Source organism: Actinomycetospora cinnamomea (assembly GCF_003096675.1).
GTDB lineage: Bacteria > Actinomycetota > Actinomycetes > Mycobacteriales > Pseudonocardiaceae > Actinomycetospora > Actinomycetospora cinnamomea.
Map to the genome: position 1 here is coordinate 1 of NZ_QEKW01000022.1, position 55,030 is coordinate 55,030.

Sequence of the window (55,030 nt, forward strand, 5' to 3'; positions counted from 1 at the left end):
CTCCAGCTCGGCCGCCAGGCCGGACCGAAAGCCCTGATCGATGCTCACGAACCCGACGCTAGACCCACCCCCCGACACCACCAGAAGATCAACTGTGGACCCTCTCAGCCAGCGCGGCCGAGCGCCTCGGCGTCCGCGGCGAGGCCCGTGACGACATCGGCGGCGGGCCGCACCTCGGAGATCAGCGAGCAGGACTCCTCGGCGTAGAGCACCGAGGAGTCCAGGTCATCGTCGAAACCCTCCATCGGCATGAAGATGCCGTACCGCGGCAGCTCGACGGTCTGTCCGCCGACCGGCATCGTGCCCGTGACCTCACCCTCGCCGGCCACTCACCGGCGACCGGGTTCCGCAGTGCGTTACTGGCATATGAGACACGTATCAGTAACGCTCCAGTGCTGCGACGGAAACCTTCGAGATGTCGGCCACTCCGCTTGACGTGGGCGCCCCTGCACCTCACGCTTACTGTTGCGGATAGCAGGACACGATGCGTACAGCGCAACAGGAGCCGGAATGATCTACGTGGGTGAGCTGTCCGACATCCCCTTCGGGGAGTCGGTCCGGGTGCAGGGCTCGGTGGCCATCGCGGTGTTCAACGCGGACGGCGAGCTCTACGCCATCGACGACACGTGCACGCACCAGGACGCGTCGCTGTCCGACGGCTGGCTCGAGGGCTGCGCCGTGGAGTGCCCGCTGCACGCCGCGTGCTTCGACCTGCGCACCGGCAGGCCCAGTGGCCCGCCGGCGAAGAAGCCGGTGCGCACCCACCGCGTGACCGTGACCGACGGGTTCGTCTACGTCGAGGAGACGGTGCGCGTCGGGGACCGGGAGCTCGCCCGGGTGGTGTGATCCGCAGCTCGGGCCTGACCGTGCACACTGCGAGGGTGCTGCGGAGTCAGGCCGCGGGCGGCGTGGTCGTCGATCCCCGGGGTCGGGTGGCCGTGGTCCGCCAGTGGGCGCGGACGTGGTCCCTGCCCAAGGGTCACGTCGAGGCCGGCGAGGGCGTGCTCGACGCGGCGCGACGCGAGATCCACGAGGAGTGCGGGCTCTCCGACCTCGAGCTGGTGAGGGAGCTGGGGTCGTACTCCCGGCCCGGCTTCCGCCACGGCCTGCCGGAGCTCAAGACGATCACGCTGTTCCTGTTCCGCAGTCCCGCGGCGACGCTCCGCCCGCGCGACCCGGCCAATCCGGAGGCGCGGTGGGTGGCCCGGGACTCGGTCGCGAGGACGCTGTCGAACCCGGCCGACGGCCGGTTCTTCCGGCGGCACGTCCTGCCACTGCTGGACGTGAGCTGACGCGGGTGCGGGGTCCGTTTCGCCTTCCGCGGGTGATGACGTCCGTTCCCGCGGCCCCCACCGTCGGACGGGCCGCCGTCGCCGGCAGCCACCCTGACGTCCCGCACGCCGGAGGCGGACCATGACCCGTAGCCCGCTCGGGGCCGGTACCGGGGACGCCGCGGCGGCCGCGGCGCCGGGTGTGGCGCCACCGCCCGCGCCCCCGACGCCGGCCGAGCTGCTCCGCTCGCCGGCCTACCTGCGGCTGCTCGTCCTCGCCGCGCTGCTCGGTGTGCCGATCTCCGCGCTGTCGTACGGCTTCCTGCAGGCCGTGGCGTTCCTCCAGGACGCCCTGTTCACCCGGTTGCCGGTCGCGCTCGGGCTGGGCCCGTCGCCGGTGTGGTGGCCGCTGCCGATCCTGGCGGTCGGCGGGCTTCTCGTCGGGTGCACGATCCGGTACCTCCCCGGGCAGGGCGGGCACTCGCCGGCCGACGGCTTCTCGACCCACGCGCCGCCGACGGCCCGCGAGCTGCCCGGGGTGATCGTCGCGGCGGCCTCGACCCTGGTGTTCGGCGCCGTGCTCGGCCCCGAGGCACCGCTGATCGCCATCGGCGGCGGCCTCGCCGTGCTCGCGGTCCGGGCCGCCCGGACGTCGCCCACCCCGACCGCGGTGACGGTCGTCGCCAGCACCGGGAGCTTCGCCGCGATCAGCACGCTGCTCGGGTCACCCCTGCTCGGAGCGTTCCTGCTGATGGAGGCCGCAGGCATCGGGGGAGCGACGCTCGGCCTGGTCCTGCTCCCGGGCCTCCTCGCCGCCGGCATCGGTTCCCTGATCTTCGTGGGCCTGGACTCCCTGACCGGGCTGGGACCGGTGTCGCTCGTCCTGCCCGATCTCCCGGCCTTCGTCCGGCCCGACGTGGCGCAGTTCGCGTGGGCCGTCGTGATCGGCCTCGCCGCCGCGGTCCTGGGCACGACGATCTCGTGGACCGCCCTGCGCCTGCGCTCGGTCGTCGACCGCGCGCCGGTCCTGCTCACCACGGCCGCCGGACTGGTGGTCGCCGTCCTCGCCGCCCTCTACGCCCTGGGCACCGGGAACCCGACCTCCGACGTGCTCTTCTCGGGGCAGGAGTCCCTGCCCGCGCTGCTCGCCGGTCCTACGGCGTACTCGCTGGGCGCTCTCGTGCTGCTCGTCGCGTGCAAGGCCCTCGGGTACGCGGTGTCGCTCAGCGCCTTCCGGGGTGGGCCGATCTTCCCGGCGATGTTCCTCGGGGCCGCCGGCGGGCTCGCCCTCGCGCCCCTGCCCGGGCTCTCGGTCGTGCCGGCGGTCGCGATGGGTATCGGGGCCATGTCCGTGGTGATGCTGCGCCTGCCCCTGACCTCGGTGCTGCTGGCCGTGCTGCTGCTCTCCACCGACGGCCTCGCCGTCACCCCGCTGGTCATCGTCGCCGTCGTGGTGGCCCACCTCGCGGCCGCCCGCCTCCGTCCGGGCGCACCGTCCGCCGGCGATGTCGGAGCGGAGGGGGGCACGGCGCCCGACGAGGCCGGATCGCCCCGGCCCTGACGGCGTCTCCCCGGCACGACCCCTGGTGCCGGGTCAGCCGTCGACCGCCGCCGGCGACGACCCCGGCGGTGTCGCCGCCGCGGCCCGGCGCCGCGTCTCGTAGCGGACCAGGATCTCGCCGAGCACGCCGATGAGCAGGCCCCAGGACGCCACGACGAACAGCCACGTCCCCGCCCGCGTCAGCGCCGGGCTGAGGAAGAACAGGCTGCCGACGACGAAGGCGAGGTTCCCGACCAGGCCGATCGCGAGATGGACCCAGGGCACGTCGTGAGCGGTCCGGCTGATGCGGCGCAGATACCAGAACAGGAACACGGTCGTCTCCCTCTGAGCTCGACGGGCCCACCCACGCAACCCCCGATCGGGCTCCTGCGGCTCGCCCCCGAGGGATGAGGCGCGCACCCGACGGTGCCGGATGCCTCCGCCCCGGGCGCCCGCCGTGGGCGGGAGCGGACGTGGACGCGGAGTTCATCCACCCGGGGTGAGGTCGGCGGCTCCGGCGCGCGCCACCGTCTCGACACGACGTGAGCGGAGGTGTCCGTGGAGGCCGAAGCGCCCTCGAGCGGGCCGGGGCGGACCGGCCCCCGCCTGCTCCAGGGGCTGCCGTCAGCGCCGTTCGCCCCCGTGACGGGGGCCGATCTGGACCGCATGACCGGCAAGCTCTTCCTCGCCGACCGTGCCGGGCGCTCCGCGTTCTGGATGCTGTTGACGCTCGCCGCCGTGATCGCGAGCGCCGGGGTGGTGGCGGACTCCACGGCCACGGTGATCGGCGCGATGATCGTCGCCCCCCTGATGACCCCGATCCTCGGCACGGCCCTGGCCCTCGTGCTGGCCGACCGGCGCCAGCTCCTCGAGAGCGTCGCGGTGGTCGTCGGGGGCGCTGTCCTCGTGGTCGTCATCGGGTGGCTGTCGGGCTTGCTGAGCCCGGTGCCGGAGCTCGCCGCGACGAACTCCCAGGTCGCGTCCCGGGTGTCGCCGGAGCTCGTCGACCTGGTCTCGGCGCTGGCCACCGGCGCCGTGGGTGCCTTCGCCCTGGTGAGGTCCGACGTCTCGGACACCCTGCCGGGGGTGGCGATCGCCATCTCGCTGGTCCCGCCGCTGGCCGTCGTGGGTCTGACGCTGGAGTCCGGGGCCCCGGACCAGGCCGCCGGGGCGATGCTGCTGTTCCTCACCAACGTCACCGCGATCATCGCCACCGGCACGGTGGTGCTGCTCCTCTACCGCGTGCGGGCGACCGCCGTCGCTGCCGGACGCCGTGTCGGCCACCTGCGGCCACGCACGATCGTCGTCGTGGGGGCCCTGCTCGTGGCCGTGACCGTCCCGCTCGGTGTCGGGACCTACCAGACGGTCCGCGGGCAGCAGGTGCTCACCGCCGCGCAGCCGGCGGTACAACAGTGGGCACGGACACGGTCCTGGCAGGTCGTCGACGTGACGTGGAGCCAGGGCGTGCTGCAGGTCCTCGCCGCCGGGACGCCGCCCGCCCCCGACGCCTCGTCCCTGCGTCGCGCCCTCGACGACGCCGGTCTCGCCGACGTGCCCGCCCGTCTCTCCGAGGTCCTCGGCGGCTCGCGGGAGCTGCCGGTCACGGCGCCGCCGCCTCGACGAGCGGGATCGCTGCGCGGCCAGGAGGTGGACGGCAGGTCGTCGGGCCGGAGTCACCCAGGGCGGGCGATGCCACCCGGAGGCCGGGGCGGCAGCGTCCGGTGGGCGAACGGACCACCACCTCGAGGAGGTACCTCCATGGCCGGCCCGCAGACCATGACGGACCCAGGACCGGACACCGGTCCCATCGACTATCTCGTCGTCGAGTTCCCGCCGGGATCGGTGACCGGCGAGGGCATGCCCCTGCTGCTGGACCTCGTGGACCGCGGTCTGATCCGCATCCTCGATCTGGTGTTCCTCCGCAAGGAGGACGACGGCGGGGTGACGACCATCGAGATCGCCGACCTGGACGGCGACGGTTCCCTCGACCTCGCCGCGTTCCACGGGGCCGCGTCGGGGCTGCTCGACGGAGGCGATCTCGCGGAGGCCGGCACGGTGCTGGCGCCGGGGACGACGGCCGCGGTCCTCGTCTACGAGAACGTGTGGGCGGCTCCGCTCGCGGCGGCGCTCCGCCGTGGTGGTGCGCAGTTGGTCGCCGGGGGACGCATCCCCGTCGACGTCGTCTCGGCTTCCCTCGGCGCCGCTCCGGCGGGCGTCGGGGCGGACACGGAGGGGTGAGGAGCATGCCGGGACTGCTGCGAGGACTCGCGCGCACAGCGCTGGTGGCCGGCACGGCGACCGCGGTGTCGAACCGCGTCTCGCGTCGTCAGGCCGGCAGGTGGGCGGCCCAGGACGCCGCCGCGGCACCGCCGCCCGCGTACGCGCCGCCCGAGTACCCGCCGCCCGAGTACCCGCCGCCTGCATACGCGCCGCCCGCCTACCCACCGCCGGCCGGGGGCGGGGCGCCGCAAGGTGACGACACGCTGGCGCAGCTCCGGGAGCTGGCCGAGCTGCGGAGCCAGGGTGTGTTGACCGAGCAGGAGTTCGCGGACCAGAAGCGCCGGATCCTCGGCTCCTGACGGTCCCCCGCCCGGCCGTCCCCGGGGCGGCCGTGCGGCCCGGTCTCACATGCGGGCGCCACGCCGATCGGTCGCGAGCGCGAAGATGACCGCGATGTCGAGGGCGATCACGACGACCGCCCACATCGGGTACACCGCGAGGAACAGCAGGTTGACCACTGCGCTCGTCGCGGCGAGCGCGATGCCCACCACGCGGGCCCACAGTCGTCCCGCGAGGACCCCCACGCCGGCGGCGGCGACGAGGACGCCGAGGACGAGGTGGACCCAGCCCCACACGCCGGCGGAGACGACGGCGAGCACGCGGTCGCCGCCGTTGACGACGTAGAAGCTCGGCTGCAGGAGCGCGACCAGCCCCTGGATCACCCCGATCGCCCCGGCGATCATCATCACGATGCCGGCGAAGCGGATCCAGCGGGTCCAGTCGTCGACGTCGGAGCCGTACGAGCGCGGCCCCGGCGTGTAGATCGCGTCCACCCACTGGGCCGGTGTGCGCTGCGTGCCGCTCATCTCGTCACTTCCCCATCCTCGGCGGGCACCGCGGACGCGGGGGCGCCGGCGCGGCGGCGATCAGGGTGCCGCGGCGGGGCGTCGGTGCGCCTCACCCGCCGAGGGCGACCGAGCGGGATCCAGCGATGGGGCAGCGGCCCGCCGTCAGAGGAGCCGGCGGCCGGCCAGGGTTCTCGCCGTCTCGACCGGTTCCGGTACGCCGGTCTCGACGGCGTGGGTGAGGTGACTGGCGAGGAGCTGCTCGATCGTCTGCGGGTCGGACGCCTTCGCCAGCTGGGCGGTGAGGTCGGAGTTCGCGGCCGCGGCCTTCTTCACCGCGTCCTTCGCGGCGTCCTTGGTGTCCTTCGATCCCTCTTCGGCACCCTGTTGGTAAGCGATGTCGATGCTGTCCTTCGAGATGTTGAACTTCTGGGGCAGGACGCCGGTCACGGCGAGGATCGTCAGCACCGCCCCGGCCGCGAGCATGAACCCCAGCCCGACGCTGTTCGTGCCCGGGATGAAAGTGGCGCCACCGCCGCAGACGAGGAGGAGGAGCCCGAGGACCCCGGCCAGCCACCGGCTGCCGTCCTCGATCTTCGTGTTCATGGGTGCCTCGACGCTGCCGGGTCCGGGTGACGGGCGAGAGTGTGGCGAGGCGTGACCGGGAGGGCCAAGCTGTGTAGCCCGTCCGGTCCAGGACACGACCTCGCCGCAGCACCCCGGGAGCCACGGATGCGCTCGACCCCCGCCAGCGACCCCCACGCGCCCGACGCCTGGCCGGCGCTGCGCGTCGCCGACTGGGAGGACACCCGCGACACGTTGCACATGTGGACGCAGGTCGTCGGCAAGGTCCGCCTCGCCGCCGCACCCATGATCAACCACTGGTGGCAGGTGCCGCTCTACGTCTCACCGCGCGGGCTCACCACCTCGTCGGTGCCCTGGGGCCGGCGCCTGTTCGACGTCGAGTTCGACTTCGTCGACCACCTGCTGCGGGTCCGCGTCAGCAGCGGCGGCGAACGGACCGTCGCCCTCGCGCCGAAGTCGGTGGCGCAGTTCCACGACGAGACCCGGCGCGCCCTCTCCGACCTCGGCCTCGACGTCCCGATCAGCACCAGGCCCGTCGAGGTCGAGCGGGCCATCCCGTTCGAGGACGACCACGAGCACGCCGCCTACGACGCCGACGCCGCCCACCGGTTCTGGGGACAGCTCGTCCAGGCGCACCGTGTGCTCACCGAGTTCCGGTCGCGCTTCATCGGCAAGGTCAGCCCCGTGCACTTCTTCTGGGGCAGCTTCGACATGGCCGTCACCCGTTTCTCCGGGCGCACGCCCCCCACCCACCCGGGAGGGGCCCCCAACTGCGGGGACTGGGTGATGGTCGAGGGCTACTCCCACGAGCTCAGCAGCTGCGGCTTCTGGCCGGGAGGCGGTGCCGAGGGCGCCTTCTACGCCTACGCCTACCCCGAGCCCGACGGATTCGCCCGGCACCCGGTGCGCCCGTCGGAGGCCGCGTACAGCAGCGCCGCCGGCCAGTTCCTGCTGCCCTACGAGGCCGTCCGCACCAGCTCGGACCCGGAGCAGACCCTGCTGGCGTTCCTCCAGGACACCTACGAGGCCGCCGCCGACAACGGGGACTGGGACCGTGCGGCCCTGGAGGACGACCCGCAGCGCCGCGCCGGCCCCCGGTGACCGCAGTGACGGCGGTGGCGGCGACGTCGCCGACCCCCCGCCCGGCGACGTCGCCTCCCCCACGCGGATCGGGACCCCCGACTCCGTACCTCGGCCCGCTGAACGAAACGTACCGTACGGTCTGGTTCTGCGGTAGACGTCGGGGCCTCGTCGTCGACGGGTGTGGCCACCCGCCGGGAGAGACCCCACACTGCCCTGACCGGTCACGGTCGGCCCGGTCGCGGCGTCGGCGTCGCGCCGGTGGTGGGGGGAGAGCGGCATGGTCAGTGAGGTCGCGCCCGCGGTCGGGGGTCCGCGGGTGCCGCAGCAGGCGCGGGCCCGCGCGACACGTCGCGTCCTGCTCGCGGCGGCCGGGGAGCACTTCGCGGTCCACGGCTTCCACGGCACGCCGCTGAGCGAGCTCCTGGAGCACGGGCCGGCGACCAAGGGGGCGTTCTACTTCCACTTCGCGTCGAAGCAGGCGCTCGCCGAGGCGCTCGTCGCGGCGATGACCCAGTCGTGGGACCAGGTCCTGCCCGCGGTCCGCGGCGCCGCCGGGGACGCCCTGGAGGCGCTGGTCCTGCTGACCGACGCCGTGATCGTCCGCCTCGACGACCCGATCGTGCGCGGGGCCGGTCGGGTCCTCCGCGACCGGGTGGTGGCCTCGCCGACCCTGGCGGAGGTCAGCGGGTGGTGGCGTGACCAGGCCGAAGGACTGCTCCTCGAGGCACGGGACGCGGGCCTGCTTCGCACCGAGGCCGACCCGGCGTGGGTCGCCGGCGAGGTCGTCGCCGGCCTCGCCGGGCGGGCGACGGTGCACGACTCGCCGGGCAGCGGCGAACCCCTGTGGGACCTGATGAACACGTTCTGGGCGGGGCTGCTCCCGCTGATCGCCGCCCCGGGCTGGGTCGAGCAGTGGGCGGCGCGGCCCTGGCAGCAGCGAGCCCGTCCCGTCGGGGTGGGACCGCACGACGTCGACCGCCTCGAGATCCACGCCATCGGCGCGCTCCCCGACGCCGACGCGGCCGACCGGGCGGCGCCCGGTCGGCGCCGATGACGGCGCGGTGTCCGGCGCCGGTGGCCTCACCCGTCCGCATCGTGGACCAGCAGGGCGATCTGGGTGCGGTTGTCGAGGTCGAGCTTGGTCAGCACGTGCGAGACGTGCGCCTTCACGGTGGCGACGCTCATGTGGGCTGCGGCGGCGATCTCGGCGTTCGACCGTCCACGGGCCACGGCCACCGCGACCTCGTGTTCTCGTTCGCTGAGGCAGCGCAGCGCCGCGCGTGCGCGCTCGCGATTGCCCGCCTGGGCGGACGCCTGCTCCATCAACCGGCGGGTCACGGTCGGGGAGAGGATCGGGTCGCCGAAGGCCACTCGCCGCACGGCCTCGACGATCCGGGGCGGCGGCGTGTCCTTGAGCAGGAAGCCGCTGGCCCCGGCCCGCAGGGCGCGGAGCACGTTCTCGTCGCTGTCGAACGTGGTCAGCACGACCACGTCGGGCGCCTGCGGCCGCTCCCGCAGCCGGCGCGTGGCGGTGATCCCCCCGGTGCGGGGCATGCGGAGGTCCATGAGCACGACGTGCGGAGCGTGGGTGTCGACGAGCCCCGGCACCTCCTCGCCGTCGCCCGCCTCGCCGACGACGCGGATACCGTCGGCCCCGTCGAGCATCATGACCAGGGCGCCGCGCACGAGGGCGTCGTCGTCGACGACGAGTACCCGGATCGGCTCGGTCACGTCGGCCACGGTAGGTGGGCGGCGAGACAGAAGTCGCCCTCCCGGGTCTCGCCGTGCTCCAGGCGACCGCCGAGCGAGGCCGCGCGCTCGCGCAGCCCGACGAGCCCGGTACCCCGCTGGTCGGATGCCGGGGCCGCGAGCGGGACGGGGTTGCGGACCTCGACCCGGAGGCCGTCGCCGGGCGCGCCGTCGAGCACGACGCGGACCGGGAGGCCGGGAGCGTGCCGGCGCGCGTTGGTCAGGCCCTCCTGCACCACGCGGTAGGCGGTGCGGGCCAGCGTCTCCGGCGCGTGATCGCGGGTGCGGTCGTCGAGGTGGACGTCGACGCCGGCGTCCCGGGACTCGTCGACCAGGAGCGGCAGCTGGGACAGGGTCGGTTGGGGCGGCGCGTCCCCGTCGGTGTCGGCCCGCAGCACGCCGATGACCTCCCGCAGCTCCTCCAGCGCCTGGTGCGCGCCGGCCCGGACGATCCCCGCGGCGCGGGCGACCTGCTGGGGCGCCGCGTCGGGCCGGTACTCCAGCGCCCCGGCGGCCGTGGCGACCAGCGAGAGTCGGTGGGCGAGGACGTCGTGCATCTCACGCGCGATGAGCGCGCGCTCGTGCCCGCGGGCTGCCGCGACCCTCTCGGCCTGCTCCTCCTCGGCCCGCCGCACCCGTTCCTCCCGGACGGCCGACCGCTGCCGGGCGAGCGCACCCCACGCGACCAGGGCGGCGTGGGCGGCGACGACGATCACGACGAGCCACGCGTAGGGCAGGTCGGGCACCGGCCGCAGGAGCCCCTGGGCGGCGTGCGCGACGATCCCGACGGCGCCGATCCCCACGGCCATCGGCAGCGGGCGCAGTGCCGCGACGCGCAGCACGGCGAAGGTCGCGCCCGGCGTGCCCGCCGGAGAGATCGTGGCGAGCGCCGCCATCGCGAGGGCGCCGGGCACCGGCCAGCGCAGCACGACCGGGACGAGCGCGCAGGAGAGCAGGACGACGCCCGCGTCCACCGCGAGCGTTCCGGTCGGCCAGATCGCGTCCGCCCGTCCGAGCACGGTCAGGGTCGACAGGACGGCGAGCACGACCGTCGTGCCCGTCGCAGCCAGCCACCCCCGGCAGCGCGGGGACTCCGTCCGGTCCACGCCCGGCAGGGTAGGAGGACGGACCGGGGCGGCACATCCGACGAAAGTCGACGCCACCCTCGCCCTCCGAGCACACCGCTCCCGCCCCGGGACCGAGGCGCGGGCGGACGCCGACGCCCCACCCTCGGGTCCGTGTTCCCCCGGCCCCCGGGCGCCGCGATCCGCACGGTGCTCCTCGACCTCGCCGGGCCGCTGGCCGTGTTCTACGGGCTGCGGTCGGCGGGCGTCGACGACCTCACCGCGCTGGCCGCAGGGAGCGTGCCCCCGCTGCTGCACATCGTTCTCACCGCCGTACGCGAGCGCCGCCTCGCGCCGATGCCGGTCCTCGCCCTCGTCGCGGTGCTCGCCGGGCTCGTCTCCGCGCTCGCCGCCGGCGACGTACGGGACCTCCTCGCCCGGGATGCAGTGATCACTGCGCCCTTCGGGCTGTGGATGCTGAGCACCCTGTGGGGACCGAGGCCGTTCTGCTTCACCGCCACGAGAGCGCTCCTGCCCCGCCGCGCTGTCCTCATGGACCGGTTGTGGTCGGCCGAGCCGGGGTTCCGTCGCGTGTGGCGGATCGACACCGCGATCTGGGGCACGGTCGGCCTCGCGGACAGCGCCCTGCGCGTCCTCATGGCCTACACCCTGCCCGTGGCGGCGGTGCCGGCGCTGGGCGCTGCCCTCTCCGTCATCACGCTGCTCGGTCTCCAGGCGCCGACCCACCTGCTGCTCCGGTCGTCCGGGCACTGGCGCGCGCTCTTCGCCCGGTCGCGCCCTCCCGAAATCGCGCCGGACCGCTCGCTCGAGCGCGTCGGCCGACCACTGAACCCCTGCCGAGGAGGAAACCCGTGTCGTTCCGCACCTGGCTCTACCCCGGCGGCCGCCCGCGCCGTCTCGCACGCCTCGCCGACCGTCTCACCGCGGCCCTGTCCGCCCGCGGGTTCGGGCCCGACCGCCTCGTGTCGCTGGAGGTCACCGGTCGGCGCTCCGGCCGGAGGCTGTCCGTGCCGCTCGTCGTCGCCCACGTCCGGGGAGAGCGCTACCTCGTGTCGATGCTGGGCCAGGACGTGAACTGGGTCCGCAACGTCCGCGCCGCCGGCGGGAACGCCGCCCTGCGGCACGGCGTGCGGGAGTGGGTGCGCCTCGAGGAGGTCCCGCCATCGCGGCGCGCCATCGTTCTCCGGGCCTACCTCGAGCGCGCCCCGAACGCGCGGGTCCACGTCCCCGTACCGGTCGACGCGCCGCTCAGCGACTTCGAGGACGTGACGGACCGCTATCCCGTCTTCCGGGTGGCCCCGCGCCGCGGCACCACCACCTCCGACACCTCCGACACCTCCGACACCTCCGACACCTCCGACACCTCCGACACCTCCGCGGGTCGAGGTGAGCCCGCCGCGCCGCCGAGCCCCGCGGAGGATCGTCTGTCACCCTGACGGTGCGTCGGTGGTGGCGAGACCAGCGAGCACCGGCGTCGTGGTCGGCCGGCCGACCCTGGCCGGCGGGTGCCGCTCCACACGGCGGGCGGCGACCGCATCTCGAGATCCCGCGCCCTCCCGCGTCCGCCGTGCCCACACCGGCGGCCCGGACCCGGAGCCACGAGGCGAGCACCAGCGAGCGGAGGAGTTGGGGGAGCTGTCCGGACGTCTCGACCGCACGACCGGGGGCGCTCCCGCTCCGCCGTCGTCGCGGCGACGGCCCGACGTGCAGGGGTGGGCCTCGTGCGCCACCGCGGCGGTGGGCTTCGTCGTGTGCCTGGTCGCCTGGCAGCGGGGTGGCGGCACGGTGTCGCTGCCGTGGGTGCCGTCCCTCGACCTGCGCCTGTCGTTCGCGTTCGACGGGCTCGCCGCGCTCTACTCCCTCCTCGCCACCGGTGTCGGCGTCCTCGTGTTCGCCTACGGGACCCGCTACCTGCGCCAGCACCTGGTCGAGGACGACCGTCCGCTCGCGGAACGCCGGCGCTTCTGGCCCTGGATGGCCCTGTTCGCGGCCGCGATGGTGGGCCTGGCGACGGCGACGGACCTCGTCCTCGTGTTCGTCTTCTTCGACCTGACCGCGGTGTGCTCGTACTTCCTCATCGGCTTCGACCGCGAACGCCGGGCGGCCCGGACCGCCGCGCTGACCGCGCTGCTGGTGACGATCGTGCCCGCGGTCGCGCTGCTCGCGGGCGCGGTGCTGCTGTACTCGACCTACGGCACCTTCTCGATCCCCGAGCTCGTCGCGACGGTGGAGCCGGGGACCACGACGACGGTCGCGGGCCTGCTGATCGCCGTGGCGGCACTCGCCAAGAGTGCCCAGGTCCCGCTGCACTTCTGGTTGCCGCGGGCCATGGAGGCCCCGACCCCGGTGTCGGCGTACCTGCACTCGGCGGCGATGGTCGCCGCCGGCGTGCTCGTCCTGGGCCGGGTCCACCCGCTGCTGGCCCGCAGCGAGGTCGTGCTGACCGTCCTGCTCGTCGTCGGGCTGACGTCCGTCGCGGTGGGCGGCGTGCTCGCCCTCGGCCGCGACGAGCTCAAGCAGGTGCTGGCCTACTCGACCATCTCCCAGTACGGGTACGTGGTCACCCTCTACGGCATGGTCGGGGCGGCCGCCGCCGGCGCCGCCGCGTTCTACGTGGTCGTGCACGCGGTGGCCAAGAGCGCCCTGTTCCTGTCCGCCGGGGCGGTGACGACGGCGACGGGGGAGGACCGCCTGTCCCGGCTGGGCGGGCTCGGCCGGCGCATGCCCGTGCTGGCCGCGGCCACGGGCGTGGCGGCCGCGACCCTCGCCGCGCTCCCGCTCACCGGAGGGTTCTTCTCCGACGAGCTCTTCTTCGCGGCCGCGAAGGAACACGGTCCGGTCCTGACGGTGGCGTCCGTGCTGGCCGCGGCCCTGACCTTCGCCTACATCGGCCGCTACTGGATCCGTCTGTTCCTGGGGCCGCTCGCCACCGCCCCTGCCGCGCTGTCCCCCGTCCTGCTCGTGCCGGTGGTGGTCCTGGCGCTGGTGGCGGTCGCGGCCGGGGTGGTGCCGTCGCCGATCACGACCCTGGCCGAGGGCGCCGGCGCCGTCTCCCACGCCGCACCGGTGACGCTCTCACCCGCCTACCACCTCGATCTCCGGGCGACCAACGTCATGGCCCTGGCGGCGTGGGCCCTCGGCGGGCTGCTGCTCGCGGCCGCGGGGCTCCGCGACCGGGCGTCCCGCCTCGTCGCCACGGCCGGTGACCGGCTCGGTCCGCGGCGCGCCTACACCGCCTCCGTGATCGGACTGCGCCGTGTGTCCGAGCGGCTGCACGACTGGGAGACCCGGGACCTGCGCAGCAGCATCGCCGCCGTGCTCGTCCCGGCGGGGGCGCTCGCCGCCGCCGCGTTCGCCGCCACCCCGGTGGCGCGGGCGTTCACGGTGGGGCCGATCGCGGGGGCGGACTGGCTCGTGCTGCCGCTGCTGGTGCTCGTCGGGGTCGCCACGCTCGTCGCGGCGCGCACGCGGGAACGGCTCGGCATCGTGCTCGCCCTGGCCGCGGTCGGCTTCGGGCTCGCCGCGGTCTACGCCCTGCGGGCGGCACCGGACGTCGCCCTCGTGGCGGTGCTGGTCGAGACCATGCTCACCCTGGTCTTCCTGGCCGCGCTCGGGCGCCTGCCGGGCACCGAGCCGCGACGGGAACACGGACGACGGCGGGGGCAGCGCTGGCGCGATCCGCTGATCGCCACGGTCTCCGGGCTCGGCGCGTTCGTGGTGATCTGGGGCTACCTGTCCGAGCCCCGGGAGGCCCCCTCGGTGGCCGCCGAGCAGATCCGGCTGGCGCCCGCAGCCCACGGCCAGGACGTCGTCACGGTGATCGTCGCCGACTTCCGCGGGCTCGACACCCTCGGCGAGATCACCGTCCTGCTCATCGCGGCGATCGGCGTCGCCACGCTGCTCGGGCGGGGGAGGCTCTGGTGACCGGCCCCGACGCGCCCCCCGGGCCGACGGTGATCGTGCGGGTCGTGGCACGCCTGCTGCTGGCGCCGAGCGTGGTCGTCGCCGTCGCCCTCATCGTCAAGGGCTACACGGCGGTCGGTGACGGCTTCGCCGCCGGGATGGTGGTGGGTCTCGCCGTCGCCCTCAACGCCGTGGCGCTGGGCGCCCGCCGCGCGGAGGCCGCCCTGCCCGTGCTCCGTCACGCGCCCTACGCGGCGGTCGGCGGAGCACTCCTGGCCCTGGCCAGCGGGTTCTTCCCCGTCGCTCTCGGCGAGCCCGTGTTCAGCCACCGCCCCGGGCCCGACGAGAAGGTCGTGAGCGTGGGCAAGGCCGAGCTGATGACCGCCGTGAGCTTCGACGTCGGCATCTTCCTGCTCGTCGTCGGCGTCGTCACCGTGCTCGTCCACCAGCTCGCCGAGCCCGACCAGGAGCCGCAGGCATGACGCTCGCCATCGCCGCGGCCGCGGCCGTGCTCTTCGGTGCCGGCGCCTACCTCCTGCTCCAGCGCAGCCTCGTCCGGGTCGTCACCGGGATCGCCCTCATTTCGCAGTGCGCCATCGTCACGATCATCGGGTCGAGCCTGTCGCAGGGACGTGCCCCCATCGACCCGCAGGAGGGCGGGCCGTTGAGCGACCCGCTCCCGCAGGCGCTGGCCCTCACCGCGCTCGTCATCGGCATGGCCACGCTCGCCCTGCTGCTCGCCCTGGTCCACCGGGTCGTCGTCACGCACGGCACGGCCGAGCGGGACGAGCTGCGCGACGTGGACCGGCCCGGTGCGGGCGGGGACGAGGCCGTCCGCCACGAGGGGGACGAGACCGAATGACCGCCCTCGCGCTCTCGCTCCTCGTGCCGTGGGCGGTCGGGCTGCTGCTCGTGGTCCTCGACGGACGCCGCCGCACGGTGGGGTGGCTCGGCGTGGTGACGCTCGGGGCCACCGTGGCGGTGCTCGGCGTCCTGGCCGCCGACGTCCTGCGCGGCGGCACGGTCGCGTTCGTGACGGGCGGGTGGCCGGTCGGCGTGGGCATCCTCCTGCGCGCCGACGCGCTCGGGGTCACCTTCGCCCTGTCGTCCTGCTTCGTGCTGCTCGCGGCGGCCTGCGCGGAGACGCTCCTCGGCGTCGGGCAACGCACCCTGCCGGGGCTGCTGGTCCTCCTCGCCGCCGGGCTCAACGGCCTGTTCCTCACCGGCGACGTCTTCAACTTCTACGTCTTCTTCGAGATGTCCATGATCGCGGCCTACGTGCTCACCGGCTACGGCGGCGGGCGGGCCCAGCTGCGCGCCGCGGTCATCTTCGCCTCGGTCAACCTGCTCGGGTCGTTCATCTTCCTCGTGGCGGTGGCCGGGACCTACCGGGTCACCGGCACCCTCGCGATGACCGACGTGGCCGAGCGGATCCGGGAGGTGCCACCCAACGCCGCCGTCGCGGTCGCCGTCGGGTTCTTCGTCGCGTTCAGCGTCAAGCTCGGGCTGTTCCCCTTCCACTACTGGCTGCCCACCGTCTACGCCGACACGCGACCGGCCGTCGCCGCCGTCCTCAGCGGCGCCGTCGCCAACATCGGCGCCTACGGACTGCTGCGGTTCGGCCCCGGCGTCTTCGCCGAGCAGCTCCGCCTCTCCGCGACCGTCCTCATCGCCCTGGGGGCCGCCTCGATCATCTACGGCGGGGTGCTGGCCGTGGCGCGCCACCGACCCGCGGAGATGCTGGCCTACTCGGCGATCGGGCAGGTCGGGTACGTGCTCGTCGCGGTCGGGGTGGGCGGCCCCGTCGGGTTCGCGGCGGCGGTGCTCTACAGCGTGGTCAACGCGCTGAACAAGGCGCTGCTGTTCCTCACCAGCGCGGTCCGGGGGCCCCTGGTCGCCGGCGCGTTCGTCGTGGGTGCGCTGAGCGTGGCCGGGGTGCCGCCGGCGGTGGGGTTCGTCGGGAAGCTGGCGGTCTTCCGCACCGCCGTCGACGCCCGGAGCCCGACCCTCGTCGTCCTGCTCGTCGTGGGCAGCGCGCTGTCGCTGCTCTACCTGTTCCTGATCTACCAGCGGGAGTTCTGGGCCGAGGAGGACCGCGAGGCGGTGACCGACGCCGAGGTCCGGGACGCCGCGCCGGCGCGGGGGGTGTCGAGGCGCGTGCCGGTCGTCGTCCTCGCCGTGCTCCTCCTCGCCGGGGGCGTCTGGCCCGAACCGCTCGCGGCGGTGTCGGGCGCCGCCGCCGACGTGCTCACCGGGACCGCGAACGGAGCTGGACCATGATCGGGATCATGTTGAGGATGATCGCGCTGACGGGCCTGTACCTGCTCGTCGTCTCGAGCGTGAAGGTCGGCGACGTCGCGATCGGCCTCGTGCTCGCCGCCCTGGTCGTCGCGGCCGGACGGCGACACCGCGCGGCGTCGAGCTCCGCCGGCTCCACGCTGCGGCGGCTCGCCGGGGTCCCGGCCCTGATCGGCGGCACCCTCGTCGACGTCGTGACCGGCAGCGCCGAGGTGATCCGCTGCTGTCTTCGCCGTCCCCCCGACCCGGGGCTGGTGCGCCTCCCGACCGGGCCCACGTCGCCGTCCTCGTTCGCCACCTGGGGCATCCGGCTGGGCATCACACCCAACACGGTCGTCGTCGACGTCGACGAGGAGCACGGCGAGCTGCTGGTCCACGTCCTCGACGCCCGCGACCCGGACGGCGTCCGCGCCGAGCAGGCCGCGGCCTACCGGAGCCGGCAGCGCCGGACGTTCCCGTGAGCGGCGTACCGGTCCTCGTGGTCGTGGCGGCCCTGATCTGGGTGACCGCCCTGGTCATCGTCGGTGTCCTGGCGCTCCTGCGCGGCCGGGACGTGCTGCAGCGCCTGATCGCCCTCGACCTGCTCGCGGTGCTCGTGGTCGCGCTGCTGGCGCTGCTGTCCTATCTCCGGGACGTCCCGCACTACCTGAACGCGGCCGTCGCGCTCGCCCTGCTGTCGTTCGTCGCGACCGTCGCGGCGGCCCGCTACCTGGCGACGGGAGGGCCCCTCGAGTGATGTCCGTCGTGCTCGACGTCGCGGGCGGCGTGCTCCTGGTCGTCGGCCTGCTGCTGATGACGATCGCCCTGGTCGGGGTGCTCCGGATGCCCGGGACCTACAGCCAGCTCCACGCCCAGGGGCTCGCCGCGGGCCCCGGCGTGATCTGTGTGCTGGCGTCCTCGATCGCCACCGAGAACGCCGCGACCATCTCCTACGCCGCCATCGGCATCGTCTTCACCGTGCTCACCTCACCGGTCGCCTCCCACGCCATCGCGCGGGCGGCCCGCCGGCGCGGCGACGAGACCGACCCGCGATGACGTCGCCGCCCGGTCGCCCAATCGCCCGGTGGTCAGTCGGAGGTCGAGAGCACGTCGACGAGCTGGCCCACCTGCGGGTTGTCCAGCGTCTTGGCCACGTCGGCGAGGGCGATGACGCCGACCAGCTCGTTGCCGTCGATGACCGGCAGCCGGCGCACCTTGTGTTCGCGCATGGTCGCCAGGATCTCGTCGGCCTCGTCGTCCGCGCCGATCGTCACCGCCTCGGGCTGCTGGAGCTCCCCCACCGTCACCGACGAGGCGTCCTTCCCGGCCGCCACGACGTTGATCACGATGTCGCGGTCGGTGACCATGCCCTTGAGCCTGTTGTCCTGCCCGCAGATCGGCAGGGCCCCGACGCCGAGGCGCTGCATCGTGCTCGCCGCCGACTGCACGGTGTCGCTCTCGTTCGCGCAGGTGCGCTCCGCCGTCATGATCTCGCGTGCCTTGGTGGCCATGACCGTCCTCCTCGTCGATGTCGGTCGATGGTGGCCAGGTGCTGGGCACCCGGTACCCATCGGCTTGCCGGTGCGGTCGCCGCGGTAACGCCCCGGGCGCACCGGTTCGCGTGCCCATGCCGACGGCGTGGGTAGCCGTGCCGGACGCGAGCGTTCCCTGATCGACCCCGCCGTCCGGGGGCCCGCGTCACCGAGCGGAGGGAGAGCGGCACGGTGTGCTGCGCGTGCACGGCGTCGCGCGGGAGGCGGACGTGCGCTACCTGATCTACGAGAACAAGGGCGCGTTCTCGGTCGTCCGATGGGACCAGCCCGTCGACCAGCAGCCGGCCGCGGCGGCCCTGCGCGCCGGCGGTGAGGTGGCGCGGGAGACCTGACCGCCCCGGCGGCCCACAGCGACCGGTTGTGCGCGACGTGCTTGCGTCCGATCGACGGGTGCGGGAGGGTCGGTCCGGCCGAGATGTGATTCGCCTGACACCGACGGCGAGGAGGCCGTACCCCCATGAAGCTCGCTCTCTACCTGCCGAACTTCCGCGACACGGTGACCGTCAAGGAGCTCGAGGACCTCACCGCACTCGCCGAGGAGCTCGACTTCGACTCCGTCTGGACGCTCGATCGCGTCGTCGTGCCGGAGGCGTCCGACCGCGAGGAGCTCCAGCACACGTTCGGCATGATGGAGGGTCTGCCGCACGCCCTTCCGGTGACCTCCCGGGGGCAGTGGTTCCAGGGCTTCCCGCTGCTCCCGTGGCTCGCCGCGAAGACCTCGAAGGTGCGCATCGGTCAGAGCATCACCGACACCCCGTTCCGCGCGCCCGGGGTCCTCGCCGCGGAGCTGGCGACCATCGACCACCTCTCGAACGGCCGGCTCAACGTCGGCCTCGGCGCGGGCTGGATGCCCGAGGAGTTCGCCGCCGCGAGCGCGGCGCACATCTTCCCCAAGAGGCACAAGCACGTCCGCGAGACCATCGAGGTCCTGCAGGGCATCTGGGGCAACGAGCTCTTCGAGTACCACGGCGAGTTCGCCGACTTCGACCGGTGCGGGTTCGGCGCGAAGCCGCTGCAGCAGCCGCGCCCGCCGATCTTCATGAGCGGCCTCCGGGACCCCCTGCGCTCGGCGAAGCGCATCACGAAGTACGACCTCGACGGATGGATCGGGATCCAGGACTCGCCGACCGGTCTCGGGAAGTGGCTCACGGCCATCGACCAGCAGTTCGAGGAGATCGGCAGCCCGAAGCGCTCGAAGGACCTCGAGATCTGCAGCATGATCTGGACGGTCATCACCGACGAGGAGACCGACCAGTCCGACAACGGCGTCGCGTCCAACCTCCTCGTGGGCACCGAGAAGCAGGTCACGGATCGGCTCAAGGCGTACCGGGAGGCCGGCCTGACGATGCCGCTCATCTGGCCTCCGTTCACCGACGTGCCGGTGGAGAAGACGCTCGACGACCTCAAGCGGATCAAGAACGACATCCTGCCCAGGGTCGAGGCGGCGTAGAGGCGCGCCGGAGGAGTTCCGGCGGGCCACCCGCCGGGTCCGCTCGTCACCACTCGGGAGAGAGCACGTGCGCTTGGGTGCGACGCTCGCCCATCTCGCCGAGGCGCCGCCCTTCGCGATCGCCCGGTGGGCGCAGCGGCTGGAGGGCGCGGGCTTCGAGAGCCTGTGGACGCCGCAGGTCGTCGGGCGCGGCTCCCTGGTCCCCGACCCGTTCGTGACGTTGGCGGCGGCGGCCGCGGCCACCGGCGGCGTCGAGCTGGGGACGGCCACCGTGCAGGTGCCGCTCCACCATCCTGCCGACCTGGCCCACCGGGTCCTGTCGCTCGCCTCCGTCTGCGGCGACCGCCTGTCCCTCGGCGTCAGCCCGGGGTCCTCCGCCGCCGACTTCGCCGCCGTCGACCGGGACTTCGCAGGACGCTTCCGCACCTTCCACCGCGACGTGGCGCGGCTGCGGGTCCTGCTCGCCGACGGGCGGGACGACGAGGTCGAGCTCGCGCCCGCGCGGGACGCCCGGCGGCCGCCGCTGCTGCTCGGCTCGTGGGGCGCGAACGTCGAGCGGGCCGCCCGGGACTTCGACGGATGGCTGGCCGCCGACCATCGCCACAGCGCCGAGGAGATCGTCGCCGCCCACGCGCGGTTCCGCGCCGCCGGGGGACGGCGGGCCGTCGTCTGCGCCGTCCGGCTGGCCGGGCGGGACGATCTGGGGCCGACCCGCGAGCGGCTCCAGCGCTACGCGGAGGCCGGGTTCGACGACGCCGTGGTGCTGATCGAGCCGGGCGGCCCGGAGCCCGAACGGGTCCGGGCGCTGGTCCCGTGACGCCACCACCGACCCGCCACCACCGACCCGAGGAGAACCCGAGCCCGTGAAGTACGGAGTGGTCCTGTTCGCCACCGACGAGACCATCGCCCCGGCCGTGCTGGGGCCGGCCCTCGAGGAGCGCGGGTTCGAGTCGCTGTTCGTGCCCGAGCACTCGCACATCCCGGCGAGCCGGGAGGGCCCGGCCCCGGGTGGCGGCGACCTGCCGCGGCACTTCCACCGCACCATCGACGTCTTCGTGACCCTCGCCGTGGTCGCCGCGACCACCTCACGTCTCGGGCTCGCCACCGGGGTCGCCCTGCCCGCCGAGCGGGACGTGATCCACACGGCCAAGCAGGTCGCCAGCCTCGACCTCGTCTCCGGGGGGCGCGCGATGTTCGGCGTCGGGGTCGGATGGAACCGCGAGGAGGCCCGCGACCACGGCATCGATCCCCGCGAGCGCGGGAAGGTGCTCGACGAGAAGCTGGCCGCGATGGTCGCCATCTGGACCGAGGAGCTCGCCGAGTACCACGGGGAGTACGTCGACTTCGACCCGATGTACTGCTGGCCCAAGCCGGTGCAGGCGCCGCACCCGCCGATCTACGTCGGCGGCGGCAGCGACGCCGCCCTGCGCCGCCTGCGCGACCACGGCGACGCGTGGCTGCCCGACACCTTCGACGTCGAGACCTACCGCCGGGTCCGGTCCTGGCTGTCCGATCAGGGCCGCGCCGGCGTCCCGTTCACCGCGTTCGGCGCCGACCCCGACGCCCTCGACCCCACCGGGTTCGACGAGGTCGGTGTCGAGCGGGTCGCGTTCTGGGTCGACCCGGTCGCCGAGCGCGACGTGCTGCGCCGGCTCGACGCGATCGCCGAACGCTGGCTGCGCTGACGGAACCCGCTCTATGTTCACCGACGGACCCTGCGCGACGAGGCGGTGCCGATGACCGAGACGCTCTGGACCCCGACGGCGAAGCGCATCCACGACTCCCCGCTCCGGGCGTACCTGGACTGGTTGGAGGAACGGGAGGGACGGGCGTTCCCCGACCACGACACCCTGTGGGCGTGGTCGGTGGAGGACGTCGACCGCTTCTGGGTCTCCGTCGTGGACTACTTCGAGGTCGCCTTCTCCTCCCCGTGGACGCAGGTGCGCACCGCCGACCCGATGCCCCACACGCGCTGGTTCACCGGCGCGCGGCTCAACTGGGCGCAGCACCTGCTGCGCCACGGGGACGACGACGCCCCGGCCCTGGTCTGCGTGCAGGAGGGCGCCCGGCCCGAGCGGGAGATCACGTGGGGCGAGCTGCGCCGGTCGGTGGCGGCGGCCGCCGGGTGGCTGCGCCGGGCGGGCGTGCGTCCCGGTGACCGTGTCGGCGCGTACCTGCCGAACACCGAGCACGCGGTGATCGCCTGCCTCGCCACCGCCGCGGTCGGGGCGGTGTGGGCGTGCTGCTCACCCGACTTCGGCGCCGAGGGCACCATCGGCCGCCTCGCGCAGCTCGAGCCCACCGTGCTGATCGCGGTGGACGGCTACCACTGGAACGGCAAGGAGATCGACCGCGCCGACGTGGTCGCGCGGCTGCGCGAGGACCTGCCGACCGTGCAGCACGTGGTCGGTGTCCCGTACGTGTTCGACCGCCCGCAGCCCGCGGGCACGACGTCGTGGGACGACCTGCTGGCCGGTGTCGAGGGGGGTGGGGACGAGCCGCTGGAGTTCGAGCAGGTCGAGTTCTCCCACCCTCTGTGGGTGCTGTTCACCTCCGGCACCACCGGGCTGCCCAAGGGACTGGTGCACGGCCACGGCGGGATCACCCTGCAGGGCCTGATGTGGTCGGGGCTGTACGCCGGGCTGCGCCGGGGTGAGCGCATGTTCACCTACACCTCGACCGGCTGGGCGCTGTGGAACATCGAGCTGGGCGCCCTCACCCAGGGCGCGAGCATCGTGCTCTACGAGGGCGCCCCCAACCATCCGCCGGGTGCGGTCTGGGAGGTCGCGGCCCGCACCGGGGCCGACGTCGTGCTGATGGGGGCCGCCGTGGTCACCGCCACGGCCGGCACGGGGGTCTCGCCGCGCCGGGAGCACGACCTGAGCCGGCTGCGGACGGTCATGTTCAGCGGCTCGGCGCTGCCTCCGGACGGCTACCACTGGGTGATGGAGCACGTCAGCCCCGACGTCCGCATCGACTCGACCAGCGGCGGCACCGACATCTCCGGCTCCTTCGTCGGCGCCAACGAGTACGCCCCGGTCCGCGTGGGGCGCATCGGCGGCCCGATCGCGGGCGTCGACTGCGCGGCCTGGGACGAGGCCGGCCACCCCGTCGTCGACGAGGTGGGCGATCTCGTGATCACCCAGCCGATGCCCTCGATGCCGGTGTACCTGTGGAACGACCCCGAGGCCGTCCGGTACACGGAGTCCTACTTCGACACCTGGCCCGGGGTGTGGCGCCACGGCGACTGGGTGACGATGCACTCCGACGGCGGGGTCTCCATCCACGGTCGGTCGGACTCGACGCTCAACCGCGGCGGCGTGCGGCTGGGCAGCAGCGACTTCTACGACGTGCTCGAGACCATGCCGGAGATCGTCGAGACCCTCGTCGTCGGGGTCGACCTGCCCGACGGCGGGTACTGGCTGGGGCTGTTCGTGGTGCCGGCGCCCGGGCACGAGCTCGACGACGCGCTGAAGGAGAAGATCGTGACCACCCTGCGGTCGCGCCTTACGCCCCGTCACACGCCGGACGAGATCCTGGAGGCGCCCGCCGTGCCGCACACCCTGACCGGCAAGCGGCTCGAGGTCCCGATCAAGAAGCTGCTCTCCGGCCGGCCGCTGGAGAAGGCCGCGAACATCGCCTCCGTCGACGACCCGGACGCGCTGCGCTGGTACGCACGGTTCGCCGCGGACCGGCGGTCCTCGACCGCGGGCTGAACGCCGTCCCCTACTCGGGGTCGGAGCGCCGGCGACCGGTGACCAGCGCGTACAGCAGGGCGTACCCGGCGCTCGCGACGGCGCCGGCCACGGTGTAGGCCACGGCCTCGATCGGGATGAAGTTCGCCGGTAGGGCCCCCGCAGGCCCGGCCACGAGCGGCACCGGGTTGATCGACAGGGGGCGGGAGGCCGGGCACTCGTCCGGGAGGCGTCGCACCCGGCTCGCGAGGGCGACCGCGGCCATCCCGAGGCTGGCGCCCACCACGAACAGGTAGGCGGCGAGGACGCCGGGAAGACCCCGTTCGGCCGCGGTCATCGTGAACGCCCCGGTGATGCTGAGCGTGTACCCGTGCGGGCCGACCAGGTCGCGGGTCCGCAGCGCGACGACATCGCGTCGGGTCGGGCCGGTGGTCACCGGGCGGCTCACGAGGACGGCTCGGACGGGGACAGCCCGTGCCGCGCCAGCAGCAGGAGCGCGAGCTCCCGTCCCGCGGCGGCCGCGTTGCGGTCACCCTCCTGCGCGGCGACGATCGTCCCCTTCATGACGATGTGCCAGCGCCGGGCGAACTCCTCGGGTTCGGCCACCCCGGCCCGCGCCGCACGTTCGGCCACGACGCCGCGGATGGCGGCGAGGTGCTCGACGCTCGCCCGGTGCGCGGAGTCCCGCGGGTCGCGGACCTCGAGGAGGGTCGAGATGAACGCGCACCCCTCGAAGGCGGGGGTGGCGAACCACTCGGCGAACAGGTCGAAGATGGCCAGGAGCTGATCGACCGGATCGTCCGCGCGTCGAGCACTCTCCGCCTCGAGCCACTCCCGGGTCCACCGTCGTTCCCGCTCCCGGAGGAAGTCGACGACGAGGGCGTCCTTGGACGGGAAGTTCCGGTACAGCGTCATCTTCGCGGTGCCGGCCCGCGCCACCACGGCGTCGACGCCGACCTGCGTGACCCCCTCGCGGGAGAACAGCTCGTACGCCGCGTCCCGTAGCCGTGCCCTGCCGCGGCGCTCCCGCCCGCGGGAGTCCCCGGTCCGCGTCACGCTCCCACCGTCCCCTCGCGGCACGCATCCTCCGCCCGGAACCGGGCCAGGACCTGCCCGCCGGGCCACCGGCCCAATCATGCGCGTCGATTGACGTGACCTGCATCACGACGATAACTTCGGTTAGGGAGACCGACCAGTCTCGCGACGAACGGCGAGACGTCGGCAGGTGCAACAGCGCGCCGGTCCTCCGGGCCCCGCCGTGTGGTTGTTCGTGCCCTCGCCGTGAGTGCAGGAGAGCAGGCCCAGGGAGGAACGGACACGTGAGTGACTACGACCCGCGCGCAGCGACGGGCATCCCGACCGAGCAGGTGGGCTCGCTGCCGCGGCCCCAGGAGCTGCAGGACGCCTACGCGGCCTACGACCGCGGGGAGATCGACAAGGATGCGCTCGAGCAGCAGCAGGACGCCGCGGTGCGCGACTCGATCGAGCGCCAGGAGCAGGCCGGATCGCCGATCGTCTCCGACGGCGAGCAGCGCTGGTCGTCGTTCGCCACCTACCCGATCACCGACACGCTCGCCGGCACCGGACTCGCCGACAACCTCTCGGGCGAGGGCGGGCAGTTCTTCGCGATCTTCGCGGACGGCCACGGGCGTCAGTTGCCGCGCCTGACCGGTGGCCCGTTCCACTACAAGACCTACGCCGCCGACACCCTCGCCAAGTCCGTGGGGTACGCGCACAGGCCGATCAAGCAGGCGGTGATCGCGCCCTCGATGCTCTACCTGCTCTACCCGCTCCGGGAGGAGGTACCGGGCTACCCGAAGGAGCAGTTCGAGAAGGACCTCGTCGACGAGTGCGAGCGCGACATCCGCAAGGCGTTCGCGGCCGGGGCGTCGCGGGTCTCGATCGACTTCACCGAGGGTCGCCTGGCCACCCGCAACGACCCGCGCAACCCCTGGACCGGGGCGGGGCTGCTCGACCGGTTCATCGAGATCAACAACTGGGTGCTCGACCGGTTCACCCCCGAGGAGCGCGTGAACATCGGGATCCACACCTGCCCGGGCGGTGATCGGGACTCGGTGCACTCCGCGGACGTGCCGTACAACAACCTCCTGCCGAGCATGTTCAGGATGAACGCCGGCTACTTCCTCATCCAGCTCAAGTCCGAGCGCGACAAGGACGAGGTGTACCGCTCGATCGGGCAGAACCTGCGCTCGGACGCCAACGGTGTGCAGCAGATGGCCTTCATCGGCGTGATCAACCCTCTCAACCCGCGGGTCGAGAGCCCCGAGGAGGTCCGCGACGATCTCGTGCGCGCCGCGAACTTCATCGACCGCCAGCAGCTCGCCGCCACCGACGACTGCGGGTTCTCGCCGTTCTCCATCGACGAGAAGCCCAACCACGGCTCGCCCGACTACGCCCGGGACGTCGCGTTCCAGAAGATCCACAACCGCGTCGAGGGCGTGCGGATGGCGGCCGAGAAGCTCGGCGTGCGCTGAGCGAACATCCCCGCCGTCGCGTCAGCTCGCGGTGGCGACGGTGGGGCGGTCGTCGACGGTGGTCGCGGTCGGCGGGCCGAGGGTCTCGCGGACCCTCGCCGTGCCCGCGACCATCACGGCGAGCTTGGCCCGCGCGTTCGCCGCGGGCAGGTTGCGCAGCCCGCAGTCGGGATTGATGACGAGACGCTCGGCGGGCACCAGCTCGAGGGCCCGGCGGATGCGGTTCGCGACGGTCGCCGCGGACTCGACCGCCGGGTCCTTGACGTCGATGACGCCGAGCCCGACGTCGCGGTCCCAGCCGCCGTGGGCCAGCACCGGGAGGTCCTCGTCACCCTTGCGCCCGAACTCCAGGACGAGCTCGTCGACCCGGGCGTCCAGCACGGCCGGGAAGAGGAAGTCGTAGTGCCCCTCCCAGGAGGGGCGGGCGTAGCGGTTGCCGTAGCAGACGTGCAGGCCCCAGCGCACGTCCACGCCGTCGACGACGAGGTTGACGGCCTCGACGGCGTCGCCGATCTGCTGCGGGTGGCCGGCGAGGTAGGGCTCGTCGATCTGCAGGCGGGTGGCGCCGCGCGCGGCGAGCGCCACGGCCTCTGCGTGCAGGACCTGGGCGAGGCGGTGGACCAGCTCGGCGCGGGTGGGGTAGACGTGCTCGGCGACCCGTTGGGCGAGGGAGAACGGGCCGGTGAACGAGAACTTGATCGGCCGGTCGGTGTGGGCCCGGGTGAAGGCGTAGTCGTCGGCGAGCCCGAGGCTCGCGCCCTCGACCGGCGGCAGGGGCGCGGGCACCGTCACCGTGTAGTAGTCGTAGTAGAACTCCTTGACGCTCAGGGGGAGGACCACCCCGGGCACGCGGGCCAGGAAGTAGTCGACGTCGTTGTCGCGGCGCAGCTCGCCGTCGCTGACGATGTCCACGCCGGCGAGCTCCTGGTCCTTGATCGCCGCCTTGATCGCGGTGTCGTGCACGTCGTCGAGCTGGGTGCGGCTGACCCGCCCGCGGTAGTGGTCGGTCTTGAGCCGCTCCAGCCACTCGGGCACGGGCCACGATCCGACGACGGTGGTGGGCAGGAGCATCGGTGGGCCTCCCGGTCAGTCCCGCACGTGCGCGGTCAGGGTGACGACGTTCGTGCCGTCGCGGTGGGCGAACGGCGCGTAGGCCACCTCGAAGCCCCGCCGCCGTCCGAGGTGGGCCAGCAGCGTGCCGTTGACCCAGTTGACGACCGACCCGTCGTACTTGCCGGGACCCGCGAACCGCGTCCGGTAGGCCTGCACGTCGGTGACGAACAGGTCGTGGCACACGAGGGTCCCGAACGGGTGCAGTAGGGTGAGGGTGTCGACGAAGCTCGCCACGGCGCCGTTGCTCACGTGCATCCGCACGTCGGCTCCGGCCTCCAGCAGCGGCCGCAACGACTCCCCGCTGATCTCCGGGGTCAACGGGTAGAGGTCGAGGCCGGCCAGGGGCACGTAACGCTCCTCGAGGCGCAGCGCCGCCCAGGTCCGCCGCCAGAACGCCACCGCGTCCTCCACCCCTCCGAAGTGGTCGGGGGCGGCCTCGGCGAGCAGGGCCGGGCCGAGACGCAGCAGCTTGGGCACGAGGGCGGGGACACGCTCGGGCTCCGCCCCGGTCGTGGCGGCCAGCTCGTCGACCGCCGGCCGCGGCAGGCAGGCCCGGGACTGCACACCGTAGGTCCGGCCGCCGAGCTGGGCGACCTCGTCGGTGGGCAGGTTGTCGTAGACGTTGGAGATGTAGACGAGGAAGACCTTGTACTTGAGGAAGCCGAGCGCGGTGCGCGGCGAGGTCGCGTCGAGCACGAACGAGCTGACGTGCTGGTCGTGCTCCGCGACCGTCTTGCGTGCGAGCTCCAGGACGTAGGACGAGTAGTCGCACATCAGGTAGTGCAGGCGTCGGTAGTACTCGTGGCCGTGCTCGTGGTCGGCGGCGACGAACTCGTCGAGGAACACCTTGGCCTGCGTGCCGTTGCCGACCCCGAGCTCGACGACGTACAGCTCCGGCGGGAGGGCGTTGCGCTCGGCGAGGCGGTCCCAGGCCGCGAAGAGCTCGGCGATCAGCTCCCGCGCGCCCGCCCGGTTGCGGGCGTCGCTCTCACCGCCGGGCAGGGCCTGCTCGTAGGAGCGTCCGGTCGCCTGCTCCCACAGGTCGAGGGCCTGCCAGTACAGGGCGTTGAAGCCCCAGATGCAGCTCTCGCTCATGCGCCCCCACCCCTCGAGCGGCACGTGGTCACTGCCCCGGATCGCGCGGCGGGCGAGGTCCCGCAGCGCGGGGGCGTCGAGGCCGGCGCACCGCCGCACGTCGAGGGCGAGCTCGAGGTCGTCGTCGCGGACGGTCGGTGGCTTCGGCACGGGGTCGTGCGCCATGTCGGCGTCGGTCGCGCCCGCGGCGACGAACGGGCGGACCGTGACCGGCTCGCGGAAGTTCGCCCGGTACTGCAGCCAGTCCGCGACGACACGCACCCGCGCGAGGTCGGTGCACTCCGCGCCGAGGGCCTCGACGACGGGGCCGAGCGTGGCGCCGAAGTCGACGGCGTCACGGGTCGCGCAGAGCCGGGTGTGGGGACGGAAGTCAACCAGCACGGTGGGCCCCTCCCGGGAGCACGGTCGTGGGCACGGCGCCCTCGGTGTGGTCGGCCTGGGAGCGGTCGGCCCGTCCGAGGCCGGACCGGGTGAGGATGTCGGGGATCCCGTGCTCGAAGCCGAACGCCATGACGTGCACGCCGGCGACGCCCGGGATCTCGCGCACGGCCTGGATCGTCTCGACGCACGCGGTGACGCCCTCCTCGGCCACCCGGGCGGGCGGCACTCCGCGCAACCGCCGCGCGAGGGCGTCCGGGACGTGGGTGCCGGGGACGTTGTCGCGGACGTGCTCGAGCACCCGGACCGACCGCAGCGGCCCCACGCCCGCGATGACGGCGCAGCGTTCGGGGATGCCGAGGTCGCGGACCTCGGACATGAAGGCCGCGAAGCGCGGGACGTCGAACACGAACTGGGTCTGGACGAACTCGGCGCCGGCCACCGCCTTCTTGAGCAGCCGGCGCGCGCGGAAGCCGACCGGGGGAGCGAAGGGGTTCTCCACCGTCCCGACCGTCCACGACGGTGGGGCGGTGAGCTCGCGGCCGGAGAGCAGGCGGCGCTCGTCGCGCATCGTGCGTGCGGTCCACACCAGCTGGACGCCGTCGAGGTCGAAGACGGGCTTGCCGTCCGGGTGGTCCCCGTAGCGGGGGTGGTCGCCGGTGAGCAGCAGGACGTTGGGCACCCCGAGCGCGGCGGCCGACAGCAGGTCCGACTGCAGGGCCAGGCGGTTGCGGTCCCGGCAGGTGACCTGCATGACCGGCTCGACCCCGGCCCGGAGCGCCAGGACCGAGCCACCTAGGCTGCTCATCCGGACGTGGGCACCCTGGTTGTCGGTGACGTTGGCGGCGTCGACCCAGCCGCGCAGGTGCTCGGCCTTGCGCGTGATGACCGTCGGGTCGGCCCCGCGGGGCGGGCCGATCTCGGCCGTCACCGCGAAGCGCCCGGCCGCGAGCGCCTCGCGCAGGGCGCTCACCGAGGGCCCACAGGGGTCAGCCCCAGCTCGCGCCCGAGGAGGGACCGGGGCTGGACACCCTCCCGGTCCGGACGCACGGGCTCGGTCCACATGCACTCGTCGCGCCCCTGCCAGTGGTTGAGCCAGGAGCTCTCGCCCCGACACCGCTGGTCGACCGGACGCTGCAGGCGGGCGAGGTCGTCCGCGCGACCGGCCTGCTCGGCGCGCTCGTGGGCCTCGACCCACACGCAGCGCATCTCCGGGTGGACCTCGCAGCGCCCGTCGCCGCCGACGCCCCCGCACGGGCCGTTGCGCAACTCCTTCGGGCACGTCATCGGGCAGGCGTAGCCGGTGGCGGGCAGCGCGCACTGGCCGCACATGCGGCACCCGAAGAGGTGCTCCTTGCTCACCCGCTCCGCCGAGGTGAACCCCCGCGTCGCCGCGGGGCTGCGCTCGATGGCGCGCGCGAGCCACCGCGTGACCGCACCCCGGGCGAGGACACGGTGCCAGGCGTAGGCGGTGCCGGCGCGCATCCGCGGGCGGACGGGCGTCGGCCCGCCCGCGGCCTCGGCCGCACTCGTCATCACTCCCGACACACCTGCTCCCACCGTTGCGGAGGTCCGTGGAGTGAGCATGCGGGCGCGGACGCACGCCGGTCATCGTGCGGAGCGACAGCGTTCGCCCGGCGATCGTTGTCGAGGACGACAAGCGCGGCTTTCAGCCCGCAGGACTCACACGACGAGGCTGAGCAGGGCGGCGATGACGAAGCCGATCACGCCGATCAGGGTCTCCATGACGGTCCAGGTCCGCAGTGTGGTCCAGACGTCCATGTTCAGGAACCGTCCGACCAGCCAGAACCCCGAGTCGTTGACGTGCGAGAGCGCGGTGGACCCGCAGGCGATGGCGATGACGACGAGCGCGACATCCAGGCCCGACATCCCGGCGGCGGCGACGGCCGGCGCGACGAGGGCCGCCGTCGTCAGCAGGGCAACCGTCGCGGAGCCCTGCGCGACCCGCAGGCACAGCGCGATGACGAACGCGGCCACGATGATCGGCAGGCCGAGCGCACTCAGCGACGTCGTCAGCGCCGTCCCGATGCCGCTGGCCTGCAGGACCTCGCCGAACATTCCGCCGGCGCCGGTGATCAGGATGATCGAGCAGATCGGCCCCAGCGACGAGTTGAGCAGGTCCTCGACCTCCTCGCGGCTGAACCGCTCGCGGGCGAGGACGACCACGGCCACGAGCAGGGTGATCAGCAGGGCGATGGGGGTCTCCCCGATGAGCTGCAGCGATGCCACCCAGGTGGCGTCCTCCGGCACGACCCCGTAGGTCGCGAGCGTGTTCAGCCCGGTGTTGAACAGGATCAGCACGAGCGGGAGTAGCAGCAGCATGATGACGGTGCCGAACGCCGGCGCTCTGACCGGCGTGTCGGTGACGGTGCCGCCGGGTCCGCCGCCGGTCCCGCCGCCGGGCCCGTCGTCGTCCTCGTCGGGTCGCTGCGTGCCGTTGCCGTCGGGTGCCGGCTCGCCCGAGTAGCGGCCGAACATCGTGGGCACCGGGAGGTCGATCCGCGCCCCGATCCACCGCGAGAACAGGTACGACGCGAGGAACCAGGTCGGGATCCCGACCACGAGCCCGACGACCACGAGCAGCCCGACGTCGGCGCCGAGCAGGCTGCCCGCGCCGACCGGACCCGGGTGCGGCGGCACGAAGGCGTGCATCACCGCGAAGCCGCCGGCCGCGGGCAGGGCGTAGTAGAGCAACGACCCGCCGAAGCGCCGCGCCACGGTGAAGATGATCGGCAGAAGGATGACGAAGCCCGCGTCGAAGAAGATCGGAAAGCCGAACAGCAGGGAGGCCACACCGAGCGCGAGGGGCGCGCGCCGTTCGCCGAAGCGGGAGATGAGGCTGTCCGCGAGGACCTGCGCGCCGCCGGTGACCTCGAGCAGTTTGCCGAGCATCGCCCCGAGCCCGACGAGCAGGGCGACCTCGGCGAGGGTCGAGCCGAAGCCGTCGAGCAGGGTGTCGACGAGCTCGGACACCGGCAGACCCGTGGCGATGCCCGTCAGCACGCTGACGAGGATCAGCGAGACGAAGGCGTGCAGCCGGAACCTCATGATCAGCAGGAGCAGGAGCGCGACCGCGCCGACCGCGATGAGCAGGAGCGGTGTCGTCCCGAGCGTCGGAGCCGGTTGGTCCACGGTGTCCTCCCGGACGAGGGCGGGCGGTCAGGCAGAAGGTACGCCTCGTCCGCGTGCGGAACAGCTCCCTCGGACCGTCACGGCGTGTTCGGGAGGGGGAGCGCCGGCCGCGTGTCGTTCAACTGGCGGCCACGTCGGTGGGGGAGCGTCGGGGGGTCATCACCCATTGGTGCCGCACCGCCCCCTCGAGAGGAACCACCACGCATGACCGACGGACTCGCCGGGGGCCTGTCCCGCCGCGGCTTCCTGTCCCGTTCCGCCGTGCTCGCGGGCGGGGTCGCGCTGCTGGGCAGCGCCGAGGGGCTGTTCACCGCGCCCAACGCCGGCGCCGCGCCGGGACCCGGGGGCTCCGGGGGGCCGGGGTACGGCCCGGTCGTTCCCGACCCCGCGGGCCGCCTCGCGCTGCCGGAGGGCTTCCGGTACACGGTCGTGTCCGAGGCCGGCGTCACCCGGCTCGACTCGGGCGAGCCCAGCCCGACCAACAGCGACGGCATGGGCGCGTTCCCGACGCGGGCGAACGGCACCGTGCTCGTGCAGAACCACGAGTTGCGTGGAGCCCGCGCCGCCGCCGGACCGTTCGTCGTCCCGACGCCGCCGGAGTACACCTACGACCCGCAGGCGCCGGGCGGCACCACGACGATCACCGTCGATCGTGACGGACGACGTCAGGGCGAGTACGTGTCCCTCGCCGGCACCTCCACCAACTGCGCCGGGGGCGTCACGCCGTGGCAGACCTGGCTGTCCTGCGAGGAGACCGAGGACCTCGCCGGGGTCAACGGCTACACCCGGGACCACGGCTACGTCTTCGAGGTCGACCCCGTCGACCGGGACGCCAACCGGGATCCGCAGCCGATCAGGGCCCTCGGTCGCTTCGCCCACGAGGCCGTCGCCGTCGACCCCGGATGCCGGACGATGTACCTCACCGAGGACGCGGCGGATCCCAACGGCCTGCTCTACCGCTGGACCCCGCCGCGCGGGTTCCGCGGCGGCAAGGGGGCGCTGCGCCGCCTCGGCCCCACCGATGGCGCGTTCGAGGCGATGCTGTGCACCGACCGGGAGGGGACGCCGATCGACGACCTCTCGCGGGCGACCGAGGTCGGCACCACCTACCGGGTCAGCTGGACCGCCGTGCCCGACCGCGACGCCCGGGGCGTGCCGGCACGGCTCCAGGTCGACCCGCCGCAGGTCACCCGCGGGCGCAAGCTCGAGGGGTGCTGGTGGGGCGACGGCGGCGCGTACGTGGTGAGCAGCTTCGCCCGCGACGAGAGCCCGGTGCCCCACGACGGGCAGGTCTGGTTCCACGACCCCCGGCGATCGACGCTGACCCTGCGCCTGCGGTTCGGGGTCAACCCCGACCCCGAGCAGGACGGGACCTACGACGGCCCGGACAACATCACCGTCTCGCCGTGGGGCGGGGTGATCCTGGCCGAGGACGGCGAGGGGGTCCAGCACCTGGTCGGGGCGACGCCGAGCGGGGAGACCTACCCGATCGCGCGCAACGACCTGAACAGCAACGAGATGGCCGGCCCGGTCTACTCGCGGGACAAGCGCATCCTGTTCGCCAACCTCTACGAGCCCGGCATCTGCTACGCCGTCACGGGACCTTGGCGCACCCAGCGTTGACGTGACCGCTCGCCCCGGTCACTTGCCGCGGCCGCGGCCATTGCCGGCGCCCTCGCCCTTCTCGTCGTCCTTGTCCTCCTTCTCTTCCTTCTTGTCCTCCTTCTCGTCGTCCCCGCGGCCCTCGCCACGGCCCTGCCCGCGGCCCGGACCGGGTGCACGATCGCCGTCGTCGGCCGCCGGAACCTGCGCCGACGCGCGGGCGCGCCTCTCGGAGCGCGTCGGCCCCGCCGAGGCGACCTCGTCGACCGGGGTCGAGGTCGCGGTGGTCGGAGCGGCGGGCACGATGGGCGCCCCCGCGAGGGGCAGCGGGGGAGGAGCCGCCTGCATCACGGAGGGCGAGGCGGGCGGCAACGGTGCGGGGTCCGGCCCGGTCGCCAGGGCCACCAATCCGGCCACGCCCAGCACCCCGGCGAGGCCGGCCCCGAGCACGCGACGGGACGGGCGCTGCCAGGCCCCCATCGCGGCCCGGTGGCGGCCGGCGGGAGGTGCGGACTCCGGTGCCGCGTCCTCAACATCCCGGGAACCCCGGACCCCGCCGACGGCCCGGGCACCCGGGGCTCCGTCGTCGACTCCGTCCTCCGGTGTCAGCTCCGCGGTGGACGCCCGCGCGCCGGCGCCCACCGCGCCGGTCGGACCGACCGCCACGGCGCCCCCGGTGAGCTGGCGCGCGGCGCTGAGGGCGCTGGGACGCCGGTCGGGGTCGAGATCGAGCAGGGCCCGCAGCACCGGGCCGAGCCGCCCGGAGCGACCGCCACCGGCGCCGATCTCCGAGAGCCTCTCGAGGACCTCGCCCGCCTCGGGTCGAGGCGGGGCACCCTCGAGCGCGGCGTAGAGGGTGGCGCCGAGGGAGTACATGTCGGCCTTTGCAGTGGGGGTCTCTCCCCACGCGAGCTCGGGAGCCATGTAGCCCGGCGTGCCGGCGACGAGGTGGTGATCGGCGCCGCCGTCGGTGCCGATGATCGCGATGCCGAAGTCGGTGATGGTGACCGCGTCGTCCGGGCCGATCATGATGTTCGCGGGTTTGATGTCGCGGTGCACCACGCCGGACCGGTGCATCGCGGCGAGGCCTTCGGCGATCTGGGCGCCGATGACGACCACCCGGGCGGCGGGGAGCGGGCCCTTCCAGTCGAGCAGGTCGGCCAGCGACGGCGCGGCCACGTACTCCATGACCAGGCAGACCTCGCCGTCGAGCTCGGCCATGTCGTAGATCGCGGCCAGACGCGGATGGTGCAGACGGGCCGCGACGCGGCCCTCGCGGTGCGCCCGGTCGCGGACCATCGCCGACCGCAGGGCGTCGAGCGCCTGCCCGCCGTGCAGCCGCTTCACCGCGACCTCGCGGTCCAGCAGCTCGTCGTGGGCCCGCCAGACCGAGCCGGATCCGCCGCGCCCCACGCGGGCGAGCAGCAGGTAGCGGTCCGCCACGAGGCGTCCTGGCTCGATGGTCGCCGAGGCGCTCGGCACCGTCGTGGGCGTCGACATGGCCCTCCCTCACCGGCTCGCCTGGTCCTGCGCCTCGCTCATCGGTGGCCGTGACCGTTCCGTTACCGCCGTTCCTCATGGACGCCACCCGTCCCTGGATGAGCGATCAGTCGCCGCAGCAACTCGGCGGATGCCGCGCCCGGTCTCGGAAGCGGTGACCGGGCAACTGCTGAACGGGAGTGCAGCGGCAGCCGGATGCGGAGGGAGGCGGGCAACGAGCGGAAGTGCAGGGGTGGCGCGAGTCGCAGCGCTTCGCCGTCGATGCCGACGTCGACGAGTCCCTCCTCGGAGTCGACGACGAACTCCGGTGTGCTCCACTGCCGGAGTGCTCGATGGCGACTCAGGTCGCCGCGCGGCTCCCCCGCCAGGAGGGCCGCCAGATCGGTGCTGTTGCCCAGGCTCAGCGCGATGACACCGAGGACTCCCTCGTCGAGGCGTGCTCTGGTGCCGAAGGCGCTGAGCCGTTCGACGCGGTAGACGTTGTTGGAGACCAGGACGAGGTCGGCGTCGAGATCGCCGAGCCCGTCCGGCCAGTCGATACGGAGACCGAAGCCGCGGGCGTCGGGTCCGAGCAGGTCCGGCAGCATCCGTGCGGTGGTGTTGATCTTCGCTGCGCGATAGGCCTCGGACTGGACGACCGAGGCGTAGAGGCCGAGGGACGCGTTGTTGACGAAGACCCGGTCTCCCACACACGCGAGGTCGACACGTCCTTCGACGGCGTCCCCGAACGCGTCGAGAGCCCCGACCACATCGTCCCGGTCCACCCCGAGGTCGAGGGCGAAGTGGTTCCGCGTGCCGGCGGGCACACACACCATCGCCACCTCGTGGCGACGAGCCACGTTGGCGATCACGGCTTGCGAACCGTCGCCGCCCGCCATCCCGAGGACGTCAGCTCCTCGTGCGACGGCGAGCTCGGCCAGCTCTCGCAGATCATCGCCGGGTCGGAGGAGGACCGGCGTGATGCCTCGTCTGCGGGCCTCGTTCTCGAGGTCGAACCGGGCGACCCGACCTCCTCCGGAGCGTGGGTTCATCAGCAGCACTCCGCGTGCCGCCGGTCCGACCGGCCTGGTCGTGAACGAGGGCGTCGCCAGCACGTCGTGCAGCGCCACCCGAGCGGCGGCGAGGGACGCCAGCACCAGTGCGGCCACCGTCACGATCCGCGTCACGGCGTGGAGGTCGAGCAGGAGCACACCGCCGACCAACGCGGGGGTGACGATCGCCCCTGCCGCGTATCGCCGGGCCCCGCGATGGACCAGGGCGTCCCACCCGGCCACCACCGCGACCACGACCATCGCCACCGCCAGTGCCAGCCTCACCGGCTCGCGGACGAGGCCGGCCACCACGATCGTCACGGCGGCCAGCGCGGTCACCAGCGCCGTTCCGGCGGCGCAGCGGGTCCGCAAGGTGACCACGGGCGTCGGCGCGCCCGGATGATCTCTCCTGCCCACCATCTGTGCTCGTCTCGAGTCGTCCGCGTCTCGTCGGGTGAGCCCTGGAGCCGCCTGGCTCCCGGTCGGGCCAGGATCGCGTGAGCCGGACGGTGCCGGTTCCCCTGTGGAAGGTGACGGTGGACGTTCCTCCCCGAGCTGTACCGGTGCACCCTCCGCGTCTGCCTGCTCCCGGCGCGGCGGTCTTCGACGGGATCGGTCCGTAGCGCGCGCCGAGATCACCCATCGCGAATGAGGCCGGTCCGAGGCGAGGCCGGCCACGGTGAGGGCCAGAACACGACCAGAGCAGGGAGGGCGACGATGACCTCAGTCGACGCCGAGGCGTCGGTCGGGCCGGGCTCGACGACGGATCGGGACGAGCCTGCCGGTTGGGAATGGCACATCGAGATCCCCTACATCGGACCTGTGGGCTGGCCCCTGACCGGCAGCCTCAGCTACCTGATCACTGTCAGCGCGCTGGCCGCCTTCGAGGTCATCCCCTGGCCGGTGGCCGGCCTGCTCGGACTCGGTCACGTCATGGCTCGCAACCGGGACAACCGCGTCGTCAGCGAGATCGGCTCCGGTCTCAAGGTGGTCGGTTGACGCCGCCCCGATCAGCGCAGGGAGGGAGAGAAGTGCTCAGGCAGATCGGGAACATGCCCGCGGGGACGCTCGGTTTCGAGGCGGTCGGAAAGTTCGACGACGACGACTTCGAGGAAACCGTCGAGCCCGTCCTGCGCCGCGAGATCGCCGCCGGCAGGGCGATCCGGATGCTCTACCTCCTGGGCCCCGACCTGCTCGAGTACGAGGGTGACGCCCTGGCCGAGCAGCTGAAATTCGCGGCGCGTCACGCCACGTCCTACGAGCGTGTCGCGGTCGTCAGTGATCAGGACTGGCTCAGACCGGCGCTCCGCGTGCTCTCCGCGCTCGTCCCCGGGCAGCTGCGGGCCTTCCCGCTCGCCCAGCTCATGCAGGCCAAGGCGTGGGTGGCCGGCGAGCGGGAGGGCACGGATCACGGCCAGGCTCTCTGACCGACACGGCACCCACAGGAGACGCTCGATGGCGCACACCACCCGTGTCGTCGCGGAGAGCGTGCCCGCGGGTGCGGGGCCACCCGAGCGCTGGTTCGCCCAGGACGTCGGCCGCGTCATCGCGGCCATGGGCAGTGACTCCGAGCACGGTCTGAACCGCGCCGAAGCGGCGACGCGTCTGGCCGGCTACGGGCCGAACGAGATCGTCGGCGAGAGACCGCCGTCGGTGTGGGCGGTAGCGCTGCAACAGCTCCGCGACCCGATGAACCTCATGCTGGTCGCGGTCGTCGTGGTCACCCCCGCTCGCGCCCGCTCGGTGGGGTGAGAGCCGACCCCGCGGCGAGGGTGCGGAGCGCGGCCACCGCGGTATCGCGCGGTGCCCCGCGACTCTCATCTGTCGCGGAGGAGGTCTCGGCCACGTGTCCCGGCCATGCTGCGGTGCCGGAGGTGGTCCATGCTGACCGGCGTCGTGGATGAGCACCGTGCCGGCGACGAGGGAGCCGACGCGGCCGCCCCGCGTCACCGGCCACGCCGCCTGACCCTGCCGGGCTGTTGGGGCGCGTTGCTGCTCGGCTGCGTCTCGTTCACGCCGTCCCTCCTCCCGCGGGGCGGGGTCGTCCAGGGGCTGGTGTGGGGCATCACCGCCGTCATCGGCTACGGCCTCGGCGTGCTCGCCGCCGCGATCTGGCGCGGGTTCGCCGACCGCGCCGCCCGCGAGCCCCAGCGCCGCTCGTGGCGGGTGTTCGCCGTGACGGCGGTGCTGCTCGTCGTGGCGGCCGTCGTGCTCGGCCAGGTGTGGCAGGCCGAGATCCGACGGCTCGTCGGCGCCGGGCCGGTCGACGTCGGGCTCCTGGTGGCGATGCCGTTCGTCGCGGCGGTGGTGTTCGTGGTGCTCCTGGCGATCGGCCGCGGCGTGCGCTGGGTCGACCACCGCCTCGCCGGCCTGCTCGCCCGTCGCATCGGGCCGCGCGCGGCGGCCACCCTCGGGTGGCTGCTGGCCGCGGCACTGGTCTACCTGATCGTGAGCGGGCTCTTGCTCAACGGCTTGGTCGAGGCGGCGAACCGCGCGTTCTCGGTGCACAACGCCACCACCGCCGAGGACGTCTCCGCACCCTCGAGCGGGCTGCGCTCCGGCGGGCCGGGATCGTTCGTGGCGTGGGGGACGCTGGGTCGGGAGGGACGGAACTTCGCCGCGCTCGGGCCCGCGGTGGCCGACATCGAACGCCTCGGCGGGCAGCCGGCCGTCCCACCGATCCGCGCCTACGCCGGGCTCGGCTCGGCGCCGGACGCCGAAGCGCGCGCCGCGCTCGCCGTGCGCGACCTGGCACGAGCCGGCGGCTTCGCACGGCGCCATCTCCTCGTCGTCGTCACCACGGGCAGTGGCTGGGTCGATCCCGCGCTGGCCGACTCGTTCGAGTACCTCACGCGCGGGGACTCGGCCACGGTCGCACTCCAGTACTCGTACCTGCCGTCCTGGCTGTCGTACCTGGTCGACCAGTCCAAGGCGCGCGAGGCCGGTCGAGCTCTCGTCGACGCCGTCTACGGCGCCTGGTCGACGCTGCCGCCCGAGACGCGGCCCCTCCTGTTCTTCGCGGGGGAGAGCCTCGGGTCGTTCGGCGCCGAGGCCGGGTTCAGCGGCGAGTACGACCTGGCCAATCGCGCCGACGGGGTGCTCTTCGCGGGCCCACCGAACTTCAACCCGCTGTTCCGGGAGTTCACCGACGGTCGTGATCCCGGGAGCCTCGAGGTGCAGCCGATCTACCGGCAGGGGCGGATCGTGCGCTTCGCCCATGATCCGGGCGTACCGGTGCCACCGATCGATCGACGGTGGCCCGGGAGCCGGGTGTTGTACATGATGAACCCCTCGGATCCGATCGTCTGGTGGAGCCCGCGGCTCGCCCTGCACGAGCCGGACTGGATCGCGGAACCCCCCGACCCGAACGTTCTCGACAGCGTCGTCTGGATCCCCTTCGTGACCTTCTGGCAGGTCACCGCCGACCTTCCGTTCGCCGTCGACGTCCCGGGCGGCCACGGGCACAACTACGTCTCTCGCTACGTGGACGGCTGGACCGCGATCCTGCCGCCCACCGGCTACCGACCCGATCAGCTTGCCGCACTTCGTGAGGTCATCGGGTGAGACACCAAGCGCTCCCTGCCGGGTTCCACCGTGCGAAGGGAAGGTAGAGCCATCAGCGTGCCATCCATCCACCGGTCGGAGTCCTCGGTGCTCTCGAAGCAGCGCGAGCGCCGCGGCGAGCTCGTCACCCCTGCTCAGCAGGTCACCGGCCGACCCTGAAGTCGCCGGAGGTGACCACGAGCGCTTGGAGGACCAGTAGGCAGAAGACGATCATGATGATCGACCAGATCGGTGCGGCGGGCAGCCATGCCAGCTGGACGATCATGCTCAGGGTGACGACGACGATGCCGGCGATGCGCGCCGTGTCGGACACCTCGCTGCGGAGCAGTCCCATGCCGACGACGAAGACCAGCACGCCGAACACGATGTGCACCCAGGCCCATCCCGTGAGGTCGATCGCGAGGACCCGGCCCTGGACGGTGACGAAGGTGTCGGGAGCCGCCAGTGCCAGCAGCCCCTCGATGACGGAGAAGGGGCCGATGATCGCCATCAAGATGCCGCCGAACCGCACCCACTCCGTCGACTGACTCGGTCCGGTGAGCGGGCCGGGCGGCGGGGTCGCCGTGCTCCGGGCCGCACGCGCGTCGGCCCCCTCCTGGGTCGTCATGTCGACCTCCGTCCGTGAGGTGTCCTGATCCGGCCACGGTCCACCCCGTGGCGCGTCGCGACCTCGTCCACTGCGGGTGATCCGGCGATCCTCTCCGGGCCCTGCTCGGCGCAGGAGGAACGACGGGAGCCGCGGCGGGTGGCCTTCAGCCCGTCGGCTGCTCGTGCGCCGCCACGGCCGTCAGGGGAGCGGCCGGCCGCAGGAGACCGAGGTCGACGAGGCGTTCGAGGCGGCGGACGGTGAACGGGTGGGAGCGCGGCAGCTGGGCGAGACCGACCCAGAAGCCGCGGAGGTGCCGGCCCTGCTCGAGGAGTTGGTCGACGTCGACGGCGGTCTCGGTGTGGCGACCCGCGGTGAGCAGGACGAGACCGGCGGCGCCGTGGGGCGCGAGGGCGGCGCCGTGGCGGTCGCAGGAGTACTCACGCAACCGGGAGAGGGTGGGGCCGAGGATCGGGATGCGCGAGGAGTAGGCGACCGCGAGCTGGTACCAGAGCGCGACGTGGTGCAGCCGGATGTGCCCCAGCTCGTGGCCGAGGACGAAGCGCAGACCCTCGCGGTTGTGGGCGTACAGGTTGGCGAAGAGCTCGCTGTTCAGCACGACGTAGTCGTGGCCGGCCGCCTGCGCGGCGAAGGCGTTGAGCGTGCCGTTGCCGTTGGCGACGTAGATGTCGGGGCGTCGCCGCAGGCGCAGCGCCGCGGCGAACTCGTCGGCGGTGCGGTACAGCTCGGGGAACTGCCGAGGTGAGAGCTGCACCGTGGTGCCCCGCGTCGTGGCCCGCTGGACCTCACGAATGACCACGAGGGCCGGCACGAACAGCAGCAGGCCGACCAGAGCGGCGCGGATCGCATTCGCCGCGGCCGAATCCTGCAGCGACTCGGGCAGGAACGGGACGACGATCGCGGCGCGCAGGATCGCCAGGACGATCGCGACGTTCAGGACGACCATGAGGACGAAGAACGGGACCTCGGCCGGGTGGCGCGGCGACCTCTGCGGGCGCGTCCCGAACGGTTCGTGACCTGACACCATCGACCCACTCTCCCCGGCCGTCGACTCGTCCTTATCGGGGACCACCTCATCCGACGGCGACCGCGACCGTCGCCATCCCTCAGGGGTGATTTGGGCGTCACGCGAAGGCCGTGTCCGGTCGTTCGGCGGCGAAGACGTGCAGGCCGAAGTGGTCGGACAGGTCGCGGCAGATGTTCACCCCGCGGACCGAGTTGCCGTGGGCGTCGAGGCCGGGGGAATACACGGCGATACCGAGGCGACCGGGGAGTGCGGCCACGATGCCGCCGCTGACCCCGCTCTTGGCCGGGATGCCCACGTCGTGGAACCACTGGCCCGCGGCGTCGTACATCCCGCAGGTCAGCATCACGCTCAGCACGTCCCGGACGTGCGCGACGGGCATGGCGCGGTCGCCGGTCAAGGGGTTGAGACCACCGTTGGCCAGGGTGGCACCCATGACCGCGAGCTCGTCGGTGGTCACGGTCACCGAGCAGGCCGACAGGTAGACCGCGAGCGTGTCGTCGACGTCGCCGTCGAGCATCCGCAGGGAACGCATGATGTAGGCCAGGCCGAGGTTGCGATCGGTGGCACGGAGCTGCTGGTCGAGGATGGCCGGGTCGACGTCGATCGTGGGGTTGCCGGCGAAGCTCCGAAGGCGGGCGACCAGGCGCTCGATTCTCTCGGCGCGGGTGCGGCCGTGGACCAGGGCGGCGGCGACGAGGGCTCCCGAGTTGATCATCGGGTTGTGCGGTCGCCGGTGTGCCTCGTCGAAGGTGATCGAGTTGTAGGGGTCGCCCGACGGCTCCACCCCGACGCGGGCCAGCGTCGCGTCCCGGCCGTTGTCCTCGAGGGCGAGTGCGTAGGTGAAGACCTTGGAGATCGACTGCAACGGGAACCGCTCGGTGCTCTGACCGACCGAAACGCTCACTCCGGAGACGTGCACGCCGGACAGACCGAACACGTCGCGGCGGGCCTCGGCCTCGGGCGGGTAGTACGACACGACGTCGACGGGCTCGGCGGCGTGGCGACGGTGGAGCTCGTGGATGCGGGCGCGCACGGCGGCGGCCCGCAGGGCCGGCGGCGGCGTGGCTCCGTCCGCCTCGGCTACCCCGGTGGTGGGCACGACCGCTACCGGGGGAGGGCCCGCAGCGACAGCACGGTGAGGCCGAGGGACTGGGCGTGGGCGAGGAGCCGCGCGAGCTCGGCGTCGTCACCGATCTCGCCGACGACGACGGTCTGCGATGGCGACTCGGAGATGGCGAACTCCTCGAAACTGCCGGACACCTCGGGCGACAGTCGGCCCTTGACGTGGATCTCGCAGCGCACGTGCGTCTTCCTCCTCCCGGTCCCGCGTTCGCGTCCGATCGACGGCGGGGCGGGCCCGCTCACCACACCGTGGTACAGCAGCGGGCGGCGGTCCTCGTCCGGCGCGGGTGAGACGTCACCCCGAGAAGGTGAGCAGGCCGGCGCGGCGGGCGCGACGGACGGCGTCGCGGCGGCCCTCGGCGCCGAGCTTGTGGTAGATGGCGCGCTGGTGGGTCTTGATCGTGTTGGGGGAGACCGCGAGGGCCTCGGCGATCTCGTCGACCGACCTCGTGGTCGGGAGGAGCTCGAGCACCTCGTGCTCGCGCTGGGTCAGCACCGGGACCGCGCCGACGGACCGTTTGTGCGCGATCGCCAGCACGCGGTCGACGAGATGCTCGAGTTCGCCAAAGCTCCCGCGGTCCCGCTCGAGGCGATCGAGCAGCGCCGGGGGCGCCACCGTCAGTGGGCGCACGACCACGCTCTGTGCGGCGCGGCGGACGGACTCCTGCAGGCGCCGTCGTACGAGGGGGTGCTGTCCGGTGACCAGGGCGATCTCGGCGTCGAGGACGCGCGCGTCGATCTCGGCCATCGGACCGGTGCACGGGCGGCTGCCGTCCAGGGCGGGGCGGAGCTCGTGGCGCACGTGGGGATCGCGGGTGGTGGCCCACCGCTGGCGCGCCTGCAGCACGGCCTCGTCGGCGGTGCCCGCGAGCCGCGCTGCCACCGCGGTCGTGACCTCCCGTGCCTCCCCGACCCGTCCGAGGCCGAGCGCCGCCTGCTGCTCGAGGAGGGCCGCGAAGGCGAGCTCACGCGCGTCGACCTCGTCCGCCAGAGCCTGGAGCCGGGCAGCCCGCAGGAGCTGCCAGCCCTCGCGGCGCCGGCCGCGGTCGTACTCGGCGACACCGCGGACAGCGGTGAGCACGACGCGGTGTTCACGATGTGTGGGTTCGAGGGCTTCGGCGGCGGCCACGTCGGCCAGCGCCTGCTCGGGGCGGCCGCCGACCGCGTCACTGCGCGCGAGGACGATCAGCGCCCCCGCCGGCCAGGCCGTGTGCTGCCAGCGGTGACGAGCGGTGCGTTCCAGCACCGCGTGGGCGTGCTGCACCGCGTCGGGTAGTCGGTCGGCCCGGGCGTGGGCCGTGGCGAGAGCGGCGTGCGCCTGGACCTCCAGCCAGGGCCAGTCCTCCGCGCGGGCGAGGGCCAGCGCCCCCTCCGCGTCGGTGCACGCGGCGTGCGGGGCCGTCTCCGCGAGGACGGTCGCCCGGTTCGCGAGGGCCAGGGCGCGCAGCGCGGCGTTGCCGGTGGCCTCGGGGACGACGGCCCCGGCCGCGTCGTGGGCCTCGGTGCCGTGGCCCTCGGCCAGCAGCCTGCGTGCGCCGACCATGCTGCGCACGATCGCGATCTCGGGATCGGTCCCGTCCTCCGGTCGCAACAGTGCCTCGGCCCGGTCCGGTCCTCCGTCCTCGAGCACGGCAAGGGCGAGCACCGGCGGGATCGCGGCGTCCTCACGCGAGCAGAGCAGGTGAACGGCCTCGCCGAGCTCGGTGAACCGGCCGGCGGCGACGAGCTCGGCCCCGCGCGCCCGGACCAGGGAGGTCGTCCCGGCCACATCCCCGGCCGCCGCCGCGAACCCGACCGCCTCGGCGGGCTCGTCGTGGACCTCGAACCAGACCGCGGCGCGCTGGTGCATCGCGCGCAGGCGCTCGGGGTGGGCGCGCCGCAGCCGCGCGAGCACGTGCGAGCGGAGCAGCTCGTGGGCGTGGTACCTCTCGCCGCGCCGGTCGACCGCGGTCACCATGCCGGTGGTGGCCTCGAGGTGCTCGAGCACGTCCGCCGCGGCGTCCCCGCCGGCGAGGGCTCGGGTGAGGTCGGCCGGGACCGTAGGGCGCAAGCACGCGGCCTCGAGGACGCGGCGCTGACGGTCGTCGAGCGTGGAGAGGACCTCGTCGACCAGGTAGTCCGCGACGGAGCGGTCGTCGCCGGCGAAGTCGGCGACGACGGAGGCCTGGTCGGTGGCCGACCGCAGCGAGAGGGCGAGCAGGCGCAGTGCGGCCACCCAGCCCTCGGTGCGCTCCACCAGGGTCGCGGCCTGATCAGGGGTGAGCGGAACGGAGGCCGCGTCGAAGAGGCGGACGGCGTCCTCGATGCCGAACGCCAACCGGTCGGCCCGGACCTCGCCGAGCCGGTCGTGGAGCCGGAGGTGGTCCAGCCCGATCGGGGGATCGCACCGGCTCGACAGGACGACGGTGAGGCCGCGCACCGGGTGACGCACGAGGTCGCGCAGACCTCGCTGGGCGGGGTGCCCGATGATCGAGTGGACGTCGTCGAGCACCATGCGAACGGGCTCGGGCAGCTCGTCCAGGGCGTCGAGCAGCGTCACCAGGAACGCCTCGTGGGCCTCGGTCTCCCGACCCCGGGACTGCTCGGCGACGCGGTGCAGCGCAGCGTCGGACGGCACCGCCGGGCAGGTCAGCAGCGCACCCAGCACCGACGACCACCACTGGTGCTCGTCGCGATCGGCATGGTCGAGCGAGACCCACGCCGCCGGTGGACCTCCTGTGCGCACCCAGTCGGCCAGCGCGGCGGTCTTGCCGTGCCCGGCCGGCGCGCTCACCAGCACCACCCGCCCCCGTCCGGCGGGTGCGGCGGCGGAGTCGAGGGCGTCGCGCACCTCCTCCCGCGGAACGAACCGCGGTGGCCGGAGCGGGACCTCGACCTTGCCCTGACGCATCCGCACCACCCCGCGAGCAGGCCCTCTGCTGGACAAGGGCTTCGTAACACCTGCTGGGGGCCTGCGCGCAGGGCCAAAGGGCCGCAATCGGGTCACCCCGCGCGGAGGACGCCGTCTCGCCACCCTTCGTGCACCCTGCGGGACTCCGACAGAAGGGACGCGTCATGACCTCGACCCGCTACGAGCTCCGCATCCTCGGACGGCTCTCACCGGAGGTGCGTGCCGACTTCTCGGGGTTCGACGTGAGCGAGGCGCCGGTCGAGACCGTCCTGCTCGGGCACGTCGTCGACACGGCACACCTCCAGGGCGTCCTCGCCCGCCTGCAGGCCTTCGGCCTCCAGGTCCTCGAACTGCGCACGCTGCCCGAGTCGTCCCAGGAAGCGCTGCTCGGGTCGGGCCCGGAGGGCTCGGGGCCGTCCTGGTGACCGAAGGCCGCGTCAGGTCATCCGCCGCGGACGATGCCGCTGTCGACCCCCTCTGGAGACGCTGGTCGCGTTCGGTTTCTCGTCGAAGGGACGTGCGGCAGATGGCCACCTTGACCGTGTGGAAGTTCCCGACCGCGGACGGCGCCGACAACGCGGTGACCACACTGCAGTCCCTGGAGAAGCAGCAGCTGATCAAGGTGCACGACGCGGCAACCGTGTCGTGGGAGCCAGGGGCGAAGAAGCCCAGGACCCGCCAGCTGCACAACCTCGTCGGTGCCGGGGCGATGGGCGGGATGTTCTGGGGCATGCTGTTCGGCCTGATCTTCCTCGTCCCGCTCCTGGGCGCGGCGCTCGGTGCTGCGATGGGGGCCGCGAGCGGTTCCCTGGCCGACGCCGGGATCGACGACGACTTCATCAAGCGGGTCCGCGACGAGGTCACCCCCGGCACGTCCGCCCTGTTCGCGATGACCTCCGACGCCGTGCTGGACAAGGTCCACGAGGAGTTCGGCAACCACGAGGCGGAGCTCATCCAGACCAACCTGTCCGCCGAGCAGGAGAAGGCCCTGCGCGAGGTCTTCTCGTGACCGCGACGAGGAAGTGAGAGAGCGATGACCACGGACGGGCCGGCGCGGGCCGGCGGGCCACCGGCGTCCGGACGCACGACCGCCCCGGGCAGGCGCCGGTTCACGTCGCGCGGCGTCCTGGCGCTGGTGCTGCTGGTGCTGGCAGTGGTGTTCGTGGTGGAGAACCGCGACCTGACCGAGATCCGCCTGTGGATCCCGGTCGTGCTCATGCCGCTGTGGGCGGCGCTGACCATCACCCTGGTCATCGGACTCGTCGTCGGCCTGGTCGTCGGACGCCGACGGCGATGACCGCAGGCGGTCCGCGCTGGATGCCGTTGCTGGCACTCGGGGCAGCACAGTTCCTGGTGGTGCTCGACACCTCGGTCATGAACGTGTCGATCAGCCAGCTCGTCGCGGACTTTGACACGGACGTCACGACGATCCAGCGCGTCATCACCGTCTACACCATGGTCATGGCCGCCTTCCTGCTCACGGGCGGGACGATCGGCGACGCGTGGGGCCGGCGGCGGACGTTCGCCGCCGGCCTCGTCGTCTACGGCGTCGGCTCGCTGCTGACCGCGCTCGCTCCGACCGTGGGCGTGCTGACTCTCGGCTGGTCGATCATCGAGGGCCTCGGGGGCGCGCTCGTGCTGCCCGCGCTGGCCGCCCTCGTGGGCGGGAACTACGCCGCGGGCCGGGAGCGCGCCCTGGCCTACGGCGTGGTCGGAGCCCTCGCCGGGGCCGGGATCGCGGTCGGGCCCCTGCTCGGCGGCTGGGTAACGACCTACCTGAGCTGGCGCCTCGTCTTCGCCGGTGAAGTCGTCCTGGTGCTGGTCATCCTGGTCGGCCTGCGATGGGTGCGGGATGCCCCGCTCGACGGGCCGCGGCCGCGCCTCGACCTGGTCGGTGCCGCGCTCTCGGTGCTCGGGATCGCTCTGGTGGTGCTCGGCGTCCTGCAGAGCACGACGTGGGGTTGGCTGCGCCCGCGGGATCCGCAGGTGGCGCTGCTCGGCTTCGCGCCGACGCCCTTCGTCGTCGCCGCCGGCCTCGTCGTGCTGGCCCTGTTGCGCGCCTGGGTGCGCCATCGCGAGGCCGTCGGGCGGGACCCGCTGATCCGGTGGTCGCTCACCGCGGTCCCCCCGTTGCGGGCCGCGTTGTGGTGCCTGCTCGCGCAGAACCTCGTCCTGCTCGGGCTGTTCTTCTCCATCCCGCTCTACCTGCAGATCGTGCTCGGGCTCGATGCCTTCCAGACCGGCCTGCGACTTCTGCCGATCTCGGCGACGATGCTCGTCACCGCACTGGTCGTCCCGCGGCTCGCCGGGGTCCTCGCGCCCCGCCAGGCCGTGCGGCTGGGATTCGGCATCCTCGTGGTGGCCATCCTGTGGCTGCTCGCGACGGTCGAACCGGAGCTCGACGACGCCGCCTTCGCCGCGGCGACCGCCCTGCTCGGTGTCGGGATGGGCCTACTGGCCGCCCAGCTCGGCAACGTCGCGCAGTCCAGCGTCGGCGAGGACGACCGCGGCGCCGCCGGCGGGCTGCAGTACACCGCGCAGAACCTCGGCTCCTCCCTCGGCACCGCCTTCGTCGGGTCGGTGCTCATCGCCGCCCTGGGCGCGGCGGCGGAGCGCGGCGTGGGCGACGACCCGCGCATCCCGGCAGACCTCGCCGGCCGGGTCGGGGTCGCGATCTCCCGCGGGCTGGACTTCGTGTCCCTCGGCCAGGTGGAGGCGGCGCTCACGGCGGCCGGGGTCCCGCCCGACCAGGCCGCGCCGGTGGTCGAGGCCTACGCGGAGGCCCAGCTGCAGGCGCTGCGCGCCGGGATGCTCGCGACGGCGGCGATCGCGCTGGCGAGCCTCCTGGCCACCAGCGCCCTGCCGTCCTCGCCGGCGCGGCGCGAGCACACCGACGCCCCGGCGTCGGTGTGAGTGGCTCCTCGAGCGTCCTCATGCCGTTCGTTCGCGCCGGGCGGCCAGGAGCCGGGAGATGACGATCTTGCCGGCGGCGGTGACGGGCAGGGCGACGAGAGCACCCAGCAGGCCCCCGAGAGAAGCGCCGGCGAGGACCGCGACGAAGGCCGCGAGCGGGCTCAGGTCGATGGTGCGGGAGAAGACGCGCGGGGCGATCACGTAGTTCTCGACGGCCTGGTAGACGCAGAAGAAGGCCAGGGTGGCGAGCGCGAGTCCCCAGCTCTGGGACAGGGCGACCGCCGTGCCGATGAGCGAGGCGAGGAACGCGCCGACCTGGGGCAGCGCGTCGAGCAGGGCGACGACCAGGGCGAGCAGCGCGGGATAGGGCACCCCGACAATCAGGAAGAAGACGAACGCCGTCGCCCCGGCGATGAGGGAGACGAGGACCTGCCCGGCGACGTAGCCGCCGACTCGCGCCAGGGCCTCGTCGAGGGTGTCCACGCGGTGCGGCCGGGCGAGCAGGCGCGCCATGCCGGCGTGGAGGCGGGGCATGGCCAGCGCGAAGTACACCATCAGCACCAGAGTGGTCAGGGCGGCGGCCGCCCCGCCGAGCAGCAATCCCAACGCGCTGAACACCGCGGTCAGGGCCGACACCAGCACCTGGCCGAGCTGCTGGCCCACCTCGGCGACCCGGGCGTGGGCCGTGGGGTCGGCCAGCGCCGCGCCGGCGCTCGTCGACGGTCCCCCGAACCTGGCGGCCACACGGTCCAGCAGCTGCGGGGCCTCCTGGACGAGAGCGGCGAGCTGCCGGAGGCCCGGCACGATGAGCACCGCCACCAGCACAGCGCCGACCACGACCACGCCGAGCGCGACGAGCGCGACGCCCGCTCCGCGCCGCACGCCGTGGCGGACCAGCGCCCGCACCGCGGGCTCGATCCCCACCGCCAGGAAGAACCCCGTGAACGCGAGCAGCAGGGCCTGCCGCGCGCGATAGGCCAGGACGAGCAGCGCGACGACGGCGACCACGACGAGGGCACCGACCAGCACCATGGCGGCCACCCGACGCAGCGACGGACTACCCGCCCCTGTCCGCTCGTGTCCGCCGGCCGCGCTCGGCGGACCACGGTGATCGGCATTCGCCCGCGGCTCCACGGCCTCGTCACCCGCTGCGCTCACCGCCACGACCCTGCGAGAGCACCGGGGTCGCTGTCCTCACCTCGCGGGGATGAGGCTGGACGACGACCGCGCCCGGGACGGCGGGTGGGGGCGGTCGAGATCGTCGTGCGGACCGGGTCGGTACGGAACGACGGGCGCTCGGGCGGCCGGTCACCGCTCCCGGGTCGTCGACCGGCACCCGTCCCACCCGTGCGGGGTGATGCCCGAGTGGTGCCGCGTTCCTAGCGTCCTGCGCATGTCGACCTCCGTCGCGCCACCGGGCGCGCAGGCGCCGACCGGCTCCGCGGCGCCGGTGAGCCCCGCCGCCGCACCCCTGCCACGCGGCCTCCTGCTCCTGCTGGGCGCTGCGGCCGTCGTCGTCAGCGTCGCCGGGTTGATGGCCGTGGCCTGGCTCGTCGCGCCCGTGCTCCTCGCCCTGGTGATCGTGATCGCCGTCGCCCCGCTCCAGGCGTGGCTGCGGCGGAAGGGCTGGCCGGCGTGGTCGACCGTGCTGGCGCTCGTCCTCGTGATCTTCGGCATCCTGCTCGCGCTCGTCGCGGTGCTGTTCGCGTCGGTGGGACAGCTCGTCGCGGTCGTCCCGCAGTACTCGGACCGGATCCAGGGCCTGACCACGTCGGTGAGCACCTCGCTGGCCCGACTCGGGTTCGACCCGGCCCAGGCACGGGCCACCGCGGCGTCCGCCGACCTCGGCCAGGTCGTCACGTATGTCGGGTCGATCCTCGCCGACCTCAGCGGTGCGATCACCACCCTGGTCTTCCTCCTCGCGCTGATCCTCTTCCTCATCGCCGAGGCGAACGGCGCCGGCCGACGTCTCGAGGCCGTCGGGACCGATCGGCCACACATGGTCGTGGCGCTGCAGGGCTTCGCGGTCGGGACGCGGCGCTACCTCGTCGTCACCGCCGTGTTCGGCCTGATCGTCGCCGTGCTCGACACCGTGGCCCTCGCGATCATGGGGATCCCCCTGGTCATTCTCTGGGGGCTGCTCTCCTTCATCACGAACTTCATCCCGAACATCGGCTTCATCATCGGGCTCGTGCCCCCCGCCCTCCTCGGGCTGCTGGTCGGCGGGTGGCAACTGATGGCGGCCGTGATCGTCGTCTACATCGTCCTCAACGCGGTCGTCCAGTCGCTCATCCAGCCGCGGTTCACCGGCGACGCGGTGGGGTTGTCGGCGGTGGTGACCTTCGTGGCGCTGCTGTTCTGGGCGTGGGTCCTCGGCCCCCTCGGTGCCCTGCTCGCCATCCCGGCCACGCTGTTGGTCAAGGCCGTGCTCGTCGACTGCGACCCCGGGGCCCGCTGGGTCGAGGCCCTCATCGGCTCCGCCAGCCCTCCGGGCGCCGGACGAGGCGCCGGGGACACCCCGAGCGAGGGGAGCGGGGCGAGGGTCGAGAGTGAGGCGGACGCGGTGTTCACACCCGTTCCCGGGCCCACCCTCGCCGCGGCGGACACGACGGTGAGCACCCCCCGATGAAGGGCGGGCACGGGGGAGATCACGCCTCGGTTGCGACCGCGGGGAACGCCGGTGACCTCGGCCCCCGCGCGCGGGCACATCTCCGCTCGGCCCTGATCGGCTCGATCTTCGCGATGTCCGTCCTCGCCTACCTGGGTGACGAGGCCACGAGCACGGCGAAGGCGGTCCTCACCGTTGCCGGGACCGGAATCGTCGTCGCCTTCGGCGAGGCCTACGCCGGCCTGCTGTCGGCCGCGCTGGCCTCTGCTCAGAAGCTCCCGGCGGCGGAGATCCGGGAGGAACTGGGCGTCTGTGCGACCACCGCCGCACCTGGTCTCCTGGCCGGCGCCTTCCTCCTCCTCGCGGATCTGATCGGTCTCACGACGCGGACAGCCATCAACGGTGCGCTGTGGCTCGGTGTCCTGACCCTGACCCTCTGCAGCGTCGTCGAAGCTCGAGGCTCGCGCCGATCCCTCCTCGTCCGATGGGGCTCGGTCGCGGCCTCGGTCGTGCTGGGGGTCGGCATCATCGTCCTCAAGGCCCAGCTCCACTGACGCGGCATTGCCGTCCGCCCCGTCGGCGTCGGAGGGTCTGGACATGGGAGCCGACCCGCCGCCCGTCGTCCGACCCGTATCCTTCACCTCCGAGGGCGTGGTCTGCCGCGGGCGCCTGTACCGCCCGGCCGCGGAGACCCTGCGCCCTGCGTGGTCCTGGCGCACGGCTTCTCCGGGACGATGGACTGGATCCTCCCGGCCTTCGCCGAGCGCTTCGCGGCCGGTGGGCTCGCGGTGCTGACCTTCGACTACCGGCACTTCGGCGAGAGCGAGGGGCACCCCCGCCAGCTGGTCGACAGCACGCGACAGCGCGCCGACCTGCGCCGGGCCGTGGAGCTCGCCCGGGCCCTCCCCGAGGTGGACGGGCAGCGGATCGCGCTGTGGGGGTCCTCGCTGGGCGGCAGCCACGTCGTCGAGCTGGCCGCGACCGACCCCACGGTCACGGCGGTCGTCGCGAACGTGCCGGCCCTCGACGTCTGGCGTGGCGGCGGGAGCCTGCGGCAGGAGATGGCGCAGCGCGGGCTGCGTCGCGGGAAGGTGGTGCGTGCCACGATCCGCCTCCTCGGTGCCGCCCTGGTCGACGAGGTGCGCGGACGCCTGGGTCGTGCCCCGCGCTACATCGCGGTCTACGGGCCGATGGACCGGGCGGTGTTCAGCGACCCGGCCGTGGGGGAGCGGTTCCGCGAGCTCGAGACGAACAGCGCCACCTGGGAGAACCGCGTAACCCCGCGCTTCCTGTTCCACGCCCCGCGATACCGGTCGGGGACCATGGAGCGCATCCGGGCCCCGGTGCTCGTCACGCTGGCCCGCGACGACACGGAGGTCGGCTGGCGGTTCGTCGCCGACCGCGCGACCCGCGCGCCGCGCGGGCAGGTGACGATCTTCCCCGTCGGCCACTTCGACGTGTACCACGGCGTCACGTTCGACGAGGTCGCCGGCGAGCACCTCGCCTTCCTGCGCCGGCACCTCGGGGTCGGCCGGACGTGACGCCGGAGTGCGACATCCGCCGGGGGCAGCCGCAGCGCGGTCGGGATCGTGCCCGTCCACCGGGCGAGAGCGATTGACCCTGCGGGCCGCGCCGCCGTGAGCCCGGAGCCGCAGGACGCGCGGGCCGTTCGCCCGGGGCCGCCGGGACGTCCCGCCCTGCCCCGACATGCCCGCCGCCCCCCACGGTGTGCAGGTCGCCGGAGGGGCGGCGCACCGACGGGGGGTCCCGATGAGCGGCCGCGCGCAGGAGGCATCGTCCCGGTTCGGGTTCGCGGCCCGCGTCGAGAACCTCGTGGACCGGCACTCGGTCCGCGTGGGCGCGTGGCTCCTGCGGCGGACCCGGGGTCGGATCGTCCGGTTGTGGCGCCGGCGGGCCCTCGTGCTGACGACGCGGGGCCGGCGCTCCGGGCTGCCGCGCACCGTGGTGGTCCAGTACTTCCCCGACGGGGCCGACATGGTCGTCGTCGCGGCCAACAGCGGGATGCCGACCCACCCGGCGTGGTATCTCAACCTCCTCGACGACCCGGCCGCGGTCGCCGAGGTCGAGGGCCGCACGGTGCCGGTCCGCGCCGTCCCGATGACCCGCGACGAGGCCACCGCGTGGTGGCCACGCGTGCTGGAGACGGCCCCGGACTACGCCCGCTACCCCCGCCGCACGGACCGTCCGCTCCCGCTCGTCCGGCTGGTCCCCGAGCACGAGGGTCCCCGTGAGACGTAGGCGTCCCACCGTGCCGCGGTGGGCTGCCGGTGGCCTGGCGGTGCTGTGGTTCGCCGCCACCGTTCTCGGCCTGGTCGCGCTGCCGGCCTTCGCGGTGGTGGTGGTCCTCGGGCTGCTCGTGGTGCTCACGGTCGAGCCCGACACCCGCCACCCTCACCGCGGCGTCGCCGCGACCCCGCGCAACGCCGTCCTCGCGGTGCTCGTGACCGCGGCGTTCGTCCCGGTCGCCCTCGGAGCCGATGCCCTGCTCGGCCGGGTCCCGTTCGAGAGCGCTCCCCTCGTCCTCGGCACCCTCGCCGCGGTGTGCGTGGCACTCCCGCGCCTGGCCCAGACACGGGAGTTCCCGACGCCGGCCGTGGTCGGCCACCGCGAGCTGATCCTCGGGGTCACCGGTCTCGTCGCCGGGACCCGCGCCTACCAGGCGGGCGAGGCGGCCATCGCCCTGGTCGTGTTCGCCGTCGTCCTGCCCGTCGTCATGGTCGTTCGCCGGGTCCGTCTGGGCGCGTGCCCCCCTCGTCGGCTGGGAAGCCGGCCCCGGGGTCTCCAGGCCGCGAACCTCTGGCTCTTCCTCACGGTCCTGGCCGTCGCGGGACTCCCCGGGACGTTCTTCGTCTGGCGCTCCTACCTCCCCGGTGCCGCGCCGTTCGTCGCCGCGGCGTTCTGGGTGGGCCTGGCCGCGGCCGCGGTCCTCGTCGCCTTCCCCCGTCCCCGCATCTCCCTCACGACCAACCTGCTGGCCCTCCTCGGGACGGCCGTCCTCGTCGCGCAGCTCGTCGGCACCGTCGGCCCACCACGCGATCCGGTCGCGATCGGCCTCCCGCACACCGGCCGGTGGGAGGCCGTCTCGGCGGGCCGCAGCGCCCTGGTCAACAACCACTGGACGCTCGCCGTCCAGCGTGACGCCGTCGACTTCGTCGAGATCGTCGACGGCAGGACCTTCCGCGGCGACGGTCGCCGTCTGGAGGACTTCGTCATCTACGGGCAGCCGGTGCTCGCCGTCGCGGACGGGCGCATCACCGAGGCCGTGGACGGTCTGCCCGACCTGCCCGTCGGCGGGTACACCCGGCGCGACATGGCCGGCAACCACCTCGTCCTCGACATCGGTGGTGGTCACCACGTCCTCTACGGCCACCTGCAGCAGGGCAGCGTCCGGGTCCGCGTCGGCGAGGAGGTGCGGCGCGGCGAGGTGATCGGCCGGGTCGGTGACTCCGGCAACTCCGGCGAGCCGCACCTGCACCTCCAGGTGCAGAACAGGCCGACCTTCGACGTCGAGGACCGGAGCATCCGCACCTCCCCGATGCTCTTCGTCGACGCCACCGTCGCCGACCCCCGGCGCGGCGACGTCGTGGCTCCGGCCCGAGCGGCGCGGTGATCCATCGCGGGCCGGGGGGCGTCGCCTCAGGGTCCGCCGCGCGAGCTGCTCGACCGGCCGCGCCGGCGGCGAGGCGTGGCGGAGCGGGGCGGCGCGGCGCGCATGTGGTCGCGCACCGGTTCCAGCAGGCCGGCGAGGGCGCGGGCGTCGTCGCGCGAGAGCGGCTCGAAGAGCATCTGGCTCACGACCTGCTCGTGGCCCGGGAGCACCTGCGCGATGAGCGCGCGTCCGGCATCGGTGACGGTGACGGTGGTGCTGCGCTCGTCGTGCGGGGACGGGCTGCGCGTGACCAGGCCCGCCTTCGCGAGCAGCCCGGCCTGGTAGGTCAGGCCGCTGCGGCTGTGGACGATGGCGTCGGCCAGGTCGGTCATGCGGTGGCTGCCCGTGGGTGACCGGCTGAGACGCATCAGGACCTGGAACTGCACGAAGGTCAGGTCGCCGTCCTCGCGCAGCTGCTGCTCGATCGCGTGCCGGAGCAGGTCGGACACCTCGATCAGCGCGAAGTAGGCGCCGAGCTGGACCGGGTCGACGGCGTGCGGGGGATCGGGCATCGCACGAGTCTACTTGCTTCGAATTCGAAGCAGGGTTAATGTCGGTGGTCGGTGCTTCGAGTTCGAAGCACTGGTCGACTCCAGGAGGCTCCGCGATGAAGGCAGTGCGTTTCCACGAGTACGGCGGACCCGACGTCCTCCGGTACGAGGACGTGGAGCGGCCCGTCCCCGGTGCCGGGCAGGTGCGGGTGCGCGTCGCGGGCTCGGCGTTCAACCTCGTCGACGACGGCATCCGCGGCGGCTACCTGCAGGGCCCCTTTCCCGTCTCCCTGCCGCACACCCCCGGCGTCGAGGTCGCCGGGACGATCGACGCCCTGGGCGAGGGCGTGGCTGACGGCGCGGACGGCCTGCGGGTCGGGGACGACGTCGTCGGCTTCCTCCCGATCGTGCCCGACGGCGCCGCCGCGGAGTACGTCGTCGCGCCGGCCGAGGTCCTGACGGCGGCGCCACGCAGCATCCCGCTCGCCGATGCCGCCGCGTTGCCGATGGTGGGT

59 protein-coding genes and 1 pseudogene (1 of these 60 cut by a window edge) are annotated in these 55,030 nt (G+C 73.6%); 37 read left to right on the forward strand and 23 right to left on the reverse strand.

Annotated elements, in window-relative coordinates; all coding sequences use genetic code 11:
- Positions 1-104: 104 nt before the first annotated feature.
- Positions 105-299 carry a hypothetical protein gene (locus C8D89_RS25315; protein ID WP_133252068.1) on the reverse strand — a complete coding sequence of 65 codons (195 nt, stop codon included), beginning with the start codon at positions 297-299 and terminating at the stop codon, positions 105-107.
- 211 nt (positions 300-510) lie between these two features.
- On the opposite strand from C8D89_RS25315, the gene C8D89_RS25320 reads away from it, so the two are divergent.
- From C8D89_RS25320 to C8D89_RS25330, 3 genes are all read left to right on the forward strand, one after another.
- Positions 511-846 (forward strand): bifunctional 3-phenylpropionate/cinnamic acid dioxygenase ferredoxin subunit, encoded by a 336-nt coding sequence (locus C8D89_RS25320; RefSeq protein ID WP_116710920.1) that lies wholly within the window; start codon positions 511-513, stop codon positions 844-846.
- A 35-nt stretch (positions 847-881) separates the two neighbouring features.
- Entirely contained in the window at positions 882-1,292 is a 411-nt protein-coding gene (locus C8D89_RS25325; protein ID WP_165825940.1) for an NUDIX domain-containing protein, read from the forward strand.
- A gap of 121 nt (positions 1,293-1,413) precedes the next feature.
- Positions 1,414-2,832 carry a chloride channel protein gene (locus C8D89_RS25330; protein WP_116710921.1) on the forward strand — a complete coding sequence of 473 codons (1,419 nt, stop codon included), beginning with the start codon at positions 1,414-1,416 and terminating at the stop codon, positions 2,830-2,832.
- Positions 2,833-2,865: 33 nt separating this feature from the next.
- Here the strand turns inward: C8D89_RS25330 and C8D89_RS25335 are convergent, their stop codons facing one another.
- Positions 2,866-3,144: a YrhK family protein gene (locus C8D89_RS25335; protein ID WP_207787423.1), complete on the reverse strand. Its 279-nt coding sequence runs from the start codon at positions 3,142-3,144 to the stop codon at positions 2,866-2,868.
- A gap of 225 nt (positions 3,145-3,369) precedes the next feature.
- Here C8D89_RS25335 and C8D89_RS29920 point away from each other — a divergent pair, with 225 nt between their 5' ends.
- On the forward strand, positions 3,370-5,049 hold the full coding sequence (locus C8D89_RS29920; protein ID WP_207787424.1) for a DUF6325 family protein: 1,680 nt from the start codon (positions 3,370-3,372) through the stop codon (positions 5,047-5,049).
- A 5-nt stretch (positions 5,050-5,054) separates the two neighbouring features.
- Positions 5,055-5,390: an SHOCT domain-containing protein gene (locus C8D89_RS25350; RefSeq protein ID WP_116710922.1), complete on the forward strand. Its 336-nt coding sequence runs from the start codon at positions 5,055-5,057 to the stop codon at positions 5,388-5,390.
- A gap of 45 nt (positions 5,391-5,435) precedes the next feature.
- Here the strand turns inward: C8D89_RS25350 and C8D89_RS25355 are convergent, their stop codons facing one another.
- Positions 5,436-5,897, reverse strand: a complete 462-nt coding sequence (locus tag C8D89_RS25355) for a DUF7144 family membrane protein (RefSeq protein WP_116710923.1) — start codon at positions 5,895-5,897, stop codon at positions 5,436-5,438.
- A 144-nt stretch (positions 5,898-6,041) separates the two neighbouring features.
- Positions 6,042-6,482: a hypothetical protein gene (locus C8D89_RS25360; RefSeq protein WP_116710924.1), complete on the reverse strand. Its 441-nt coding sequence runs from the start codon at positions 6,480-6,482 to the stop codon at positions 6,042-6,044.
- A 126-nt stretch (positions 6,483-6,608) separates the two neighbouring features.
- Here C8D89_RS25360 and C8D89_RS25365 point away from each other — a divergent pair, with 126 nt between their 5' ends.
- Both C8D89_RS25365 and C8D89_RS25370 read left to right on the forward strand, forming a co-directional pair.
- Positions 6,609-7,562, forward strand: a complete 954-nt coding sequence (locus C8D89_RS25365) for a DUF5996 family protein (protein WP_116710925.1) — start codon at positions 6,609-6,611, stop codon at positions 7,560-7,562.
- Positions 7,563-7,821: 259 nt separating this feature from the next.
- Entirely contained in the window at positions 7,822-8,598 is a 777-nt protein-coding gene (locus tag C8D89_RS25370; RefSeq protein WP_116710926.1) for a TetR/AcrR family transcriptional regulator, read from the forward strand.
- Between the two features lie 26 nt (positions 8,599-8,624).
- On the opposite strand, the gene C8D89_RS25375 is transcribed toward C8D89_RS25370, so the two are convergent.
- Together C8D89_RS25375 and C8D89_RS25380 are read right to left on the reverse strand one after the other, a co-directional pair.
- Positions 8,625-9,284: a response regulator gene (locus C8D89_RS25375; protein WP_116710927.1), complete on the reverse strand. Its 660-nt coding sequence runs from the start codon at positions 9,282-9,284 to the stop codon at positions 8,625-8,627.
- Positions 9,272-10,399, reverse strand: coding sequence for a sensor histidine kinase (locus C8D89_RS25380; protein ID WP_243418375.1), 1,128 nt, complete (start codon positions 10,397-10,399; stop codon positions 9,272-9,274). Before C8D89_RS25380 ends, C8D89_RS25375 begins: the two co-directional genes overlap by 13 nt.
- 168 nt (positions 10,400-10,567) lie before the next feature.
- Between C8D89_RS25380 and C8D89_RS31245 the strand changes: the two are divergent.
- The 9 genes and pseudogenes from C8D89_RS31245 to C8D89_RS25425 all read left to right on the forward strand — a co-directional run.
- Positions 10,568-11,080 (forward strand): annotated as a pseudogene (locus tag C8D89_RS31245) (VC0807 family protein); the annotation flags it as partial.
- 149 nt (positions 11,081-11,229) lie between these two features.
- Complete coding sequence (locus C8D89_RS25390; RefSeq protein ID WP_207787425.1) at positions 11,230-11,814, forward strand: nitroreductase/quinone reductase family protein; 585 nt, start codon at positions 11,230-11,232, stop codon at positions 11,812-11,814.
- A 190-nt stretch (positions 11,815-12,004) separates the two neighbouring features.
- Positions 12,005-14,302, forward strand: coding sequence for a hydrogen gas-evolving membrane-bound hydrogenase subunit E (gene mbhE / locus C8D89_RS25395; RefSeq protein ID WP_243418376.1), 2,298 nt, complete (start codon positions 12,005-12,007; stop codon positions 14,300-14,302).
- Entirely contained in the window at positions 14,299-14,763 is a 465-nt protein-coding gene (locus C8D89_RS25400) for an MnhB domain-containing protein (protein WP_243418377.1), read from the forward strand. Before mbhE ends, C8D89_RS25400 begins: the two co-directional genes overlap by 4 nt.
- On the forward strand, positions 14,760-15,143 hold the full coding sequence (locus C8D89_RS25405; RefSeq protein WP_116710929.1) for a sodium:proton antiporter: 384 nt from the start codon (positions 14,760-14,762) through the stop codon (positions 15,141-15,143). Before C8D89_RS25400 ends, C8D89_RS25405 begins: the two co-directional genes overlap by 4 nt.
- Positions 15,140-16,561, forward strand: coding sequence for a complex I subunit 5 family protein (locus C8D89_RS25410; protein WP_116710930.1), 1,422 nt, complete (start codon positions 15,140-15,142; stop codon positions 16,559-16,561). Before C8D89_RS25405 ends, C8D89_RS25410 begins: the two co-directional genes overlap by 4 nt.
- A gap of 17 nt (positions 16,562-16,578) precedes the next feature.
- Positions 16,579-17,040 (forward strand): Na+/H+ antiporter subunit E, encoded by a 462-nt coding sequence (locus C8D89_RS25415; RefSeq protein ID WP_243418378.1) that lies wholly within the window; start codon positions 16,579-16,581, stop codon positions 17,038-17,040.
- Positions 17,037-17,315: a monovalent cation/H+ antiporter complex subunit F gene (locus C8D89_RS25420; RefSeq protein WP_116710932.1), complete on the forward strand. Its 279-nt coding sequence runs from the start codon at positions 17,037-17,039 to the stop codon at positions 17,313-17,315. Before C8D89_RS25415 ends, C8D89_RS25420 begins: the two co-directional genes overlap by 4 nt.
- Positions 17,315-17,614 (forward strand): cation:proton antiporter, encoded by a 300-nt coding sequence (locus C8D89_RS25425; protein ID WP_243418379.1) that lies wholly within the window; start codon positions 17,315-17,317, stop codon positions 17,612-17,614. Before C8D89_RS25420 ends, C8D89_RS25425 begins: the two co-directional genes overlap by 1 nt.
- Positions 17,615-17,646: 32 nt before the next feature.
- On the opposite strand, the gene C8D89_RS25430 is transcribed toward C8D89_RS25425, so the two are convergent.
- Entirely contained in the window at positions 17,647-18,069 is a 423-nt protein-coding gene (locus C8D89_RS25430; RefSeq protein WP_116710934.1) for a CBS domain-containing protein, read from the reverse strand.
- 215 nt (positions 18,070-18,284) lie between these two features.
- On the opposite strand from C8D89_RS25430, the gene C8D89_RS29555 reads away from it, so the two are divergent.
- From C8D89_RS29555 to C8D89_RS25450, 5 genes are all read left to right on the forward strand, one after another.
- Positions 18,285-18,443: a DUF421 domain-containing protein gene (locus tag C8D89_RS29555; RefSeq protein WP_165825941.1), complete on the forward strand. Its 159-nt coding sequence runs from the start codon at positions 18,285-18,287 to the stop codon at positions 18,441-18,443.
- A gap of 125 nt (positions 18,444-18,568) precedes the next feature.
- Positions 18,569-19,561: an LLM class flavin-dependent oxidoreductase gene (locus C8D89_RS25435; protein ID WP_116710935.1), complete on the forward strand. Its 993-nt coding sequence runs from the start codon at positions 18,569-18,571 to the stop codon at positions 19,559-19,561.
- A 67-nt stretch (positions 19,562-19,628) separates the two neighbouring features.
- Positions 19,629-20,378, forward strand: a complete 750-nt coding sequence (locus C8D89_RS25440; RefSeq protein ID WP_116710936.1) for an LLM class flavin-dependent oxidoreductase — start codon at positions 19,629-19,631, stop codon at positions 20,376-20,378.
- Between the two features lie 46 nt (positions 20,379-20,424).
- A complete protein-coding gene (locus C8D89_RS25445; RefSeq protein WP_116710937.1) occupies positions 20,425-21,246 on the forward strand; it encodes an LLM class F420-dependent oxidoreductase in 822 nt (273 codons plus the stop codon).
- A 51-nt stretch (positions 21,247-21,297) separates the two neighbouring features.
- The gene (locus C8D89_RS25450; protein WP_116710985.1) at positions 21,298-23,277 is read left to right on the forward strand and encodes an acetoacetate--CoA ligase; all 1,980 of its coding nucleotides are present in this window, start codon (positions 21,298-21,300) and stop codon (positions 23,275-23,277) included.
- Between the two features lie 10 nt (positions 23,278-23,287).
- Here C8D89_RS25450 and C8D89_RS25455 read toward each other — a convergent pair whose 3' ends face one another.
- Together C8D89_RS25455 and C8D89_RS25460 are read right to left on the reverse strand one after the other, a co-directional pair.
- Positions 23,288-23,692 (reverse strand): hypothetical protein, encoded by a 405-nt coding sequence (locus C8D89_RS25455; protein ID WP_116710938.1) that lies wholly within the window; start codon positions 23,690-23,692, stop codon positions 23,288-23,290.
- Positions 23,693-23,700: 8 nt separating this feature from the next.
- Complete coding sequence (locus C8D89_RS25460) at positions 23,701-24,312, reverse strand: TetR/AcrR family transcriptional regulator (protein WP_243418380.1); 612 nt, start codon at positions 24,310-24,312, stop codon at positions 23,701-23,703.
- Positions 24,313-24,575: 263 nt separating this feature from the next.
- On the opposite strand from C8D89_RS25460, the gene C8D89_RS25465 reads away from it, so the two are divergent.
- A complete protein-coding gene (locus C8D89_RS25465) occupies positions 24,576-25,751 on the forward strand; it encodes a uroporphyrinogen decarboxylase/cobalamine-independent methonine synthase family protein (protein ID WP_243418381.1) in 1,176 nt (391 codons plus the stop codon).
- A gap of 21 nt (positions 25,752-25,772) precedes the next feature.
- On the opposite strand, the gene C8D89_RS25470 is transcribed toward C8D89_RS25465, so the two are convergent.
- The 5 genes from C8D89_RS25470 to C8D89_RS25485 all read right to left on the reverse strand — a co-directional run bounded on the left by C8D89_RS25470 (position 25,773) and on the right by C8D89_RS25485 (position 31,490).
- Positions 25,773-26,822, reverse strand: a complete 1,050-nt coding sequence (locus C8D89_RS25470; RefSeq protein ID WP_116710940.1) for a uroporphyrinogen decarboxylase/cobalamine-independent methonine synthase family protein — start codon at positions 26,820-26,822, stop codon at positions 25,773-25,775.
- A 15-nt stretch (positions 26,823-26,837) separates the two neighbouring features.
- Positions 26,838-28,340, reverse strand: a complete 1,503-nt coding sequence (locus C8D89_RS25475) for an SAM-dependent methyltransferase (protein WP_116710941.1) — start codon at positions 28,338-28,340, stop codon at positions 26,838-26,840.
- On the reverse strand, positions 28,330-29,310 hold the full coding sequence (locus C8D89_RS29925) for a methylenetetrahydrofolate reductase (RefSeq protein WP_207787426.1): 981 nt from the start codon (positions 29,308-29,310) through the stop codon (positions 28,330-28,332). Before C8D89_RS29925 ends, C8D89_RS25475 begins: the two co-directional genes overlap by 11 nt.
- The gene (locus C8D89_RS29930; RefSeq protein ID WP_207787427.1) at positions 29,307-29,873 is read right to left on the reverse strand and encodes a methylenetetrahydrofolate reductase C-terminal domain-containing protein; all 567 of its coding nucleotides are present in this window, start codon (positions 29,871-29,873) and stop codon (positions 29,307-29,309) included. Before C8D89_RS29930 ends, C8D89_RS29925 begins: the two co-directional genes overlap by 4 nt.
- A gap of 147 nt (positions 29,874-30,020) precedes the next feature.
- A complete protein-coding gene (locus tag C8D89_RS25485; protein ID WP_116710943.1) occupies positions 30,021-31,490 on the reverse strand; it encodes a GntP family permease in 1,470 nt (489 codons plus the stop codon).
- A gap of 204 nt (positions 31,491-31,694) precedes the next feature.
- Between C8D89_RS25485 and C8D89_RS25490 the strand changes: the two genes are divergently transcribed.
- Positions 31,695-33,113: an alkaline phosphatase PhoX gene (locus C8D89_RS25490; RefSeq protein ID WP_116710944.1), complete on the forward strand. Its 1,419-nt coding sequence runs from the start codon at positions 31,695-31,697 to the stop codon at positions 33,111-33,113.
- 18 nt (positions 33,114-33,131) lie between these two features.
- On the opposite strand, the gene C8D89_RS25495 is transcribed toward C8D89_RS25490, so the two are convergent.
- Together C8D89_RS25495 and C8D89_RS25500 are read right to left on the reverse strand one after the other, a co-directional pair.
- On the reverse strand, positions 33,132-34,592 hold the full coding sequence (locus C8D89_RS25495; protein ID WP_116710945.1) for a serine/threonine-protein kinase: 1,461 nt from the start codon (positions 34,590-34,592) through the stop codon (positions 33,132-33,134).
- 62 nt (positions 34,593-34,654) lie between these two features.
- Positions 34,655-36,004, reverse strand: coding sequence for a diacylglycerol/lipid kinase family protein (locus tag C8D89_RS25500; protein ID WP_116710946.1), 1,350 nt, complete (start codon positions 36,002-36,004; stop codon positions 34,655-34,657).
- 336 nt (positions 36,005-36,340) lie between these two features.
- On the opposite strand from C8D89_RS25500, the gene C8D89_RS29560 reads away from it, so the two are divergent.
- From C8D89_RS29560 to C8D89_RS25515, 4 genes are all read left to right on the forward strand, one after another.
- Positions 36,341-36,622: a hypothetical protein gene (locus tag C8D89_RS29560; RefSeq protein WP_165825942.1), complete on the forward strand. Its 282-nt coding sequence runs from the start codon at positions 36,341-36,343 to the stop codon at positions 36,620-36,622.
- A 32-nt stretch (positions 36,623-36,654) separates the two neighbouring features.
- Positions 36,655-37,050, forward strand: coding sequence for a SpoIIAA family protein (locus tag C8D89_RS29565; RefSeq protein ID WP_165825943.1), 396 nt, complete (start codon positions 36,655-36,657; stop codon positions 37,048-37,050).
- A 28-nt stretch (positions 37,051-37,078) separates the two neighbouring features.
- Entirely contained in the window at positions 37,079-37,375 is a 297-nt protein-coding gene (locus tag C8D89_RS25510) for a cation-transporting P-type ATPase (protein ID WP_116710948.1), read from the forward strand.
- 129 nt (positions 37,376-37,504) lie between these two features.
- The gene (locus C8D89_RS25515; protein ID WP_116710949.1) at positions 37,505-39,187 is read left to right on the forward strand and encodes an alpha/beta hydrolase; all 1,683 of its coding nucleotides are present in this window, start codon (positions 37,505-37,507) and stop codon (positions 39,185-39,187) included.
- Between the two features lie 142 nt (positions 39,188-39,329).
- On the opposite strand, the gene C8D89_RS25520 is transcribed toward C8D89_RS25515, so the two are convergent.
- From C8D89_RS25520 to C8D89_RS25540, 5 genes are all read right to left on the reverse strand, one after another.
- On the reverse strand, positions 39,330-39,794 hold the full coding sequence (locus C8D89_RS25520; protein ID WP_116710950.1) for a DUF7144 family membrane protein: 465 nt from the start codon (positions 39,792-39,794) through the stop codon (positions 39,330-39,332).
- Positions 39,795-39,939: 145 nt separating this feature from the next.
- Entirely contained in the window at positions 39,940-40,821 is an 882-nt protein-coding gene (locus C8D89_RS25525; RefSeq protein WP_116710951.1) for a M48 family metallopeptidase, read from the reverse strand.
- 97 nt (positions 40,822-40,918) lie between these two features.
- Entirely contained in the window at positions 40,919-41,920 is a 1,002-nt protein-coding gene (gene glsA, locus C8D89_RS25530; protein WP_116710952.1) for a glutaminase A, read from the reverse strand.
- 5 nt (positions 41,921-41,925) lie between these two features.
- Positions 41,926-42,123: a hypothetical protein gene (locus C8D89_RS25535; RefSeq protein WP_116710953.1), complete on the reverse strand. Its 198-nt coding sequence runs from the start codon at positions 42,121-42,123 to the stop codon at positions 41,926-41,928.
- 115 nt (positions 42,124-42,238) lie between these two features.
- Positions 42,239-44,833 (reverse strand): helix-turn-helix transcriptional regulator, encoded by a 2,595-nt coding sequence (locus tag C8D89_RS25540; RefSeq protein WP_116710954.1) that lies wholly within the window; start codon positions 44,831-44,833, stop codon positions 42,239-42,241.
- Between the two features lie 164 nt (positions 44,834-44,997).
- Between C8D89_RS25540 and C8D89_RS25545 the strand changes: the two genes are divergently transcribed.
- The 4 genes from C8D89_RS25545 (at position 44,998) to C8D89_RS25560 (ending at position 47,746) form a co-directional block, all read left to right on the forward strand.
- Positions 44,998-45,258, forward strand: a complete 261-nt coding sequence (locus C8D89_RS25545) for a hypothetical protein (protein WP_116710955.1) — start codon at positions 44,998-45,000, stop codon at positions 45,256-45,258.
- A gap of 101 nt (positions 45,259-45,359) precedes the next feature.
- Positions 45,360-45,842 carry a DUF1269 domain-containing protein gene (locus C8D89_RS25550; RefSeq protein WP_116710987.1) on the forward strand — a complete coding sequence of 161 codons (483 nt, stop codon included), beginning with the start codon at positions 45,360-45,362 and terminating at the stop codon, positions 45,840-45,842.
- 24 nt (positions 45,843-45,866) lie between these two features.
- Positions 45,867-46,130 carry a DUF1049 domain-containing protein gene (locus C8D89_RS25555; protein ID WP_207787428.1) on the forward strand — a complete coding sequence of 88 codons (264 nt, stop codon included), beginning with the start codon at positions 45,867-45,869 and terminating at the stop codon, positions 46,128-46,130.
- Positions 46,127-47,746: an MFS transporter gene (locus C8D89_RS25560; RefSeq protein ID WP_116710956.1), complete on the forward strand. Its 1,620-nt coding sequence runs from the start codon at positions 46,127-46,129 to the stop codon at positions 47,744-47,746. Before C8D89_RS25555 ends, C8D89_RS25560 begins: the two co-directional genes overlap by 4 nt.
- An 18-nt stretch (positions 47,747-47,764) precedes the next feature.
- Here the strand turns inward: C8D89_RS25560 and C8D89_RS25565 are convergent, their stop codons facing one another.
- Complete coding sequence (locus C8D89_RS25565) at positions 47,765-48,778, reverse strand: AI-2E family transporter (RefSeq protein ID WP_133252069.1); 1,014 nt, start codon at positions 48,776-48,778, stop codon at positions 47,765-47,767.
- 361 nt (positions 48,779-49,139) lie between these two features.
- On the opposite strand from C8D89_RS25565, the gene C8D89_RS25570 reads away from it, so the two are divergent.
- From C8D89_RS25570 to C8D89_RS25590, 5 genes are all read left to right on the forward strand, one after another.
- Positions 49,140-50,375 carry an AI-2E family transporter gene (locus C8D89_RS25570; RefSeq protein ID WP_116710958.1) on the forward strand — a complete coding sequence of 412 codons (1,236 nt, stop codon included), beginning with the start codon at positions 49,140-49,142 and terminating at the stop codon, positions 50,373-50,375.
- A 113-nt stretch (positions 50,376-50,488) separates the two neighbouring features.
- Positions 50,489-50,908 carry a hypothetical protein gene (locus C8D89_RS25575; RefSeq protein ID WP_133252070.1) on the forward strand — a complete coding sequence of 140 codons (420 nt, stop codon included), beginning with the start codon at positions 50,489-50,491 and terminating at the stop codon, positions 50,906-50,908.
- Between the two features lie 102 nt (positions 50,909-51,010).
- Entirely contained in the window at positions 51,011-51,895 is an 885-nt protein-coding gene (locus C8D89_RS25580) for an alpha/beta fold hydrolase (protein WP_341477335.1), read from the forward strand.
- 229 nt (positions 51,896-52,124) lie between these two features.
- A complete protein-coding gene (locus C8D89_RS25585) occupies positions 52,125-52,613 on the forward strand; it encodes a nitroreductase/quinone reductase family protein (protein WP_207787430.1) in 489 nt (162 codons plus the stop codon).
- A complete protein-coding gene (locus tag C8D89_RS25590) occupies positions 52,603-53,985 on the forward strand; it encodes a M23 family metallopeptidase (protein ID WP_133252071.1) in 1,383 nt (460 codons plus the stop codon). The genes C8D89_RS25585 and C8D89_RS25590 overlap by 11 nt, the downstream gene beginning before the upstream one ends.
- A gap of 26 nt (positions 53,986-54,011) precedes the next feature.
- Here C8D89_RS25590 and C8D89_RS25595 read toward each other — a convergent pair whose 3' ends face one another.
- The gene (locus C8D89_RS25595; RefSeq protein WP_116710963.1) at positions 54,012-54,536 is read right to left on the reverse strand and encodes a MarR family winged helix-turn-helix transcriptional regulator; all 525 of its coding nucleotides are present in this window, start codon (positions 54,534-54,536) and stop codon (positions 54,012-54,014) included.
- A gap of 95 nt (positions 54,537-54,631) precedes the next feature.
- Between C8D89_RS25595 and C8D89_RS25600 the strand changes: the two genes are divergently transcribed.
- Positions 54,632-55,030: the start of an NADP-dependent oxidoreductase gene (locus C8D89_RS25600; protein WP_116710964.1), read on the forward strand. Its footprint extends 618 nt past the window's final position; the window shows 399 of its 1,017 coding nt (coding positions 1-399); its start codon is at positions 54,632-54,634; its stop codon lies off the right edge, out of view.

Excerpts from the sequence above, each read along its gene's own strand:
- C8D89_RS25550 (WP_116710987.1), top strand. The coding sequence starts at position 45,360 with ATGGCCACCTTGACCGTGTGGAAGTTCCCGACCGCGGACGGCGCCGAC.
- C8D89_RS25565 (WP_133252069.1), bottom strand. The coding sequence starts at position 48,778 with ATGGTGCTGGTCGGTGCCCTCGTCGTGGTCGCCGTCGTCGCGCTGCTC.
- C8D89_RS25370 (WP_116710926.1), top strand. The coding sequence starts at position 7,822 with ATGGTCAGTGAGGTCGCGCCCGCGGTCGGGGGTCCGCGGGTGCCGCAG.
- C8D89_RS25495 (WP_116710945.1), bottom strand. The coding sequence starts at position 34,592 with ATGTCGACGCCCACGACGGTGCCGAGCGCCTCGGCGACCATCGAGCCA.
- C8D89_RS25555 (WP_207787428.1), top strand. The coding sequence starts at position 45,867 with ATGACCACGGACGGGCCGGCGCGGGCCGGCGGGCCACCGGCGTCCGGA.
- C8D89_RS29560 (WP_165825942.1), top strand. The coding sequence starts at position 36,341 with ATGACCTCAGTCGACGCCGAGGCGTCGGTCGGGCCGGGCTCGACGACG.
- C8D89_RS25515 (WP_116710949.1), top strand. The coding sequence starts at position 37,505 with ATGCTGACCGGCGTCGTGGATGAGCACCGTGCCGGCGACGAGGGAGCC.
- C8D89_RS25470 (WP_116710940.1), bottom strand. The coding sequence starts at position 26,822 with ATGCTCCTGCCCACCACCGTCGTCGGATCGTGGCCCGTGCCCGAGTGG.
- C8D89_RS25355 (WP_116710923.1), bottom strand. The coding sequence starts at position 5,897 with ATGAGCGGCACGCAGCGCACACCGGCCCAGTGGGTGGACGCGATCTAC.
- C8D89_RS25510 (WP_116710948.1), top strand. The coding sequence starts at position 37,079 with ATGGCGCACACCACCCGTGTCGTCGCGGAGAGCGTGCCCGCGGGTGCG.
- C8D89_RS25415 (WP_243418378.1), top strand. The coding sequence starts at position 16,579 with ATGATCGCGCTGACGGGCCTGTACCTGCTCGTCGTCTCGAGCGTGAAG.
- C8D89_RS25570 (WP_116710958.1), top strand. The coding sequence starts at position 49,140 with ATGTCGACCTCCGTCGCGCCACCGGGCGCGCAGGCGCCGACCGGCTCC.
- C8D89_RS25365 (WP_116710925.1), top strand. The coding sequence starts at position 6,609 with ATGCGCTCGACCCCCGCCAGCGACCCCCACGCGCCCGACGCCTGGCCG.
- C8D89_RS25360 (WP_116710924.1), bottom strand. The coding sequence starts at position 6,482 with ATGAACACGAAGATCGAGGACGGCAGCCGGTGGCTGGCCGGGGTCCTC.
- C8D89_RS25410 (WP_116710930.1), top strand. The coding sequence starts at position 15,140 with ATGACCGCCCTCGCGCTCTCGCTCCTCGTGCCGTGGGCGGTCGGGCTG.
- C8D89_RS25585 (WP_207787430.1), top strand. The coding sequence starts at position 52,125 with ATGAGCGGCCGCGCGCAGGAGGCATCGTCCCGGTTCGGGTTCGCGGCC.
- C8D89_RS25545 (WP_116710955.1), top strand. The coding sequence starts at position 44,998 with ATGACCTCGACCCGCTACGAGCTCCGCATCCTCGGACGGCTCTCACCG.
- C8D89_RS25560 (WP_116710956.1), top strand. The coding sequence starts at position 46,127 with ATGACCGCAGGCGGTCCGCGCTGGATGCCGTTGCTGGCACTCGGGGCA.
- C8D89_RS29930 (WP_207787427.1), bottom strand. The coding sequence starts at position 29,873 with ATGACGAGTGCGGCCGAGGCCGCGGGCGGGCCGACGCCCGTCCGCCCG.
- C8D89_RS25595 (WP_116710963.1), bottom strand. The coding sequence starts at position 54,536 with ATGCCCGATCCCCCGCACGCCGTCGACCCGGTCCAGCTCGGCGCCTAC.
- C8D89_RS25450 (WP_116710985.1), top strand. The coding sequence starts at position 21,298 with ATGACCGAGACGCTCTGGACCCCGACGGCGAAGCGCATCCACGACTCC.
- C8D89_RS25435 (WP_116710935.1), top strand. The coding sequence starts at position 18,569 with ATGAAGCTCGCTCTCTACCTGCCGAACTTCCGCGACACGGTGACCGTC.
- C8D89_RS25520 (WP_116710950.1), bottom strand. The coding sequence starts at position 39,794 with ATGACGACCCAGGAGGGGGCCGACGCGCGTGCGGCCCGGAGCACGGCG.
- C8D89_RS25575 (WP_133252070.1), top strand. The coding sequence starts at position 50,489 with ATGTCCGTCCTCGCCTACCTGGGTGACGAGGCCACGAGCACGGCGAAG.
- C8D89_RS25315 (WP_133252068.1), bottom strand. The coding sequence starts at position 299 with ATGCCGGTCGGCGGACAGACCGTCGAGCTGCCGCGGTACGGCATCTTC.
- C8D89_RS25405 (WP_116710929.1), top strand. The coding sequence starts at position 14,760 with ATGACGCTCGCCATCGCCGCGGCCGCGGCCGTGCTCTTCGGTGCCGGC.
- C8D89_RS25540 (WP_116710954.1), bottom strand. The coding sequence starts at position 44,833 with ATGCGTCAGGGCAAGGTCGAGGTCCCGCTCCGGCCACCGCGGTTCGTT.
- C8D89_RS25350 (WP_116710922.1), top strand. The coding sequence starts at position 5,055 with ATGCCGGGACTGCTGCGAGGACTCGCGCGCACAGCGCTGGTGGCCGGC.
- C8D89_RS25430 (WP_116710934.1), bottom strand. The coding sequence starts at position 18,069 with ATGGCCACCAAGGCACGCGAGATCATGACGGCGGAGCGCACCTGCGCG.
- C8D89_RS25320 (WP_116710920.1), top strand. The coding sequence starts at position 511 with ATGATCTACGTGGGTGAGCTGTCCGACATCCCCTTCGGGGAGTCGGTC.
- C8D89_RS25425 (WP_243418379.1), top strand. The coding sequence starts at position 17,315 with ATGTCCGTCGTGCTCGACGTCGCGGGCGGCGTGCTCCTGGTCGTCGGC.
- C8D89_RS25330 (WP_116710921.1), top strand. The coding sequence starts at position 1,414 with ATGACCCGTAGCCCGCTCGGGGCCGGTACCGGGGACGCCGCGGCGGCC.
- C8D89_RS25525 (WP_116710951.1), bottom strand. The coding sequence starts at position 40,821 with ATGGTGTCAGGTCACGAACCGTTCGGGACGCGCCCGCAGAGGTCGCCG.
- C8D89_RS25490 (WP_116710944.1), top strand. The coding sequence starts at position 31,695 with ATGACCGACGGACTCGCCGGGGGCCTGTCCCGCCGCGGCTTCCTGTCC.